The 57,671-nt window shown below is 44.9% G+C and carries 52 protein-coding genes, 6 tRNA genes and 1 riboswitch (1 of these 59 running past the window's edge); of the genes, 15 read left to right on the top strand and 43 right to left on the bottom strand.

Features of this window, described 5'->3' with window-relative positions:
• From AACV32_RS05070 to AACV32_RS05030, 9 genes are all read right to left on the bottom strand, one after another.
• Positions 1-846 carry the 5' portion of an ABC transporter permease gene (locus tag AACV32_RS05070; protein ID WP_017046673.1) on the bottom strand. 93 nt of this gene lie to the left of the window's left edge, so 846 of the gene's 939 nt are visible here — the first part of the coding sequence; it begins with the start codon at positions 844-846; its stop codon lies beyond the left edge, outside the window.
• A gap of 2 nt (positions 847-848) precedes the next feature.
• Entirely contained in the window at positions 849-1,826 is a 978-nt protein-coding gene (locus AACV32_RS05065) for an ABC transporter permease (RefSeq protein ID WP_013855660.1), read from the bottom strand.
• 199 nt (positions 1,827-2,025) lie between these two features.
• Positions 2,026-3,582 (bottom strand): ABC transporter substrate-binding protein, encoded by a 1,557-nt coding sequence (locus AACV32_RS05060; protein ID WP_026029171.1) that lies wholly within the window; start codon positions 3,580-3,582, stop codon positions 2,026-2,028.
• Between the two features lie 108 nt (positions 3,583-3,690).
• On the bottom strand, positions 3,691-5,406 hold the full coding sequence (locus tag AACV32_RS05055; RefSeq protein ID WP_170895705.1) for a dipeptide ABC transporter ATP-binding protein: 1,716 nt from the start codon (positions 5,404-5,406) through the stop codon (positions 3,691-3,693).
• A gap of 827 nt (positions 5,407-6,233) precedes the next feature.
• A tRNA-Pro gene (locus AACV32_RS05050) sits at positions 6,234-6,310 on the bottom strand.
• A gap of 56 nt (positions 6,311-6,366) precedes the next feature.
• A tRNA-His gene (locus tag AACV32_RS05045) sits at positions 6,367-6,442 on the bottom strand.
• 75 nt (positions 6,443-6,517) lie between these two features.
• Positions 6,518-6,594: transfer RNA gene (locus AACV32_RS05040), tRNA-Pro, on the bottom strand.
• A 149-nt stretch (positions 6,595-6,743) separates the two neighbouring features.
• Positions 6,744-6,819 (bottom strand) — tRNA-His (locus AACV32_RS05035).
• Positions 6,820-6,862: 43 nt separating this feature from the next.
• Positions 6,863-6,939 (bottom strand) — tRNA-Arg (locus AACV32_RS05030).
• Between the two features lie 298 nt (positions 6,940-7,237).
• Between AACV32_RS05030 and AACV32_RS05025 the strand changes: the two genes are divergently transcribed.
• Positions 7,238-7,645, top strand: coding sequence for a c-type cytochrome (locus AACV32_RS05025; protein WP_088718017.1), 408 nt, complete (start codon positions 7,238-7,240; stop codon positions 7,643-7,645).
• A gap of 69 nt (positions 7,646-7,714) precedes the next feature.
• On the opposite strand, the gene rep is transcribed toward AACV32_RS05025, so the two are convergent.
• Positions 7,715-9,733, bottom strand: a complete 2,019-nt coding sequence (rep, locus tag AACV32_RS05020; RefSeq protein WP_017048508.1) for a DNA helicase Rep — start codon at positions 9,731-9,733, stop codon at positions 7,715-7,717.
• A gap of 139 nt (positions 9,734-9,872) precedes the next feature.
• Between rep and AACV32_RS05015 the strand changes: the two genes are divergently transcribed.
• From AACV32_RS05015 to ubiK, 4 genes are all read left to right on the top strand, one after another.
• Positions 9,873-10,484: a TetR/AcrR family transcriptional regulator gene (locus AACV32_RS05015; RefSeq protein WP_013855653.1), complete on the top strand. Its 612-nt coding sequence runs from the start codon at positions 9,873-9,875 to the stop codon at positions 10,482-10,484.
• 18 nt (positions 10,485-10,502) lie between these two features.
• Positions 10,503-11,609, top strand: coding sequence for an efflux RND transporter periplasmic adaptor subunit (locus AACV32_RS05010; RefSeq protein ID WP_017042454.1), 1,107 nt, complete (start codon positions 10,503-10,505; stop codon positions 11,607-11,609).
• 11 nt (positions 11,610-11,620) lie between these two features.
• Positions 11,621-14,743, top strand: a complete 3,123-nt coding sequence (locus AACV32_RS05005; RefSeq protein WP_170895704.1) for a multidrug efflux RND transporter permease subunit — start codon at positions 11,621-11,623, stop codon at positions 14,741-14,743.
• 122 nt (positions 14,744-14,865) lie between these two features.
• Complete coding sequence (gene ubiK, locus AACV32_RS05000) at positions 14,866-15,117, top strand: ubiquinone biosynthesis accessory factor UbiK (protein ID WP_010319855.1); 252 nt, start codon at positions 14,866-14,868, stop codon at positions 15,115-15,117.
• 191 nt (positions 15,118-15,308) lie between these two features.
• Here the strand turns inward: ubiK and ilvC are convergent, their stop codons facing one another.
• A complete protein-coding gene (gene ilvC, locus AACV32_RS04995; protein ID WP_013855650.1) occupies positions 15,309-16,793 on the bottom strand; it encodes a ketol-acid reductoisomerase in 1,485 nt (494 codons plus the stop codon).
• Between the two features lie 143 nt (positions 16,794-16,936).
• Here ilvC and ilvY point away from each other — a divergent pair, with 143 nt between their 5' ends.
• Positions 16,937-17,827, top strand: a complete 891-nt coding sequence (gene ilvY / locus AACV32_RS04990; RefSeq protein WP_013855649.1) for an HTH-type transcriptional activator IlvY — start codon at positions 16,937-16,939, stop codon at positions 17,825-17,827.
• A gap of 65 nt (positions 17,828-17,892) precedes the next feature.
• On the opposite strand, the gene hemN is transcribed toward ilvY, so the two are convergent.
• The 5 genes from hemN to AACV32_RS04965 form a co-directional block, all read right to left on the bottom strand.
• Positions 17,893-19,281: an oxygen-independent coproporphyrinogen III oxidase gene (hemN, locus tag AACV32_RS04985; protein WP_013855648.1), complete on the bottom strand. Its 1,389-nt coding sequence runs from the start codon at positions 19,279-19,281 to the stop codon at positions 17,893-17,895.
• Between the two features lie 138 nt (positions 19,282-19,419).
• Positions 19,420-19,908, bottom strand: a complete 489-nt coding sequence (locus AACV32_RS04980; RefSeq protein ID WP_170889616.1) for a DUF2489 domain-containing protein — start codon at positions 19,906-19,908, stop codon at positions 19,420-19,422.
• A gap of 8 nt (positions 19,909-19,916) precedes the next feature.
• Positions 19,917-20,471, bottom strand: coding sequence for a Der GTPase-activating protein YihI (yihI, locus tag AACV32_RS04975; protein ID WP_013855646.1), 555 nt, complete (start codon positions 20,469-20,471; stop codon positions 19,917-19,919).
• Complete coding sequence (locus tag AACV32_RS04970; RefSeq protein WP_013855645.1) at positions 20,471-21,109, bottom strand: class I SAM-dependent methyltransferase; 639 nt, start codon at positions 21,107-21,109, stop codon at positions 20,471-20,473. The genes yihI and AACV32_RS04970 overlap by 1 nt, the downstream gene beginning before the upstream one ends.
• Positions 21,110-21,325: 216 nt before the next feature.
• Positions 21,326-21,943 (bottom strand): c-type cytochrome, encoded by a 618-nt coding sequence (locus AACV32_RS04965; RefSeq protein WP_013855644.1) that lies wholly within the window; start codon positions 21,941-21,943, stop codon positions 21,326-21,328.
• A gap of 167 nt (positions 21,944-22,110) precedes the next feature.
• Here AACV32_RS04965 and yihA point away from each other — a divergent pair, with 167 nt between their 5' ends.
• Positions 22,111-22,818, top strand: coding sequence for a ribosome biogenesis GTP-binding protein YihA/YsxC (gene yihA, locus AACV32_RS04960; RefSeq protein WP_017048504.1), 708 nt, complete (start codon positions 22,111-22,113; stop codon positions 22,816-22,818).
• Between the two features lie 510 nt (positions 22,819-23,328).
• Here the strand turns inward: yihA and AACV32_RS17795 are convergent.
• From AACV32_RS17795 to hemB, 4 genes are all read right to left on the bottom strand, one after another.
• Positions 23,329-23,376, bottom strand: coding sequence for a hypothetical protein (locus AACV32_RS17795; RefSeq protein ID WP_438356636.1), 48 nt, complete (start codon positions 23,374-23,376; stop codon positions 23,329-23,331).
• 194 nt (positions 23,377-23,570) lie between these two features.
• On the bottom strand, positions 23,571-26,363 hold the full coding sequence (polA, locus tag AACV32_RS04955) for a DNA polymerase I (protein ID WP_170895703.1): 2,793 nt from the start codon (positions 26,361-26,363) through the stop codon (positions 23,571-23,573).
• The gene (locus AACV32_RS04950; RefSeq protein WP_156117117.1) at positions 26,347-26,514 is read right to left on the bottom strand and encodes a hypothetical protein; all 168 of its coding nucleotides are present in this window, start codon (positions 26,512-26,514) and stop codon (positions 26,347-26,349) included. The genes polA and AACV32_RS04950 overlap by 17 nt, the downstream gene beginning before the upstream one ends.
• Before the next feature lie 583 nt (positions 26,515-27,097).
• Complete coding sequence (gene hemB / locus AACV32_RS04945) at positions 27,098-28,144, bottom strand: porphobilinogen synthase (RefSeq protein WP_026028622.1); 1,047 nt, start codon at positions 28,142-28,144, stop codon at positions 27,098-27,100.
• Between the two features lie 188 nt (positions 28,145-28,332).
• Here hemB and AACV32_RS04940 point away from each other — a divergent pair, with 188 nt between their 5' ends.
• Entirely contained in the window at positions 28,333-29,094 is a 762-nt protein-coding gene (locus AACV32_RS04940) for a TatD family hydrolase (protein ID WP_026028623.1), read from the top strand.
• 280 nt (positions 29,095-29,374) lie between these two features.
• Here AACV32_RS04940 and tatC read toward each other — a convergent pair whose 3' ends face one another.
• The 7 genes from tatC to rmuC are packed head-to-tail and all read right to left on the bottom strand — an operon-like array spanning position 29,375 to position 35,509.
• Positions 29,375-30,127, bottom strand: a complete 753-nt coding sequence (gene tatC / locus AACV32_RS04935) for a twin-arginine translocase subunit TatC (protein ID WP_010319843.1) — start codon at positions 30,125-30,127, stop codon at positions 29,375-29,377.
• Positions 30,128-30,187: 60 nt separating this feature from the next.
• Entirely contained in the window at positions 30,188-30,595 is a 408-nt protein-coding gene (gene tatB, locus AACV32_RS04930) for a Sec-independent protein translocase protein TatB (RefSeq protein ID WP_017050163.1), read from the bottom strand.
• A gap of 3 nt (positions 30,596-30,598) precedes the next feature.
• Entirely contained in the window at positions 30,599-30,835 is a 237-nt protein-coding gene (tatA, locus tag AACV32_RS04925; protein WP_010319841.1) for a Sec-independent protein translocase subunit TatA, read from the bottom strand.
• Between the two features lie 51 nt (positions 30,836-30,886).
• Positions 30,887-32,521 (bottom strand): ubiquinone biosynthesis regulatory protein kinase UbiB, encoded by a 1,635-nt coding sequence (gene ubiB, locus AACV32_RS04920; RefSeq protein WP_170895702.1) that lies wholly within the window; start codon positions 32,519-32,521, stop codon positions 30,887-30,889.
• Positions 32,518-33,123, bottom strand: coding sequence for a ubiquinone biosynthesis accessory factor UbiJ (locus AACV32_RS04915; protein ID WP_026028624.1), 606 nt, complete (start codon positions 33,121-33,123; stop codon positions 32,518-32,520). The genes ubiB and AACV32_RS04915 overlap by 4 nt, the downstream gene beginning before the upstream one ends.
• A gap of 9 nt (positions 33,124-33,132) precedes the next feature.
• Positions 33,133-33,915, bottom strand: coding sequence for a bifunctional demethylmenaquinone methyltransferase/2-methoxy-6-polyprenyl-1,4-benzoquinol methylase UbiE (gene ubiE, locus AACV32_RS04910; protein ID WP_010319838.1), 783 nt, complete (start codon positions 33,913-33,915; stop codon positions 33,133-33,135).
• 49 nt (positions 33,916-33,964) lie between these two features.
• The gene (rmuC, locus tag AACV32_RS04905) at positions 33,965-35,509 is read right to left on the bottom strand and encodes a DNA recombination protein RmuC (protein ID WP_170895701.1); all 1,545 of its coding nucleotides are present in this window, start codon (positions 35,507-35,509) and stop codon (positions 33,965-33,967) included.
• Between the two features lie 192 nt (positions 35,510-35,701).
• Here rmuC and AACV32_RS04900 point away from each other — a divergent pair, with 192 nt between their 5' ends.
• Positions 35,702-36,607, top strand: a complete 906-nt coding sequence (locus AACV32_RS04900; protein WP_017050167.1) for a DMT family transporter — start codon at positions 35,702-35,704, stop codon at positions 36,605-36,607.
• 80 nt (positions 36,608-36,687) lie between these two features.
• Positions 36,688-38,754, top strand: a complete 2,067-nt coding sequence (locus AACV32_RS04895; protein ID WP_170895700.1) for a sensor domain-containing protein — start codon at positions 36,688-36,690, stop codon at positions 38,752-38,754.
• 40 nt (positions 38,755-38,794) lie between these two features.
• On the opposite strand, the gene AACV32_RS04890 is transcribed toward AACV32_RS04895, so the two are convergent.
• The 4 genes from AACV32_RS04890 to ftnA form a co-directional block, all read right to left on the bottom strand.
• A complete protein-coding gene (locus tag AACV32_RS04890; RefSeq protein ID WP_013855625.1) occupies positions 38,795-39,982 on the bottom strand; it encodes an NAD(P)/FAD-dependent oxidoreductase in 1,188 nt (395 codons plus the stop codon).
• Positions 39,983-40,124: 142 nt separating this feature from the next.
• Positions 40,125-40,946, bottom strand: coding sequence for an HDOD domain-containing protein (locus AACV32_RS04885; RefSeq protein ID WP_026028254.1), 822 nt, complete (start codon positions 40,944-40,946; stop codon positions 40,125-40,127).
• A gap of 145 nt (positions 40,947-41,091) precedes the next feature.
• Positions 41,092-41,415 (bottom strand): universal stress protein UspB, encoded by a 324-nt coding sequence (uspB, locus tag AACV32_RS04880; RefSeq protein WP_010319583.1) that lies wholly within the window; start codon positions 41,413-41,415, stop codon positions 41,092-41,094.
• Positions 41,416-41,485: 70 nt separating this feature from the next.
• Positions 41,486-42,013 carry a non-heme ferritin gene (gene ftnA, locus AACV32_RS04875; RefSeq protein WP_013855622.1) on the bottom strand — a complete coding sequence of 176 codons (528 nt, stop codon included), beginning with the start codon at positions 42,011-42,013 and terminating at the stop codon, positions 41,486-41,488.
• 154 nt (positions 42,014-42,167) lie between these two features.
• Here ftnA and AACV32_RS04870 point away from each other — a divergent pair, with 154 nt between their 5' ends.
• Together AACV32_RS04870 and AACV32_RS04865 are read left to right on the top strand one after the other, a co-directional pair.
• On the top strand, positions 42,168-42,593 hold the full coding sequence (locus AACV32_RS04870; RefSeq protein ID WP_010319581.1) for a universal stress protein: 426 nt from the start codon (positions 42,168-42,170) through the stop codon (positions 42,591-42,593).
• A 56-nt stretch (positions 42,594-42,649) separates the two neighbouring features.
• Entirely contained in the window at positions 42,650-43,525 is an 876-nt protein-coding gene (locus AACV32_RS04865; RefSeq protein WP_026028509.1) for a carboxylate/amino acid/amine transporter, read from the top strand.
• A gap of 134 nt (positions 43,526-43,659) precedes the next feature.
• Here the strand turns inward: AACV32_RS04865 and AACV32_RS04860 are convergent, their stop codons facing one another.
• Both AACV32_RS04860 and AACV32_RS04855 read right to left on the bottom strand, forming a co-directional pair.
• The gene (locus tag AACV32_RS04860) at positions 43,660-44,091 is read right to left on the bottom strand and encodes a hypothetical protein (protein WP_212752760.1); all 432 of its coding nucleotides are present in this window, start codon (positions 44,089-44,091) and stop codon (positions 43,660-43,662) included.
• Between the two features lie 126 nt (positions 44,092-44,217).
• Complete coding sequence (locus AACV32_RS04855; protein WP_026028510.1) at positions 44,218-44,997, bottom strand: class I SAM-dependent methyltransferase; 780 nt, start codon at positions 44,995-44,997, stop codon at positions 44,218-44,220.
• Between the two features lie 155 nt (positions 44,998-45,152).
• Here AACV32_RS04855 and asnC point away from each other — a divergent pair, with 155 nt between their 5' ends.
• Entirely contained in the window at positions 45,153-45,617 is a 465-nt protein-coding gene (gene asnC / locus AACV32_RS04850; protein ID WP_010319577.1) for a transcriptional regulator AsnC, read from the top strand.
• Between the two features lie 77 nt (positions 45,618-45,694).
• On the opposite strand, the gene tsrA is transcribed toward asnC, so the two are convergent.
• Positions 45,695-45,976, bottom strand: a complete 282-nt coding sequence (tsrA, locus tag AACV32_RS04845; protein WP_017044523.1) for an H-NS-like global regulator TsrA — start codon at positions 45,974-45,976, stop codon at positions 45,695-45,697.
• Between the two features lie 90 nt (positions 45,977-46,066).
• Positions 46,067-47,266: a multidrug effflux MFS transporter gene (locus AACV32_RS04840; RefSeq protein WP_235652717.1), complete on the bottom strand. Its 1,200-nt coding sequence runs from the start codon at positions 47,264-47,266 to the stop codon at positions 46,067-46,069.
• A gap of 116 nt (positions 47,267-47,382) precedes the next feature.
• Between AACV32_RS04840 and AACV32_RS04835 the strand changes: the two genes are divergently transcribed.
• A complete protein-coding gene (locus AACV32_RS04835; RefSeq protein ID WP_026028511.1) occupies positions 47,383-48,324 on the top strand; it encodes a LysR family transcriptional regulator in 942 nt (313 codons plus the stop codon).
• A gap of 158 nt (positions 48,325-48,482) precedes the next feature.
• Positions 48,483-50,273 carry an aminopeptidase P family protein gene (locus tag AACV32_RS04830; protein ID WP_170895699.1) on the top strand — a complete coding sequence of 597 codons (1,791 nt, stop codon included), beginning with the start codon at positions 48,483-48,485 and terminating at the stop codon, positions 50,271-50,273.
• Positions 50,274-50,464: 191 nt separating this feature from the next.
• Here AACV32_RS04830 and thiH read toward each other — a convergent pair whose 3' ends face one another.
• The 8 genes from thiH to AACV32_RS04790 form a co-directional block, all read right to left on the bottom strand.
• Entirely contained in the window at positions 50,465-51,577 is a 1,113-nt protein-coding gene (gene thiH, locus AACV32_RS04825; RefSeq protein WP_017049606.1) for a 2-iminoacetate synthase ThiH, read from the bottom strand.
• 2 nt (positions 51,578-51,579) lie between these two features.
• Positions 51,580-52,344, bottom strand: a complete 765-nt coding sequence (locus AACV32_RS04820; protein WP_017044528.1) for a thiazole synthase — start codon at positions 52,342-52,344, stop codon at positions 51,580-51,582.
• Complete coding sequence (thiS, locus tag AACV32_RS04815; RefSeq protein ID WP_010319419.1) at positions 52,345-52,554, bottom strand: sulfur carrier protein ThiS; 210 nt, start codon at positions 52,552-52,554, stop codon at positions 52,345-52,347. It lies immediately after the preceding gene.
• Positions 52,542-53,330, bottom strand: coding sequence for a HesA/MoeB/ThiF family protein (locus tag AACV32_RS04810; protein WP_017050822.1), 789 nt, complete (start codon positions 53,328-53,330; stop codon positions 52,542-52,544). The genes thiS and AACV32_RS04810 overlap by 13 nt, the downstream gene beginning before the upstream one ends.
• Positions 53,320-54,615 (bottom strand): thiamine phosphate synthase, encoded by a 1,296-nt coding sequence (thiE, locus tag AACV32_RS04805; protein ID WP_017049608.1) that lies wholly within the window; start codon positions 54,613-54,615, stop codon positions 53,320-53,322. Before thiE ends, AACV32_RS04810 begins: the two co-directional genes overlap by 11 nt.
• Before the next feature lie 4 nt (positions 54,616-54,619).
• The gene (thiC, locus tag AACV32_RS04800) at positions 54,620-56,569 is read right to left on the bottom strand and encodes a phosphomethylpyrimidine synthase ThiC (protein ID WP_026028513.1); all 1,950 of its coding nucleotides are present in this window, start codon (positions 56,567-56,569) and stop codon (positions 54,620-54,622) included.
• A 108-nt stretch (positions 56,570-56,677) separates the two neighbouring features.
• A riboswitch (TPP riboswitch) is annotated at positions 56,678-56,776 on the bottom strand.
• Between the two features lie 52 nt (positions 56,777-56,828).
• Positions 56,829-57,212, bottom strand: coding sequence for a fluoride efflux transporter CrcB (gene crcB, locus AACV32_RS04795; protein ID WP_013855606.1), 384 nt, complete (start codon positions 57,210-57,212; stop codon positions 56,829-56,831).
• Positions 57,213-57,579: 367 nt separating this feature from the next.
• A tRNA-Trp gene (locus AACV32_RS04790) sits at positions 57,580-57,656 on the bottom strand.
• Between the last annotated feature and the right edge of the window lie 15 nt (positions 57,657-57,671).

The following is a 57,671-nucleotide window of genomic DNA, read 5'->3' as shown; positions in this document are numbered from 1 at the left end:
GAAAGCCGTAATCCACCAAGCGCCAGAGAAGATGTAGTTAAAGCCCATGCTAATCAAAGCACCCAATGATGGCTGATCGACTGGCAAACCTAAACCTAGGAAAGAGAGTGCCGCTTCAGACATGATCGCATTGGCAATTTGTACAGTTGAGATAACCAAAATAGGCGATAAACAGTTAGGTAAAATATGGCGAAACATGATGCGTGGCGATTTAAAACCCATCACACGAGCCGCTTCCACATACTCTTTTTTCTTCTCGGCGAGCACTGACGCACGAATTGTCCGCGCGTATTGTGGCCACTCAGCCACGCCAATAATCACCACCAGCATCACAACCGCATACTGACTATAAAATTCACTCCCAAAACTGGCTTTGAAAATTGCCGAAACAATGATCGCCACCATCATGGTTGAAAACGATAGCTGTACATCAGCAAAACGCATCAAAAAGCTATCAATACGTCCGCCAAAGTAGCCAGCAGAAAGGCCAATCACGATACCAAGTAGCAACTGTAAACCGACCGCCAAAAAGCCAATCGTCAGTGATAGACGCGAACCATACAGTATGGTCGACAAAATATCGCGCCCTTGCTCATCCGTGCCGAGAACAAAGCGCTCATCGGCTCCCTCCATCCAAGAGGGAGGTAATTCTGCATCCATCAGATCAATCGATGATAGGTCGTACGGGTTGCTGGGGGCAATGAGTGGCGCAGCGACAGACAAAGTTAAGAATACCAAAAAGATGACGAAGCTGGTCATCGCCACTTTATCACGCAAGAAATAGTACAAAAAATCAGACTGTTTAAAACGCTCCCAACGAGATGGAGCAGCAGCAAATTGGCTCATGATTAAGCTCCTTTTCCAGTAAGGTTCACAGTCGGGTTAATCAGACCGTATAACAGATCGACAATGGTGTTGGTGACAACGAAAATCAGGCCAACGAATATGACGTAAGCGGTGATCAGCGGAGTATCAACTCGGTTGATCGCTTCAAGGAAAAGAAAGCCCGTACCCGGCCACTGAAAAACAGTCTCGGTTAAGATGGTGTAGGCCACCATAGTCCCAATTTGTACACCGCCGACGGTTAGCACCGGTAACATGGTATTTTTAAGGGCATGTTGGTAGTAAATTTTGTTCAATGCCAAGCCTTTAGCTTTAGCAAATTTGATGTATTCCGAGCTCAGCACTTCCAACATTTCAGAACGCACTAAACGAATAAACAGCGGCAGCATGATCGACGCCAGTGAAACACAAGGCAGCACCAAGTGTGCTAAGCCATCAGCCGTGAAAAAGCCAGATTCCCAACCCAACCAATTGGCGGTTTCCCCTCGTCCATACGACGGTAACCAACCTAACGTGATCGAAAAAACATACATCAACATAATCGCAGTTAAGAACACTGGGATAGAAATACCAATACTGCTGCCCGCCATCACCACTTTGGTAAAGAAGCTTTTGGGATGAATGGCTGTGTAAACCCCTAATGGAATGGAACAGACAATGATGATTACGGTCGCACCGAGCACAAGCTCTAACGTTGCGATTAATTTATCGAGAATAACGTCTACCGCAGGACGTTTGAAAAAGTAGGACGTGCCTAAATCACCCTGCACCGCGGCCGTAATAAAACGAGTATATTTGGCAATGAAAGGATCATTCAGTCCAAGTTCATCGCGCAGCGCTTGGCGCTCGCTTTCTGAAACAGACTGCCCAACAAGCTCACGCAATGGGTCGCCTAAGTTATCCTGAATGGCAAACGCCACCAGACTGATCACAAACATCACTATCAGTGCCTGAAACAGGCGCTTGACCAGAAACGAAAACATTCCTTGCCCCTTAAACTATCCATGATGGTTCTTTTTAAAATTGAATTAACTTTAATAGGAACGAAAAAATTCAGCCTAAAAAATGACACTCGACCCGACTGAAATAAAGCAAAGTGCAGAGATCTTAATAAGGCATCCAAGCGGATGCCTTGAGTGACTTAAGCGCCGCCCACATTACATGAGCGGCCAACTTAAGTAATTACTCGCTAACGACTAGGTCGCCGAAATAAGGGAATTCCATCGCGTTAACAATCGGTTTGATATCTAAAGTAGATTTCGCCCCCCACGCTAGGTTTTGCCAATGCAGTGGAACAAATGCTGCGTCGTTGTACAAAGTCACTTCGACTTTTTGCAGCATCTGTGCACGTTTCGCAGGATCGGTTTCTACGTTTGCCGCTTCAACCAACTTATCCACTTCTGGATTTGAGTAGTGACCACAGTTGTACTGGCCTTTACCACTCTCTTCGTTACGTGTCATGGTTAAGAACTCGGTGAAGTTTGCTGAGTCTTCAGTATCTGAGTGCCAGCCAATCATTAACAGATCCGCGGCGCACTTATCAAACTCAGGCCAATATTGCGCTTTTGGCATGGTTTTAAGATCAACCTTAATACCAATTTTCGACAACATCGCCGCTGCAGCTTGTGCAACTTTCGCATCGTTCACATAACGGTTGTTTGGCGCGATCATGGTGAGCGTCAGCCCTTTCTCATAACCAGCCTCTTTCATCAGCTCTTTCGCTTTTTTCAAATCAAAACGAGGCACAAGGTTCGCGTCATAACCAGAATAACCCGCTGGGCCTTGTTGGCCAGCTGCTGTCGCAAAACCTTTCATGATTTTGTCAACGATACCTTGGTTGTTGATGGCATGAACAATGGCTTGACGCACGCGAACATCTTTCAGTGCTTCATTGCTGTTTTGGTTCATTTGGAAAGTGATGATGCGCGTACCCGGCAAGGTCACAAGATCAATACCTTTGGCTTCTTCCACACGTTTATGATCGTTTGGCGCAACAGGTGCAATCATATCCACATCACCCGAAAGGAGCGCCGCAACACGAGTGGCATCTTCTTTAATCGGCACTAGGGTCAGTTTGTCTACGTTGCCTTTTGATGCGCTATCCCAATAATCTTTAAAGCGTTCAAATTCCACTTTTACGCCTTGTTCGCGGAAAGTCACTCTAAATGGGCCAGTACCAGAAACGTTGGTCGAAGCAAACGAGTTACCGTGCTTCACAATTTCAGATTTCTCTTTACCATCAGCCGCTTTGCCCGAATAGAACTTGCTGTCCATAGGGAAGATGTAGGTTGCGGTTTGCAGAACCAGAGGATAAGCGCCTTTGGATACGATCTCGACGGTGTAATCATCTACTTTGACCATCTTTTCATACGGTTCAAAAATAGCTTTGAAATCAGGAGAATCTTGTAAACGATCGAACGTCCAGACCACATCGTCTGCCGTCATTTCGTTACCAGAATGGAATTTTACCCCTTTGCGCAGCATAAAACGGAACGTTGTATCGTTGACACGTTCCCATTTTTCAGCAAGGCGAGGTTCAAAATCAAATGTCTGGGTGTAACGAACGAGAGGATCAAACACCATGTGAGACATTTGTAGCGTACCACCAGATAGCTGCTCATGCGGGTCAAGTGACACTGGGTCAGCATCATAAGCGACGGTAATATTGGCCGCGCTAGCTGCAAAGCTTAAGCCTGCCGCCATCAAAGCTACTGTTAGTTTGCTTTTCATGGTTTTCATTGCATAACTCCTTATGCGGGAATCCAAATCCCTAGTTGTTGTAATTGCTTCTGTTTATTCATTCCAAGCACGCTTGGTCATGATATCTCTATCTGTAACTTTTTTGGCTTACGCCGTTACTGCATCTTCTCTTAAGCCCGTAAACTCAGGCATTAAAGAAATCAAATGCTGGCTGTATTGGTGTTGAGGTGACTTAAACAACTGCTCTGTAGGGGCGACCTCCAGTAAGGTCCCCATTTGCATGACCCCGACACGATCGCACATTTGGCGGATCACAGGTAAATCATGGCTGATGAACAGCATGGTCAAATTGAGCTCATCTTGCAGATCTTTCAATAGGTTTAAGATCTGCGCTTGCACAGACACGTCGAGCGCGGACGTAGGTTCATCACAAATCAATAAGCGAGGACGCGTGGCGAGTGCGCGAGCAATCGAAATACGTTGACGTTGACCGCCGGAAAACTCGTGCGGATATTTCACTCCCGCCATCTTACCTAGGCCTACGTGCTCTAAAAGATCATGCACAATTTGCCGTGTTTCCGCTTCGCTACGGGTTAATTTATGAAAATGAATCGGCTCGGCAATGATATCGAAAATCTTCATTCTCGGATTCATTGAGGTATAAGGGTTTTGAAACACCATCTGCATCTGGCGGCGCATCGGACGGCGCTCGTTTTCCGATTTCAGCGCAGTAAGATCAATTCCTTCAAAACAGACTTTGCCTGAGTTTGGAACGTACAGACCCGCAATCACGCGTGCGATGGTTGATTTACCGGAGCCTGATTCCCCAACCAAACCAAAAGTTTCCCCTTCAAACACCTCAAAACTGACTTCATTTGAAGCTTGGACATATTCACGGCGACTTTCAAACAATGAGTCTTTGGTCGTAAAGCGTAAATTCACGTTTTCTACTGTCAGCAGTGGGCCTGTGTATTGGCGATTATCTTGGCTCTGACCTAACCAATGGTTTTTAACATCCAGTGGTTTTAACTCACTTGCCTCTTCGATATAGCTCACCAGCGGAAAGCGATCGAGTTTTTTATCTGAACGAGGAACGGCGGAAATCAAACTGCGCGTATAGGAGTGATCCGGAGCGCCCAACACTTTAGCTGTCGGTCCAAATTCAACCAAGTCACCGCGATACATCACCGCGACGCGATCCGTCACATTCGAGACCACACCCATATCATGGGTGACCAGCATACAACCAACATTGTTTTTAATGCATAGCTCGCGGATGAGGCTCAAGATTTGATCTTGAATAGAAACGTCTAATGCAGTGGTCGGTTCATCGGCAATAATAAGATCAGGTTCACCCGCCAGCGCAATGGCAATCACAACACGTTGACGCATGCCACCAGAGAATTGGTGTGGGTACTGCTTCAAACGGTTTTCAGGCTGAGGAATACCTACTTGCTTCATCAAAGAAAGTGCACGTTGATACGCTTCTTCCTCAGTCACTTTCATATTGGCGTGGATGGTTTCTGTCAGTTGATGTTCAACAGTAAATAGCGGATTAAGCGACGTCATTGGGTCTTGAAAAATAAAGCCAATTTTAGAGCCGCGAACTTGGCGCATCTGCTCAGGCGATAGGCCTGAAATCTTCTCACCATCTAAGAACACATCGCCACTGGCAATGAGACCGGGTGGGCTCAATAAATCGATAACCGCGTTACCTACGGTCGATTTTCCGGCGCCTGATTCTCCCACAACCCCAACAATTTCACCCCTCTCGATATTAAACGAAAGCGATTTCACAGCAACGTGAACACCATGACGCGATGGGTATTCAATACGCAGGTTTTTTACTTCTAAAAGTGACATCCCAGACCTCTACGACTTGAGCAGTGTTGTGCCCTGTCTGTAACTACCTTTGAACAACAAAGCGTTCAAAGGTAGTAAAAATGAATCCATTCATACCAGTACAATATTCTGGTAATTAACAAGGCCATCAATTTGGCAAATATTTCACAGAAAAGCAACATCGATAGAATAAAAAGTCGATATCAAATCAAACCAAAGCAGTAACATCGTATTTTTATGCACCACATATGCATTAATCATTGGTATGACCAATATTCTAGCACGCAGTAACATACCCCAAAACATAGACGTTAAGCCTAAGAAAACGCCAATTTACCATGCATTCTAAAAATGAATGCAGAATAAAATTTCAAATTATATTGCGGCATATCACGTAACACATTAGAAACAAAAACCAGAATAACCAACAAAATGCCAGACTAAAAACCAATGATAAAGCAGAAAAGCAGTGAATTCATCTGAACAAAAAATTTAGGGTTTAGCCTTTAAACATGATAATTCACTGACTTAATGAGATAGGAGTCAATAAGGAATCGAACATTGAATAGAGAGAATGGTCTTTCGACTGAGGCTTTTTAAGGTGGTCGGTGAAGAGCCCGGTTTTGAAAATCAGACAAACCCCACTTTGGCTCTCATTACCTTGATTAAGGCTCCAAACATCAGATATTAAAAAGCCCCAGTCTTTCGACCAAGGCTTTTTAAGATGGTCGATGAAGAGCCCGGTTTTGAAGATCAGACGAACCCCACTTTGGCTCTCATTACCTTGATTAAGGCTCCAAACATCAGATATTAAAAAGCCCCAGTCTTTCGACTGAGGCTTATTAAGGTGGTCGGTGAAGAGGGATTCGAACCCCCGACCCTCTGGTCCCAAACCAGATGCGCTACCAAGCTGCGCTATTCACCGATATATCTCTTTATTCTCGATTTTCACCAAGAACGGAAACCGAAGTTACCGAATAATGGGGTGGCTAACGAGACTTGAACTCGCGACAACCGGAATCACAATCCGGGGCTCTACCAACTGAGCTATAGCCACCATCAAACTTTGCAATAACCGCTTGCTTGCCGTTATTTTTCTTTTCATTTTTAACCAATGAGAAGAAAAGAAAAGTGGTCGGTGAAGAGGGATTCGAACCCCCGACCCTCTGGTCCCAAACCAGATGCGCTACCAAGCTGCGCTATTCACCGATACAAATTCATTTTTTGGAATAAACGAGAGAGAACTCTCTGCTCCGCTATTCCTAACATCATGATGCACTATCAAACTAGTCTATTCATCGATGTAAATCTTTTTTTCTCGACTTTCACCAAGAAAGGAAACCGAAGTTACCAAATAATGGGGTGGCTAACGAGACTTGAACTCGCGACAACCGGAATCACAATCCGGGGCTCTACCAACTGAGCTATAGCCACCACTGTTTTGCCAATTTGCTACTTATTTACATAAGCATCCGGATGGCGCGCCCGAAAGGATTCGAACCTTCGACCTTTGGCTCCGGAGGCCAACGCTCTATCCAGCTGAGCTACGGGCGCATGCCCTATCGGCGGAGTGGAATAATACGGAGTTCACACTAGGGCGTCTAGTACTTTTTCAACTTTTTTTATCGTTTGACGCCTTTTTCATCAGATAACCATTATTACCTCTATAATAAGGATGTGACTCACCCCTTGAAGATCGCAACTTGTTGTTTATTGCAACAACTTATCGGGATATAATCACCCAATATTTACATTGATTTAACAGCTTGAATGGCTTTTAAATCAGCCACACTCTAAATCTAAGTATAAATAGGTAAGCATGAACTTACCTTTGGAATATAAAGTGAGTTTAATGGATATGTCTCGACGAATCATAAGCGTGTTATTCGCTGCTTTAACCTTTTCTAGTGTTGCATTGGCAACCAGCCAAGCTGAATACGATGCCATTGCTGATCGCATTAAACCTGTAGGTGATGTTTACTTAGCGGGTAGTGAACCCGTTGCGGCAGAGCCGACAGGCCCTCGTGATGGCGCGCAAGTTTATGGTACATTCTGTATCGCTTGCCACTCTACAGGCATCAGTGGCGCACCTAAAATTGGCAATGCCGAAGAGTGGGCTCCACGTATCGCCCAAGGTAAAGATGTATTGAAAAATCATGCACTGCAAGGCTTTAATGCCATGCCAGCTAAAGGAACCTGTATGGATTGCTCTGACGACGAAATCGTTGCCGCCATTGAGCATATGATTGCAGGTCTTTAATACATTAATTCCTATAAAACAAAGGTTTGGCTTTAATTCCAAACCTTTGTTTTTATTATTTTTTAAGCACTATTTCTTAAACATGGCAGCGCGCAAATTAGCAATATGACTTTGTCCTTTCGCCATTCGCTCTTCTTGACTTACTGGCTTTTTGCTCTGTTCCCACTCAACATCGTCAAAGGGTAATTCATCCAAAAAGCGACTTTGTGTGGGTTTAAGCAGTTCCCCGTATTGACGACGTTCTTTACACATAGTGAAAGTCAGTTCTCGCTGCGCGCGAGTTATCCCGACATACATCAAACGACGTTCTTCTTCGACGTTGTCCTCATCGATACTGGTTTGATGAGGAAGAATACCCTCTTCAGTGCCAATTAAATAAACGTAAGGAAATTCAAGGCCTTTCGATGCATGCAATGTCATCAACTGAACGGCATCACTCTCATCCTCTTCTTCACTTCGCTCCATCATGTCGCGTAGGGTTAAGCGCTGTACAACTTCTTTGAGCGATTTTTCTTGTTGGTCATAGTTGTCACCTTCAAGGTCGGCAACAATCCAAGAATAGAGATCAGAGACGTTTTTCATACGCATTTCGGCCGCTTTGGGGCTGGAAGAGGTTTCATACAGCCAATCTTCATAATGAATATCTCGGACTAATGATCGCACCGCTTCAACGGTATTGCCTCGTTCAGCTTGATCTGAGATAGCCACTAACCATTGCGTAAACTGACGCAAGTTGTCGAGCCCTCTTCCAGACAAATGATGCTCTAAGCCAAGTTCAAAACTGGCCGAAAACAAGCTTTTGCCACGCATATTGGCGTAACTACCCAATTTCTCTAACGTGACTGGGCCAATTTCTCGTTTTGGCGTGTTCACAATGCGTAAAAAAGCATTGTCATCGTCAGGGTTCACCAACACTTTGAGGTAAGCCATGATGTCTTTAATTTCGGCTCTGGCAAAAAATGACGTTCCACCGGATAACTTATAAGGCACGCGGTTTTGCAGCAGCGATTTTTCAATTAAGCGTGACTGATGATTACCGCGGTACAATATCGCGTAATCACGATATTCGGTGCGATTGAGAAATTTATGCGCAATCAGTTCACCAGTGACCCGCTCCGCTTCATGATCTTCATTTTTCGCCAGCAAAACTTTGAGTTTTTCACCCTCAGGGATCTCAGAAAAAAGCGTTTTCTCATACACGTGTGGGTTGTTGGCAATCAGAATATTGGCCGCTCTCAAAATACGGCTGGTTGAACGGTAGTTCTGCTCAAGCTTAATCAGTTTAAGATTTGGGTAATCTTGCCCCAGCAACACGAGGTTTTGCGGTTTCGCCCCTCGCCAAGAATAGATGGATTGATCATCATCACCCACCACAGTTAAACGGCCACGTTCTCCAACCAACAATTTCACTAACTCGTATTGACTGGTATTGGTATCTTGATATTCATCCACCAGCAAGTAGCGAATGCGGTTTTGCCAACGCTGACGAACTTCGGCGTTGTTTTGCAATAACAGCACCGGCATTAAAATAAGATCATCAAAATCGAGCGCGTTATACGCTTTCATTTGCTTTTGATAAAGATCGAAGCAGTAAGCGAACAGCTGTTGTTGTTCACCTTGAGCAAAACCTTTCGCTTGCTCTGGCGTCAACATGTCGTTCTTCCAGTTGGAGATGGTGCTGAGCAATTGGCGCAGCAGATCTTTATCGCCCTCGAGCTGTTTCTCTGTCAACTCTTTGAGCAGCGCAAGCTGATCTTGGTCGTCAAACAGAGAGAACCCCGCTTTCAAGCCCAAAAATTTATATTCCCGACGGATAATATTGAGGCCTAAAGTATGAAATGTGGAAACGAGCAGCCCTTTTGACTCAGCTTTTCCAAGCGTTTGTGCTACCCGCGCCTTCATTTCTCGAGCGGCTTTGTTAGTAAATGTAACGGCAGCAATGTTGCGCGCTTTATAATCACACTGTTGAACCAAGTAAGCGATCTTGTTGGTAATTACGCGCGTTTTACCCGAGCCAGCCCCCGCCAATACTAGACATGGGCCCGATACATATTTGACGGCTTCGTCTTGTCTTGGATTCAGCTTCATGAGGTACTCGTATCACTTTTATTTGGGCCGTCTATGATAATGCCGCGCTTTACTGATTACTACGTCATTCACCATAAGATTTTTGTCATTTTACTACACTAGTGTATTGCATAAGGGGCTATAGTTTGGTCTATAATGAATGAACGTTCATTCACTGTGGGATGTCAGCATGTCTAACTGTATTCACGTGGATAAGTACCAGCAGATATTGGTGGCCGCTGAAAAGCTGATCGCTGAATCTGGATTTCAAGGCTTATCGATGCACAAATTAGCCAAAGAAGCCGGTGTCGCAACGGGAACAATTTACCGTTACTTTGATGACAAAGATCATCTTCTCGTGACAGTTCGCTTACACGTTTGTCAGCACATTGCTGACGCGGTGCAAGCCAATATTGATGATGAGATGCCTTTGAAAGAACGCTTTAAAATGATGTGGCTTAATATCTGGGAATTAGCACAATCAAGCAGTGCAACACTCAGCAACCGAGTTCAATATGAATCATTGCCAACAACAATCAGTTGCAATGTTAAGGAACTTGAGCGAAAAATGTTTGCCAAAGTGGATTTACTATTTGATCAAGGTAAAGAGCAGGGATTATTCAAGCCGTTGGATAACCAGATTTTGTCTGCTTTAAGCTTCGAAACAACGGTCGCCCTTGCCCGTAAAAAAGCGATGGAATGTTATCAACTGGATGACAGCGCACTCAGTGCTGTGATTGACGCCAGTTGGGATGCAATTACTCAACACTAACTTGGAGTTCTGACTAGAATGAAAAAGTGGACATTCTTTATGTTACTTATCGCCTTCCTACTGTTTGGTAGCGTGATAGGTTTTAATCTGTTTAAACAACAAAAAATTGCCGAATTCATGGCCAACCGTCCTGAACCTGAATTTCCAGTGACAGTGACTGATGTAACTCCTGTTGATTGGATCCCAGTGATTGAAGCGATTGGTTTTATTGAACCCAATCAAGGCGTGACACTGACATCTGAAACCAGCGGCGTGATCGATAAGATTTCATTTGAATCAGGAACACAAGTTGAGGAAGACCAACCTTTAGTTTTACTTGATTCCGCGGTTGAGAAAGCGAATTTAAAAAGCTCACAAGCTCGCCTACCAGCGGCAAAAGCGAAATACGAACGCTATAAAGGTCTATTTGCTAAAGGGTCGATTTCAAAAGAAGCTTATGATGAAGCCGAAGCAAACTACTACTCTTTGTCTGCAGATATTGAAAGTTTAAAAGCTTCTATTGATCGTCGTGAAATCAAAGCTCCCTTTGCTGGTGTGGTGGGTATCCGTAATGTGTATTTAGGCCAATACCTACAGCCAGGTACCGATATTGTTCGCTTGGAAGATACCAGTGTAATGCGTCTGCGCTTTACCGTTCCACAAACGGATATTTCACGTATTTCATTAGGCCAGCAAGTGGATATTTTTATCGATGCTTATCCTAATGCAGCGTTTACAGGATCCATTACTGCGATTGAGCCTGCCGTTAGCGTTCAAAGTGGTTTAATCCAAGTGCAAGCCGATATTCCAAATAGTGACGGTAAACTACGCAGCGGTATGTTTGCTCGTGCCAACATCATCCTGCCGAAATTAGAAAACCAAGTCACGCTTCCTCAAACCGCCATTACCTTCACCCTGTATGGTGATAATGTTTACGTGTTGAAAGAAGAAGATGGCGTTAAACGAGTAGAGCAGCGCGTTGTAAAAGTAGGTGAACGCAAAGGTGCTGTGGCGCATATTTTAGAGGGTGTACAAGATGGAGACATCGTGGTCACTTCAGGTCAAGTGCGCTTAAGTAACCATTCGAAAGTTCGGGTAGTCGAAAGTAATGCGACTACACCACCTGCTGAAACACCGATGCTGTAATTGGAGGAATCATGCGTTTTACTGATGTTTTTATAAAACGTCCAGTGCTCGCGGTATCGATCAGCTTTTTGATAGCTCTGCTTGGTTTTCAAGCTATTTTCAAAATGCAGGTTCGTGAATACCCTGAAATGACGAATACCGTTGTTACAGTGAGTACAGGCTATTACGGTGCAAGTGCCGACTTAATCCAAGGTTTTATCACTCAACCTTTGGAACAAGCTGTCGCACAAGCCGACAACATTGATTATATGACTTCTTCTTCGGTATTGGGTAAATCAACGATTACCGTAACGATGAAGCTCAATACCGATCCCAACGCTGCACTTTCAGATGTGTTAGCAAAAACGAACTCGGTACGCTCACAGCTTCCTAAAGAGGCCGAAGATCCGACGGTAACTATGTCTACCGGCTCAACCACCGCGGTGCTGTATATTGGTTTCACTAGTGATGAACTTAGTTCAAGCCAAATTACTGACTATCTTGAGCGTGTATTTAACCCTCAAATATTCACTGTCAACGGCGTCTCTAAGATTGACTTGTATGGTGGCATGAAATACGCCCTTCGCATTTGGCTTGATCCAGCAAAAATGGCAGGACTACAGCTCACTGCGGGCGATGTGATGAACGTGCTGAATGCCAACAACTATCAATCAGCAACAGGACAAGCCACTGGCGAATTCGTGCTGTATAACGGTAGTGCCGATACGCAAGTGTCAAATGTCGATGAGCTGAAAAACCTGGTGGTTAAAACGGGCGACGGCAATGTTATTCGCCTAGGTGATATTGCAAACGTCACGCTAGAAAAAAGCCATGATGTTTACCGCGCAAGTGCAAACGGCCGAGAAGCGGTTGTAGCAGCCATCAACGCAGCACCTAGCGCAAACCCAATCAACATTGCTCAAGATGTGCTGGATCTGTTACCGCAGTTAAAGCGTAATCTACCAAGTAACATCGAAATGAACGTGATGTATGACTCCACGGTGGCGATCAATGAATCGATCCACGAGGTCATAAAAACCATCGCTGAAGCCGCCTTGATCGTACTTGTCGTCATTACTCTATTCCTAGGCTCTTTACGGGCCGTTATCATCCCGATTGTTACCATTCCACTATCCTTAGTTGGTGTTGCTATGGTAATGCAGGGAATGGGCTTCTCATGGAACTTGATGACACTGCTAGCGATGGTATTGGCTATCGGCCTTGTGGTGGATGATGCAATCGTTGTACTAGAAAACGTTGACCGCCACATTAAGCTGGGTGAATCACCATTTCGTGCCGCGATTATTGGTACTCGTGAAATCGCCGTTCCGGTAATTGCGATGACGCTGACACTGGGCGCCGTTTATGCACCGATAGCGATGATGGGTGGCATAACAGGCTCACTCTTTAAAGAGTTTGCACTCACACTGGCTGGAGCTGTATTTGTTTCAGGTATTGTTGCACTGACACTTTCACCCATGATGTGTTCTAAAATGCTTAAAGCGCACGAAGAGCCCAACAAGTTTGAACAAAAAGTGCATGGATTGCTTGATTCAATGAGTAACCGCTACGCTGCATTACTCGAGAAAGTAATGCAGCGCCGTCCTGTCGTGATTGCCTTTGCGGTGATCGTGTTTGCCAGCCTGCCTATGCTGTTCAAATTCATTCCAAGTGAGCTTGCCCCTTCTGAAGATAAAGGCGTGGTCATGTTAATTGGTACGGGTTCTTCGAATGCGAACTTGGACTATTTACAAAACACCATGAATGACGTGAATACGATTCTGTCTGAACAGCCAGAAGTCCAGTTTGCTCAAGTCTTTACCGGTGTTCCAAGCTCCAACCAAGCGTTTGGTATTGCCTCTATGGTACCTTGGAGTGAACGCCAGGCAAGCCAAGCTGAGGTTGCCACTCGAGTCGGCACCTTAGTGCAAGATATTCCAGGCATGGCCGTGACGGCCTTCCAAATGCCTGAGCTTCCCGGCGCAGGCTCTGGATTGCCAATTCAATTTGTCATCACTACACCCAATAGCTTTGAAAGTTTGTTTGCTATTGCCACTGAAGTGCTAACAGAAGTAAAAGCAAGCCCGATGTTTGTGTACTCCGATTTAGACCTCAATTACGATTCTGCGACGATGAAAATCAATATCGACAAAGATAAAGCTGGGGTTTATGGCATCACGATGAAGGATATTGGCACGACATTAGGGACCATGATGGCGGATGGCTATGTCAACCGCATCGATCTCAATGGCCGCTCTTATGAAGTGATCCCGCAGGTTGAACGTAAATATCGCCTCAACCCTGAATCGATGAATCACTACTTTGTGCGTGCCGTTGACGGAAAAATGATCCCATTAGGGAGCCTAATTACCATTGATGTGATTGCAGAGCCGCGCTCACTGCCGCACTTTAACCAGCTAAACTCGGCAACCGTCGGAAGTGTACCGGGCCCAGGAGTTGCAATGGGTGATGCGATTACGTGGTTTGAGGATGTTGCCGCGACTAAACTGCCCGCAGGCTACAACCACGATTATATGGGTGAAGCACGTCAATACGTGACTGAGGGAAGCGCACTCTACGCGACCTTTGGTTTGGCACTCGCCATCATCTTCTTGGTACTGGCGATTCAATTTGAGTCGTTAAAAGATCCATTGGTTATCATGGTATCTGTTCCTCTCGCCATTTGCGGAGCATTAATTGCCCTGGCTTGGGGCGCAGCAACCATGAACATCTACTCGCAAGTAGGGTTGATTACACTGGTTGGTCTTATCACCAAGCACGGTATTCTTATTTGTGAAGTGGCGAAAGAAGAGCAGCTACACCATAACAAGTCTCGCATCGAAGCGGTGATGGAGGCAGCCAAAGTGCGTCTTCGCCCAATTCTAATGACGACAGCAGCGATGATTGCAGGTTTGATCCCGTTGATGTACGCAACGGGTGCAGGTGCAGCTCAGCGCTTTAGTATTGGTATTGTGATTGTGGCAGGTCTTGCGATTGGTACACTATTTACGCTATTCGTACTGCCTGTAATTTACAGCTATCTAGCCGAAAAACATAAGCCACTGCCTGTGTTTGTTGAGGATAAAGACCTCGAAAAGCTAGCCAGAGTTGACGAGGCCAAAGCAGCACAACGCCGACTCGCTGAAAATAAATAACACAATATAATTAAGACTGCTTCAAAAAAGGCCACCTCAGTGGCCTTTTTCTTACCTTGAATAACGACATTCTCAGCTCAATTGCTTAGAATGGAGACAAACTGACAGGAGTGTAAGCCGCTATGTTTGACCCTAAAAAACTTGAGCAAATTGCCAAACAAATTCACGATTCAATGCCTCAACCCGTAAAAGATTTGGGTGCCGACGTTGATCAAAAAATCCGCCAAGTGATCCAAGGCCAATTAAATAAATTGGACGTGGTAAGCCGTGAAGAATTTGATGTACAGACTCAAGTATTGATGCGTACTCGCCAAAAGCTCACTGAAATGGAGCAAAAATTGGCCGAGCTAGAAGCGAAAATCACCGCCAAATAATATTGCCCGGTTGAGATAAAAATTTCCCCAATAAAAAAGGCTTGGTCAACGGCGACCAAGCCTTTTGTTTTATATTGTGTTTGCTTTTGTATTTATTCTCCAGTCAGTCTGGAGCTTTACGTCATCATTCTCGTCATTGAAAAGGTGCGAACTCTCGGCCCCTTCTTAACCGCCGGAAGGTGAATTAGCCTTTAGCCACCGACAGCAATGCGTTTCATATCTGTCATGTAACCGCGCAACTCTTCACCGATGTACTCAACCGGATGGTTACGAAGAATTTCGTTCACTTCAATCAAGGTCGCGTTATCAACGAAATTCGAGCTTTCACCAAGGCCTTTACCAATCACATCAGTAGATACTTTTGGCATGAACTTTTCGCGCAGTAACGGTGTTGCGACATTGGCAAACAGGTAATTACCATACTCTGCTGTATCAGAAATAACCACGTTCATTTCATACAAACGCTTACGTGCTACTGTGTTGGCAATCAGTGGCAGCTCATGCAGAGATTCATAGTAAGCTGACTCTTCAACAATACCGGAAGCCGTCATAGCTTCAAATGCCAGCTCAACCCCAGCGCGAACCATGGCAATCATCAAAATACCTTTGTCGAAGTACTCTTGCTCAGTGATCTGTACATCAGACTGTGGGTAGTTTTCAAACGCAGTTTCACCGGTTTCAGCACGCCAGCCCAGCAAATCAGCATCATCGTTGGCCCAGTCAGCCATCATAGTGCTAGAGAAATGACCAGAAATAATGTCATCCATATGTTTGTTGTACAGTGGGCGCATCAAGTCTTTAAGCTCTTCAGACAGCTCAAACGCTTTGATTTTTGCTGGGTTTGATAGGCGATCCATCATGTGAGTGATGCCACCAAATTTCAGCGCTTCGGTTACCGTTTCCCAACCGTATTGCAGTAGTTTACCTGCGTAACCTGGGTCAATACCTTCTGCTACCATCTTCTCATAGCACACAATCGAACCCGCTTGTAGCATGCCACACAAGATGGTTTGCTCGCCCATAAGGTCCGATTTTACTTCGGCAACGAAAGAGGATTCCAAACAGCCAGCACGATGACCGCCCGTTCCCGCCGCCCAAGCTTTTGCGATATCCCAACCTTCACCTTGAGGGTCATTTTCTGGGTGAACAGCAAGCAAAGTCGGCACGCCGAAACCACGCTTATACTCTTCACGCACTTCGGTTCCCGGACACTTAGGCGCCACCATCACAACCGTGATGTCTTTACGGATCTGCATCCCTTCTTCAACCACGTTGAAGCCGTGAGAATACCCCAATGCTGCACCTTTTTTCATCAGCGGCATGATGGTTTCGACAACATTGCTGTGCTGTTTATCTGGCGTTAGGTTAATGACCAAGTCTGCTTGAGGGATAAGCGTTTCATAGCTACCCACTTCAAAACCGTTCTCTTTAGCATTTTTATAGGACTGACGCTGTTCGTCGATCGCTGCTTGACGCAATGCATAAGAGACATCAAGGCCAGAGTCTCGTAAATTTAGACCTTGGTTTAAACCTTGTGCACCACAACCGACAATCACTACTTTTTTACCTTTGAGGTACTCGGCTTCGCTTTCAAACTCAGAGCGATCCATAAAGCGGCAACGACCAAGTTGGTCAAGTTGTTGGCGTAGATTTAGGGTATTGAAATAGTTAGCCATGTTAGCGCTCTCCTTTAAAGATTCTTTCCATCAGGTCGGTTTCTAGAACCGAATAAACTGATACTAAAGCAGACATCAAGTTGCTTAAAGTGATATATTCACAATTAGTTATTGCAATTTATGCAACGTGATGTGATTAACTTATGAACATTAAAAACCTGCAGATGTTTATCCATCTGTGTGAGAGTAAAAACTTCAGTAAGACTGCCGCCGCGATGCACATCAGCCCATCCGCGCTCAGCCGGCAGATCCAGAAGCTGGAAGAAGAAACTAGCCAAAGCTTATTTGTGCGTGATAATCGTAGCGTTGAGCTAACGCCAGCAGGCAGTAAACTGGTTCCTGTTGCACTCAAAATCATTACAGAGTGGCAGCAATATAACGTACAAATGAAAAACCAAAACAGCGTATTACAAGGGGAAATTCGTTTGTTTTGCTCAGTCACCGCCAGCTATAGTCACCTGCCTCAGTTACTGTCCGATTTTCGAGTTCGTCATCCGTATATTGAGTTCAAACTCTTGACTGGCGATCCTGCTCAAGCGATTGATAAGATTTTGAATGATGAAGCGGATATTGCCATTTCAGCCATGCCCGAACAGCTACCAGCTCGCGTTGAATTTGAAACGATTGGTGAAATACCCTTATCGGTGATCGCGCCGCTCGGGATCAGTAGCTTTATCGAACAACTGCAAAATGACACACCCGATTGGTCAGTTGTCCCTTTTATTGTTCCTGAAGCGGGAACGGCAAGAGATAGAGCCAATGCATGGTTTAAAAAAATGAAGATCAAACCCAATATTTACGCGCAGAGCTCAGGGCATGAAGCGATTGTCAGCATGGTCGCGCTCGGTTGTGGTATCGGCATTGCGCCAGATGTGGTGATCAACAATAGCCCGGTGAGAGATAAGATCCAGCGCCTTAAATTAGCCCCCGTAAAACCATTTCAGCTCGGTGTGTGCTGCAAACGCTCACAGCTTGATAACCCATTAATCAAAGCATTGTGGGATGTTGCAGCGAATAAATACCTGACGCCATAACTCATCCCTCTTTTCAAAGAAAAAGCCACTGACGAGCAGTGGCTTTTTGATTCATGGTAAGGGCATTAAATTACCCGCGAAAATTGTTGCTGACGAGCACGCACACGCAAGTATTTATCAAAGCACATGCAGATGTTGCGGATCAACAACCGCCCGCGCAAAGTAACGCGGATCTCTTTTTCATCGACTTCCACTAACTCATCATCAATAAAAGTTTGTAGTAACTCAAGATCTTGCTTGAAGTAGTGATTAAACGTCACGTTAAACTGTGCTTCAATTTGGCTTTTATCCAATTTGAAATTGCAGATAAGCTGCTTGATCACTTCACGACGAAGTAAGTCATCACTATCCAGTGCCACCCCTTTCCAGAGTGCATGACGTAACTCATTGACTTGCTCATAGTATTTTTTCAGCTCTTTTTGGTTCTGCGCATACGCATCCCCAATCATTGAAATGGCTGAGACACCAAAGCCAACTAAGTCGCAGTTACCTTGCGTGGTATAACCTTGAAAGTTGCGATGTAAAATGCCTTCACGCTGCGCGACGGCCAACTCATCATTGGGCAGAGCAAAATGGTCCATGCCAATGAACTGATAACCAGCACCCGTTAAGGTCGCGATCGTGTCTTGTAATATGGCCAGTTTTTCTTCCGCCGTAGGTAGATCTTCATCTTTAATCTTACGCTGCGCAGCGAACAGCTGCGGCATGTGTGCGTAGTTAAATACCGACAATCGACCCGGCTTCATCTCCAACACTTGCGTTAATGTTTTAGCAAAAGAGCCTTTAGTCTGCTTAGGCAAGCCGTATATGAGATCAAGGTTGGTTGAGCGAAAACCCAGTTGTTTAGCTCGTTCCGCCATAGCAAAAATAAAGGTTTCATCTTGCTCGCGGTTCACCAGCTTTTGCACTTCTTTGTTGAAATCTTGTACGCCGATGCTCAGGCGGTTAAATCCTTCGCTGCGCAGGTGATCAAGCATCTCTAACTCAATTTCACGCGGATCAACTTCAATACTGATTTCTGCGTCATTTTCAAAGCGGAACTCACCACGCAAAATGGCCATTAAACGGCTAATTTGCAATTGAGTTAAAAAGGTTGGTGTGCCGCCACCGAAATGCAGTTGTGTGACTCTACGGCCATGCAGCAAAGAGGCTCGTTGGCGAATCTCATGTTCGAGCACATCCAAATAGTCGTCGGCTTTATGCGAATGACGGGTAATCACCTTATTACAACCACAGTAGTAACAAAGTTTGTGACAAAACGGGATATGAATATAAAGCGAAAGTGGCCTGTCAGGGTATTGGGCACACGCCATATCATAATCGGCAATAGTAAATGCTTCATGGAATTCAAGTGCTGTAGGATAAGAGGTATAACGCGGGCCTGAATAGTTATACTTATCTAAAACAGCTTGATCCCATACGATCTGTTGGCTGGGTACGACTTGCGAAGACATGCTGTGCTTTCCGTTCGAAACTTTGACGGGCTATTTTGCCACATGACAATGATGGACGTCGGGTGACAAAACGAAATTTGTGTATAAATGTTCTAAACTGCTAACGCGATCACTCACTCGAAAGAGGCAGTCGAGCCATTACATCATTTGAATCGGAATTTGACTATTCAAAGGGGCAATGCGTTTTTGTAGAACTTTTAACTCTTCAACAATCGCATCCATTAAACGGGCCTCCGCCTTTTGGCGCACTAAGTTATGCTTCATTCGCTCTTGTTTGGCGAGTTGGCTGCGCTCTTCGCCACGCGGCATATCCTTCACTATATAATACAATTCGGAAATAGAGGGATACGAACTATCAAAGTCGATTCTCTGTTCGCCTTGAACATAATCCATAATGCAGTAGACACGGATGCTGATCTCGGAGAGATCACATTGGCCTTGAATCCCAGCCATGCAAAGCGTATTTACGCTATCAAAAATATTTGCATTGCGTTTTTCAATGGCCAATGTTTGATGTTGAAGCTGCAAATCCTTTTGCTTTTTCAGTTGCAGCAGAAGGTAACCAGCGTAAGACGCTAAGCCGAGAATAATGATTCCACCAGCAATGGCTAACAAGGTTACATTCATGGCACTTTCTATCCTTTTAAATCATTTAGGTCGAAGCCTTCAAAATCTGATAATAAATCATCATCTGAACGTGACTTTTTGGCACTACCGCCAGTCACGATTGGCTCGAAAACATCTTCTTGCTCTTCAGCATACAGACCAAGTTGCTTCATCAGTGCTTCAATACGATCGAGTTTCTCATCAACGTATTTTTGTAAGCCGGCACCTAGGTTTTCGCCATTATCAATACGATCGAGCAACACGTTCAATTGCGCATCATTTTCCAGCATTTCGAGCTCTTGCTCAGCCGACAAACGACGCTCTTGCTTGGTCATTTTCTTCGCTGGCTCAACCACCAGAGGAATTTTTTTCTTGCTGCCTAAACGTGGATCGCGCGCTTTAGCGGCTTCTCGCTGCTGCTGATCTGAACCATCGGAATGGCGGCTACCCGCTTTCAGACCTTTCTGTTTTTTAACTCGCTTACGCAAACGGCCTTCAACATCTGCCTCACTGCGATTACGCGTGACAATCACGTCGCCTTCACCGGCTGAACCCGGCTTTCTCGATTTTTTACTACGGCTCATTACTGGGGTTTCCTCAGTAAAATTACATCATTACCAATAAATTCAAGTTCAAGCTCATCCCGCTTGGCCAAGTACTGGAAGGTTTCACGACTAAAAAAGATCACATGTGTGAGATCATTTTTGTAGTGCCACCCAGCAAACGCCTCCACGTCTTTGACTAGTTTGGTCATTAACCCAATCCAGCCTCCTGGCTTAACTAAATTTAACCATTGCTGCCAAACTTGGTGCGGCTTATGTAAATGCTCAATCACTTCAGTGGCAGTCATAAAATCATAGGTCGCCTGCAACACCTTTTCATCTGGATGAAAAAAGATATCGTATAACGACATTGTGTGCCCAGCCTCTTCCAACATAATGGATAAGGTTGGCCCCGGCCCACAACCAAAATCTAACCCGTTAGATGCCGGAGAAAGCCTCTCCAACATCGGCGCACAAACGCGTGACAAAAACTGGCGATAACCCCTATCCTGCGGGTTATTTTCATGCAAATCATAAAATGCTTTTTCCGCTTTTTCGTCAAGACGATGTTCAGGACTAACAAACACAAGTGCACAGTGTTGGCACTGCAGATAAGGGCGAACTTTATCGGCAAAATAAGGAACTATTTGTTCACTAAAACATAATGGGCAAATGTGCATGTAACATCCTCAAACAGGGATGCGCAACATACCAGAAAGTGGCATTAGAGTGGAGAGTCAGCGCGTATTTTTTCACCAGCTAGGCAAAAAAAGATAAAAAAAGCGATAGGTAAGCCGATCATTGAGCAAAAAATTACGTTTTCTTCAGCACAAAAGAAAACGCCCTAGCTCAGTGCTAAGGCGTTTTCAAACAACAGTGCTCGAACGGTGTAGGGTTTAGTGAAGGCCGCCAACGTATTTAGAAAGTATTTCGATGTCAGTGTCGCTGAGCTTTTTCGCGACATCACGCATCATGGCATTCATATCATTATTACGAGCGTCATCGCGGAATTTTTGCAGTTGAGCTTTGATGTAGTCAGCATGCTGACCAGAAATTTTAGGGAAACCTGAAAGCTCAGTACCATTACCACGTGGACCATGACACGCAATACAAGCGGTTAAACCACGCTCTGCATCACCTGCGCTATAAAGTGCTTTTCCTTTCACTGCAACGTCTTCAGGCGTTGAGTTCGCTGAAATAGTTTGTGATGCAAAATACGCTGCAAGATCAGCTATATCTTCGTCGCTAAGAGGCATCGCCATGGCACTCATTACGGGATCGTAACGACCTTGTTTGCCACCGCTTGTCATTCCCAGCTTGAGATCATGCAATTGCTTCTCTATGTATTTCTCATGCTGACCAGCAATTTTAGGATAAATTGTAAGTAGACTATTGCCATCAGCACTGTGACAGGCAACACACGTTTGGGATTTTGCTTTACCAGCTTCAATGCTGCCTTGGGCCCACACTGAGCAGCTGGCTAAAAGACTCAAGATTAGCGCTAATTTCTTCATGACATTCCATTTATAATTATCAAGCTTCCAGTACCACTTTGCAGTTGCTACTCACTCTCAGTGGCGACTCATGGTACAATAGGCGACCTTATGCCGAGCACGGTTATTTTACACAATTTCACAAAAAAGTAATCAATCGACTACACAAAGTCGAGATGGAGTTAACAGTGAGCGTAAAAATTCATTATCAAAACACGCATTTCATTACCAGTGCGCCTGACATTCGTCATCTACCTGATGATGAAGGGATCGAAATTGCGTTTGCAGGACGCTCCAATGCAGGTAAGTCGAGTTCGTTGAATCGCTTAACGAATCAGAAGAGCTTGGCTAAAACCAGTAAAACTCCGGGCCGAACCCAACTGATCAACCTATTTAAAGTCACTGAAGGTTGTCATATTGTGGATTTACCGGGCTATGGTTTTGCTCAAGTTCCTTTGGAACTAAAGAAAAAATGGCAAAAATCATTAGGTGAATACCTACAAAAGCGCAAAAGCTTAAAAGGGCTGGTTGTGCTAATGGACATTCGCCATCCGATGAAAGATCTCGACCAACAATTGATTTCTTGGGCTGTCGATTGCTACATCCCAGTACTAGTACTACTGACTAAAGCGGACAAGCTAAAAAGTGGCGCACGTAAAGCTCAAGTGTTAAAAATTCGTGAAGAGGCACGCTCTTTTGGCGGCGATGTCACTGTCGATGCTTTTTCATCATTGAAAGGCTTAGGCGTCGATGTGCTGCGTAATAAATTGGATACGTGGTTTGCACCCGCACTCGCACATTTAGCTGAGCAAGAAACAGTGGAAGAGATGGATGAGTGTGATTCAACTCACTTAGAAGAGATAGAAGAGAATCCAGACCATTCTGCACAACACTAATTCTGTAGAACACTAAAAATCGTGACTCCAACAGAGCCCTACCTAATCGTGGGGCTTTTTTATAGGCTTTAAATCCAAATGCGAATGGTAAAAAGAAAAATCCCCACCATCCTGGTGGGGCAACGGGAGAGAAGTAGGAGGTAATTTATTATTGTTTTGCTAAGCATTCCTTAATCCCTCCAACTTTTCAATAGGTCAAAGAGTCATCAATTCACTCACTTACCGAACACTCCTCTGGCTCACCCCAATAAAATCAACATAACATAATGAATACTAATGATATTTAAACATATTCTTTGCGTTTGAGGCGAACTTGATTTCTCATTAGAAATAATCAAAGTGTGACTGTTAGCCAGTTACAGAATTGGGTGTTTATAAAAGAAATAAAGTAACTACTCAGCAATAGAATAGTGTGTTTTTATCACCTAAATTCTCGTAAAAAACAGTGGTGAATATTTTCTTTGGCCCAATAAAAAACGCCCCAGTCAAATACTGACTGGGGCGGCTGAATCAGCCTAATCCAATAACGTGAAACAAAAGGTCTGAAAGATAGAACATCTTACCTCTGTACCCTACGAGAGTTAATGTATAACAAATGGTCAGAAATGAAAACTATTTTTGTAGTTTTTTTTCATGAAAATTTTATTAAACAACACAAAGTTTAAAATCAAGAACACTTGTTTCTAGGCCATAAAAAAGACGACATTTGTGCGTCGGCTCATATAAATTAGCTAATTCTGCTCAAAAAACAACTAATGCGCCTGATCCCAGTTGTCTCCATGACCAGTATCCGCGACCAATGGCACCGCTAGCGTTGCCGCTGATTCCATCAATTGTTGTACTTTAATTTCAATTTCGGCTAAAGCCGTCTCTTGCACCTCAAACACCAGTTCATCGTGCACTTGCATCAAGAGTTTAACGCGTCCCTGTCCATGCTCCTCAATCCAAGCATCGACTAATAGCATCGCTTTTTTGATGATATCCGCCGCCGTACCTTGCATTGGAGCATTGATCGCGGCACGTTCAGCGGCTTTGCGGCGCATCCCATTACGCGATTTAATTTCAGGCAGATGCAAACGGCGACCAAATAAAGTTTCAACATAGCCAAGTTCACTAGCCGTAGAGCGTGTATCTTCCATGTATTGCATCACGCCAGGATAACGCTCAAAGTATTTATCCATATATTCTTGGGCTTCATAACGAGGAATGCCGAGCTGCTTAGCTAAACCAAAGGCGCTCATCCCGTAAATCAAACCAAAGTTAACCGCTTTCGCACGGCGACGCTGCTCACTGCTGACTTGCTCAATACTCACTCCAAGAATTTCAGCCGCGGTCGCTGCATGGATATCTTTCCCTTGCTGGAAGGCTTCAAGCAGCGCTTTATCGCCGGACAAATGCGCCATAATCCGCAGCTCAATTTGCGAGTAATCGATGGCCAGAATTTTCCAGCCATGAGGAGCGATAAAGGCTTGACGGATCCGGCGTCCTTCTTCGTTACGGATCGGAATGTTTTGCAAATTTGGATCGGTTGAAGACAAACGACCAGTGGCGGTTACAGCTTGGTGATACGAGGTATGCACTCGCCCTGTGGTTGGGTTGATCATTTTAGGCAGTTTATCGGTATAGGTTGATTTCAACTTAGCTAAACCACGATGTTCAATGATCACTTTAGGCAGAGGATAACCGTCGAGTGCCAACTCTTGCAGTACTTCTTCATTGGTGGAAGGTGTACCTGTTGGTGTTTTCTTAATCACCGGTAGCCCCATCTGTTCAAACAAAATGGTTTGCAGCTGTTTTGGTGAGCTTAGGTTGAAAGGTTGACCTGCGATATCAAACGCTTGTTGTTCTAGTTGCTCTAAACGAGCAGCGATTTCATGCGATTGCGCGCCAAGCAACATATCATCGATCATCACGCCTGTACGTTCCATACGTGACAACACGGGAACAAGAGGCACTTCTATCTGTTGGTAGATGCGATTGAGCTTCTCATCTTGCTCAATATGACTCATCAAACGGTGATGAAGTCGCAAAGTCACATCAGCATCTTCCGCAGCGTACGGTGCCGCTTGCTCAAGTTCGATTTGGTTGAAGGTCAGCTGGTTTTTACCTTTGCCCGCCACCTGTTCAAATGAAATACAGCTGTGTTGCAAGAATCGTAGCGCCAAACTGTCCATATCATGTTTGCCACCGACGCTGTTGTACACATAAGATGCGAGCATCGTATCGTGCTTGATGCCTTTCATATTGATACCGTAACGCGCAACAATGCTGGCATCGTATTTTAGGTTCTGCCCCACTTTGGCTTGGCTTTCATCTTCTAAAATGGGTTTAAGTTGGGCGAGTACCCAATCACGGTCCAGTTGCTTTGGTGCGTCAAGATAGTCATGCGCAACAGGAACATACGCTGCAACGCCCTCTTCGATTGCAAAAGAGAGGCCAACTAAATTCGCTACCATATAATCGAGGCTGTCGGTTTCCGTATCAAACGCAAACACTTCTGCCGCTTTCAGTTTTTCTAACCAAGCATTAAACGTCTCTTCATCTAAAATGGTTTGATATTGGCTGCGATCAATCGTGGCGGCGGTTGTATCCATCTCCCTTGCTTGTGAAGAAGAAGTGTTTACCGCACCCACTTTTTCATCAGCGTCAATCACCCCATTACCACCATCCAGCAATTCTGTTAACCAAGATTTAAACGTGAGCTGACCATAAAGTTTAATCAACTCATCAATATTGGGCTGGGTTTTGCGCAAGGTTTCTGGTTTCTCTTCCAAAGCGACATCCAGCTTGATGGTGGCTAATTGGTAAGAGAGAAAAGCGTTTTCACGGTTATCCGCCAGTTTTTGCGCCATGGTTTTAGAGCCGCGAAAACCCAATTGCGCAATTTTATCGAGGTTATCGTAAATTTGCTCTAGGCTGCCAATGCCTTGTAGTAACGCAATCGCTGTTTTCTCACCGACACCCGGTACACCAGGAATGTTATCGACTTTATCGCCCATCAAGGCCAGATAATCGATGATAAGCTCAGGAGGGATACCGAATTTTTCAATCACCCCTTCACGGTCAAGTACCACATTCGTCATGGTATTGATCAAGGTGACATTCTCGTCCACTAGCTGTGCCATGTCTTTATCACCAGTGCTGATCAGCACTGGCATGCCGGCTTGTGATGCTTGAGAGGCTAGCGTACCAATCACGTCATCGGCTTCGACACCTTCAATCGATATCAGCGGTAGCCCCATCGCACGGATGACATTGTGCAACGGCTCAATCTGACAACGTAGATCATCAGGCATTGGTGGACGGTTAGCTTTGTATTGTGGGTACATATCATCGCGGAAGGTTTTTCCTTTCGCGTCAAAAATAACCACCATACGCTCAGCGGAAAACTGGCGCATCATGCTACGGAGCATATTGACCACGCCATAGACAGCATTAGTTGGAATTTCGCCATTACTCATGGTGCCTGGGTAGGCATGAAATGCACGGTAAAGGTAAGAAGAGCCATCAATCAGAATGAACGGGTTGTCAGGTATGCGAGCCATAGTCTTTTGCAATCCAAAGCGAGTACGAAATGTAATGACTAAGGATGCCATGACTGTCTTGAGGATTCCACGCCAATGCACCTTGAGCAACGAAACATTTTGCTGATTTGTCCACCACCGCAAATGACATTCTGTGGATAACTCTGTTCATAGTTTTTATCCACTGGTTATTAAACAGTGATTAACGAGGAAAACAATGTCATTAACTTATTGTTTATAAATGAATAAAACAAAGATCGAACATTCCTGTCATGATCTTTTTACGATCATTGATTGTGGAAAAGACTATCGATGGCCTTTTATTCACAACAAAAGCATCCTCTTGAAAATGAGCGATAAAAAAAGCGACACCCGAGGATGTCGCCTAGCAAAAACAGGTAAAACTAAGTGAAGTGATTCATTCAGCCTTACGATAAAGCTATAAATTACACTGGAAGCAATGTGAGCAATGTCGTGTCAAAAAGAACTTGCGCAAGTTCGTCGCCAATTTGTCTTGTTACTTTTAACACCTAGCAATTCGTTAATCGTAAACTCGACGTCCTTGTGAACTTCGCCATTCCCTAAGACATGGTTAATAATAATGATTCTCATTTAATTATCAACCCCTAAATGAGAAAAAATCTCATTTATTTTCTAATCATGCTAAAAACACCTACTCATCTATTTCATGAAATCTTTTTTTAATTGATTTTCAAATAGATAGAAAAACTCGCTCCCCTGTCTAAATTCACAACTTAGTTATCTTGATGTAAATATTGTGCCATTTTGGCGTTATCTTCTGCCAGCCACTGCGCAACGTCTTTAGCAAAATAGGTTAAAATGCCGTCTGCCCCTGCGCGTTTAAAGCACAATAATGACTCCATTACGGTTTCACGTTCTTTAAGCCAACCATTTAAAATGGCTGCTTTATGCATCGCATATTCACCAGACACTTGATACGCAAACGTAGGAACTTGTAATTCAGATTTCACGCGGCGCACCACATCAAGGTATGGCATGCCGGGCTTCACCATCACCATGTCAGCCCCTTCATTGATATCCATCGCCACTTCGTGAATGGCTTCATCGCTGTTGGCCGGATCCATCTGATAGTTTTTCTTGTCTCCCCCTTTCAGGTTCGAAGAGGAACCAACCGCATCGCGGAATGGGCCGTAATAACATGACGCGTATTTCGCAGAGTAAGCCATGATCTGTGTATGAATAAAACCCGCCTCTTCAAGCGCTTCGCGGATCTTACCAATTCGTCCATCCATCATATCGGAAGGGGCAACCACATCGGCACCGGCTGCAGCGTGAGACAGCGCTTGTTTGATCAACACCTCGGTGGTCTCATCATTCATCACATAGCCACTTTCATCGATGATGCCATCTTGGCCATGGGTCGTGAAAGGATCCAGCGCGACGTCGGTAATGACACCCATTTGTGGTATATGCTCTTTTAATAATTTCACCGCACGTTGCACTAAGCCGTCAGGATTATGCGCTTCAGCAGCACACAAGCTTTTAGCATCTTGATTAACCACTGGAAAAAGTGCGATGGCTGGCACGCCGAGATTAGCCAAATACAGCGCTTCTTCGAGCATTAAGTCGATAGAGAGACGCTCAATACCAGGCATAGACTCCACTGGCTCGCGGCGATCTTTACCCATCAAAATAAACATGGGATAAATTAAATCATTAACCGATAACTGATTCTCAGCCATCAAACGGCGGCTAAAATCATGCTTGCGTAAGCGACGCATGCGACGCCCTGGGAACTGACCTTGAATGGATACTGACACTCTCTTCTCCTTGTTTATACGCGGTGTGAGAAAGCATTCTTTCTTCACTACCGCTATCGCTCAAGTGTGGCGAAATCATATCACTCTCGCTTTTTGACGCTAGCGCCAATCGACAAAAATCAGAAAAATGACCTCAGGCTCACACTTCCGTATACTATTCTCCCATTCTCTGTTTATCGAGATACACCATGATTGACACTCACGCTCACATTTATGCCACTGAATTTGATCACGATCGAGATGAGGTCGTGCAACGCGCTAAGGCGCAAGGCATTGAGGCTATTTTGTTGCCCAATATCGATCTTGCCTCCATTGAGCCTATGCTTAAAACAGAAGCGGCTTACCCTGAACTTTGCCGATCGATGATGGGGCTGCACCCATGCTATGTGGATGGAAATGTGAAGCAAACGCTAACGGTTATCGAATCTTGGCTAGATAAACACCCCTTTATCGCCATTGGTGAAATTGGCATTGATCTGTATTGGGACAAAACCTTTCAGGCCGAACAAGAGATGGCTTTCGTCACTCAACTTAGTTGGGCCAAAGAACGCGATTTGCCTGTTGTCATCCACACCCGTGATTCCATCACTCAAACTCTACAACTGCTGGAAAAAGAGCAAGATGGCTCACTTAGCGGTGTATTCCACTGTTTTGGCGGCACGCTTGAAGAAGCTAAAGCAATTAATGAGCTAGGGTTTCATCTTGGGATTGGTGGTGTATCAACGTTTAAAAATGGCGGTATGGATAAAGTATTACCGCATCTCGATATGAACTTTGTTCTGCTAGAAACAGATTGTCCCTATTTAGCCCCTGCCCCTCACAGAGGTAAGCGCAACGAACCAGCTTACACAACGCTAGTTGCCAAACGCATCGCAGAACTCACCGAACTCTCGTTGGTTGAAGTGAATAACATTACAAACACTAATGCTAACTCACTGTTTAAATTATAATTTATAGAACTATAGATAGAGTGACATACACATCAGCGTGATATATGTCACAAAAATAATCACCCAAACACTATAGTATGCGGCAAAATTTTAATACATAAACGTGGCTAATATGTGTGAACATGGTAATCACTTACAACGTCAACATCGAACCTTCTGGCAAAAACTGCTGGGCATCAAGGAAGTCTATCGATGCTCTCAGTGCGGTTATCTTTTGAAGATTAAATAGTCCACTATCATAGGTACAAAAAAAGCGGCTATTCGCCGCTTTTTTCATGTATTAATGACTTTCATCTTCCGGCTCTTCCTCATCTTTGCGCACATAAAAACGAGCAAAGAAAAGTCCAACCTCAAACAATAAACACATCGGAATGGCGAGCAAGGTTTGCGACACCATATCAGGCGGCGTCAGTAACATACCCACCACAAATGCCCCAACCACGATATAAGGCCTTTTCTCACTCAAGGTTTTCGGCGTCGTCGCCCCTGTCCAACACAGTAAAATGATGGCGACGGGAACCTCAAAGGCGATACCAAAAGCGAAAAAGAGCGCAAGCACAAAATCAAGATAACTGGCAATGTCCGTTGCAAACTCAACACCGCCTAAAGAGATGGCCGTAAAAAAGCCAAACACCAGTGGAAATACCACAAAGTACGCAAACGCCACACCGCAATAGAACAACAACGAGCTTGAAAACATCAATGGCATGACTAAACGGCGTTCATGCTTATACAAACCTGGAGCGACAAAGGCCCAGATTTGATAAAGGATAAAAGGCACCGCGAGAAAAGCGGACGCGATCAAAGTAAGTTTGAGTGGTGTAAAAAAGGGCGAGGCAACATCGGTCGCAATCATCGTCGCCCCTTCAGGCAAACGCTCAACCAATGGTTTGGAGACAAAATCGTAGATGTCGCTAGAGAAATAGACTAAGCCGATAAAAATCACGATCACCGCAGCTATTGAACGCAATAAACGATCGCGTAGTTCTAGCAAGTGACTGATTAAAGGCTGTGTCTGCTCAACGGAAGACATATCGAACCTCGTATAAATAGAGCATAAGAGGAGGAGTTACAGTGGTAACAATAACTCCTCCTACAGAGATGAGTCGGCTTTCTTATCGGCCGTTTCAGGCGACGAAATCGTTGTAGCGGGAATCACTTCAACGCTTTGTCCATCGTGCTCTGTTTTTGTTTCAGAGGGCGATGAGTTCGCATAAGGGCGTTGTACATCTTGCGCAGCCTGCTTGAGCTGATCCACAGAAGATTTCAGCTCTGGAGATAAATTTTCCATTCCCATTTGCTCTGCTTTACGCAAGTTTTCTTGCAGCTCTTGAATTTTGAGCTCATGTGCTAATTCATCTTTGACACTGTTCGCCATGTTCTTTGCTGTGCTAACAAATTTTGCCACACTGCGAATAGCATGAGGTAAACGCTCAGGGCCAAGAACGACCAACGCGACAACCGATATTAATACCAGCTCCCAAAAACCGATATCAAACACGTGTTAGGCCTGCTCTTTATCTTTTTTAGTCTCAGCAGTCGCTTCTGTCTTCTGCTGCTCTATATTTTTAGGTTCAAAATCTGCGTCTTTCTTGGCAGGCTCTTCATCACTCATCGCCTTTTTGAACCCCTTAACCGCACCACCGAGATCGCTACCGATACCACGCAGTTTCTTGGTTCCAAATAGTAATACAACAATCACGGCAATAATTAGAAGTTGCCAAATACTGATACCACCCATTCTCTACACCTCAGGAATTTCTCAACAAATTGATTTCAAATAAAAGACCGCTTAACGACGGTAAGCACTCCAACTGAGTAGCCAAAATACAACACCTACAATCGCACTGGTTATTGCAAACGGCTGATAAGCACTGGTCACTAATATTGCCGAGCATACGACCAAAGTGGCGCCAATACCAAATAAAAACTTTCCTGTTGCCTGTTGACGCTTACTGGCTCGATAACCTTGGTACAGCTGATCCAACCTTTGGTTCATTGCTTTACCTTGTTTGAGGCTATCGTAAAGCAGCTCTGGCAATTCAGGTAATTTTTCAGCCCAAAGCGGAGCTCGCTCTTTTACTGCACGGATAAACGCTTGCGGCCCAACTTGGTTCATCATCCATTTTTCTAAAAATGGTTTAGCGGTTTGCCACAAGTCCAATTGAGGATAAAGCTGACGCCCTAACCCTTCGACATACAATAGCGTTTTTTGCAACAAGACCAATTGCGGCTGCACTTCCATATTGAAGCGACGAGCCGTGTTAAACAAGTTTAGCAACACGTGACCAAATGAGATTTCGCACAATGGCTTGGCAAAAATTGGCTCACAGACCACGCGAATAGCAAACTCAAATTCATCGATGTTGGTTTCACGTGGAACCCAACCAGAATCAACGTGCAATTGTGCCACTCGGCGGTAATCTCGGTTGAAAAAAGCTAAGAAGTTTTCGGCTAAATAACGTTTATCTTCACTGTTTAAGGTACCGACAATACCACAATCTAAGCCAATCCATTGTGGATTGTCAGGATGCGCGGGATTAACAAAGACATTACCCGGGTGCATATCGGCATGGAAAAAACTGTCGCGGAACACTTGGGTAAAGAATACGCTCACTCCGCGTTCAGCAAGCAACTTCATATTAGTGCCGTTGGCCGCTAAACCTTCAATATCAGAAACTTGAATGCCGTATATTCGCTCAGAAACCATGACAGTTTCATTACTAAAGTCAGGAATTATCTCTGGAATGTATAACTCTTCACTATTATCAAAGTTACGACGCAGTTGAATGGCGTTGGCTGCTTCTCGGCGTAGGTCGAGTTCAGCAAGCAGAGTTTTTTCGTATTCACGTACCACTTCAACGGGCTTCAGTCGCCTTGCTTCAGGTAATGCTTTGGCAACAATTTTCGCCATGCGATACATGAGTTTGATATCGGCATCAATCACTGGCCGAATATCTGGCCGAATCACCTTGAGCACGATTTCCCGGCCAGATGATTTGAGTTTGGCGGTATGGACTTGAGCAATCGATGCAGAAGCAAGTGGTTCAATATCAAATTCATCAAACCAAGTTTCTAAAGCGCCGCCCAACGCTTTTTCCATCTGAGTTTTAGCAAGTACACCATCAAACGGAGCGACTTTATCTTGCAGTAACGCAAGTTGGTCTGCGATGTGCGGTGGAAACAGGTCACGCCGCGTTGACATCATCTGACCAAACTTAATCCATACTGGGCCAAGCTCTTGCAAGGCTAAGCGCAAGCGCTCACCTAATGGTTTGTTCGCATGCTGATTTTTAATCCAGAACAATCCTTTGCACGCTAATATTGGCGCTTTAGTAAGTTGATGTTCTGGCAACAATTCATCTAGACCATATTCCAATTGTACCTTGATAATTCGGTACAACCGCTTGAGTTCAGTTGGCGTCATGCTTGCTCCAACAAGTGTTGAATTTTGGCTTCAATACGCGCCGCTTGGCTATTGAGATCATCCACTTGGTCACAAAAATAAGCCACCTCGAGCGAGCTGGGCAATAAACGCCACTCTTCCGTTAACACTTGGCTGAGATGGTTTTGATGCTTGCTTCGTTGTGATTGCAGCGCTTGGCCTATGTCTTTCACACCCTGCACTAAAGCGTGAGCCAGCACATCGCCCGTCACGCGTGACAACCACTCTTCAACATCCGGCTTGCAATCGGTGATCAACTGGGCAAATTTTTGCGCCAGTTGAATATCGCCCTCCAGCACCAACTTATCTTGTTTGATCAGTTGGGTGATGTTCGCTTGCTCGCGTAGCTCGGGCAAAATGGAAACATTGAGCGACAGGTAGCAATTCGACTCGCCTTCGTAAGCCGCTAACACATCAATTTGCTGGCTAAAAATGAAGGTCAGCGTTTTATTGAACTCTTTGAGATGCACTTGGATGACTTGCCCTTTCAGGCGTGATAATCGGCGCACCAACTCAGGATCGTCTTGAATTAAGGTGTTGAGTGTGGTCTCAATCGCGGCGGTAACTAAAGGCTCAAACGGCATGCCCAATCCTTAGAATTTGTAACCACGGTGCAGCGCAACAATACCGCCCGTTAAGTTGTAGTAACTCGTTTGTTCAAAACCAACCTGATCCATCATCCCTTTTAAGGTTTCTTGATCGGGATGCATGCGGATAGATTCCGCAAGATAGCGGTAGCTGTCGGCATCATTGGCAATGATTTGGCCCATTTTCGGCAATAGATGGAACGAATACGCATCGTATACTTTGGATAATGGCTCAAGCACTGGCTTGGAGAACTCAAGTACCAACAAACGACCACCCGGTTTTAAAACGCGGAACATCGAGCTCAGCGCTTTATCTTTATCGGTTACATTACGCAGGCAAAAACTGATGGTAATGCAGTCGAAATAGTTATCAGGAAAAGGCAGTTCTTCGGCATTGGCTTGCACGTAATGTACGTTGCCCACGACACCTTTATCACGCAATTTATCGCGTCCGACATTGAGCATCGAGTTGTTGATATCAGCCAGAATAACATGACCTTTTTCGCCCACAATGCGTGAAAATTTGGCGGTTAGATCGCCCGTACCACCACCAAGATCCAAAATACGTTGGCCCGGGCGAGCGCCACTGCAATCAATGGTAAAACGCTTCCATAAGCGATGAATGCCACCAGACATCAGGTCATTCATCATGTCGTATTTGGCCGCAACCGAGTGAAAAACTTGCGCGACTTTGGCGACTTTTTCTTCTTTCGCTACGGTTTCAAAACCAAAGTGAGTGGTATTTTGTGTCTCTAATGCTGTTTTTGATTGCACGCTGGTATCCGTCATGAAGGTTCCTCTTGGGCAGCACTGTTTTGTTAAAGGCGACTGCGAGCGATCAGTTTACTTTATCCTCAGCGTGATGTCTTTCTACTAAAGGTGCATTTTCCACCGCACTGTCTGCCCATGCCTCATTTTGTGCTTGTTCGACCCATTCACTGTTTATGGAACGTTTTATCTCGACGCCAAGTTGTTTAAAACTTTCGGCTTGACGCAGTGCGTTGCCACGCCCTGTCGCGAGCTTATTCATCGCCCCTTGATAGTTTTGGTTTGCACGGTCTAACGCGCCACCAAGCCCTTCCATGTCCTCCATAAACAAGCGTAATTTATCGTACAATTTGCTGGCCCGCTCAGCGATCAACTTCGCGTTCTGGTTTTGTCGATCATTGCGCCATAAATTATCGATCGTACGCAGCGCAACCAACAAGGTGGTAGGGCTAACCAGCAAAATATTTTGCTCCATCGCCTCTTTTACCAAGCTGGGATCAGCTTGAATCGCCACTTGGAATGCAGGTTCGACGGGAATAAACATCAGCACGTAATCCAGGCTTTGTAGCCCTTTGAGCTGATGATAATCTTTCTGACCGAGTCCTTTTATATGGGCACGCAGCGCAAGTAAATGCTCACTTAATGCGCGAGCACGTTCACTTTCAGTTTGAGCATGGAAATAACGCTCATAAGCCACCAGCGCCATTTTCGAGTCAATCACCACCTGTTTGTCGTGTGGCAAATTGACGATCACATCCGGTTGATAGCGCTTACCAGCCTCGTTTTGCAAACTGACTTGAGTGTGATATTCGTGCCCTTCACGCAGGCCCGATTCGGTCAGCACCCGCGCGAGAACCACTTCGCCCCAATTGCCTTGCTGTTTATTGTCGCCTTTCAGTGCTTGGGTCAAATTGAGTGCCTCTTGCGCCATCTGTTCATTGAGGCGTTGCAAGTTTTTCAATTCATGAACCAACGTATGGCGCTCTTTCGCTTCATGATTGAAGCTGTCATTGACCTGCTTTTTAAACCCTTCGAGCTGCTCTTTCAGTGGAGAAAGTAGCCCTTCCAAACTTTGACGGTTCTGCTGATCAACTTTCGCGGTTTTGACTTCAAATAACTGATTGGCTAGCTGCTCAAACTGCTGCTTTAGGCGTTCCTCAGCGTGTTCAAGTAACTGTAGTTTTTCTTGGCTCGATTGAATTTGCTGTTCATGCCGCGCTTCTTGCTCACGCAGTTGAGCCTCAAGTTGCGATTTCTGCTCGCGCAGAGCGTGCGCATCTTCCATGCTTTGTTGCCGCTCTTGCTTAACCACTTCGAAATAGCGCAACTTTTCCATCGCGGCCATGAATTTCCCGTGCGATTGCTTAAGCTCAAATGCGGCTTTATCTCGTTCTTCATCCAGCTCATCTAGCTCTTGTCGCGCCTGTTGCAAGGCTTGTTTGAGTTCGATTATCTGCTGCTGATGATGGACTTGATGAGTCTCTAACTGCTGTTGTAATAACTCACTTTTCAAATTGAGCTTCTGCTTAACCCACCAGCCAGCCACTGAGCCGCTCAGCACGGCGCTGCTTAACGTTGAAAGCACTAACGCTTGATTTTCGATAATCCATTGCATGATAACGGGTTAACTCATTTTATCAGTCATGGACAAATGGTATTTCGATACTGGATAAATGTCCAGTTTGTACAACTTCAAAGCAAACGATAAACTGACATCATTAAGCAACATTTGGACAACATCTGTTCTTTTGCTAGCCACCTGCCCTTAATCGCACAGTAGTGGTTTAGTCACTAAAAATGAGGCCATATGAACGAGCGACGCGCATTGGGATTTGGGGTATTGGCAGTATTATTGTGGTCAACGGTTGCTACGGCTTTCAAACTTACGCTGGCTGAATTAACGCCGATCCAGATGCTGACGGTTGCGAGTGCTGTCTCTGGGTGCGTACTGCTGGGCATTTGCGCGCTGCAAGGCAAGCTCAACCAAGTGGTGAGTACCTTTCTCGCTAACCCTTGGTATTACTTGTTATTGGGCTTAATTAACCCTCTCGCATACTACCTCATTCTGTTTAAGGCCTACTCACTGCTGCCCGCCTCTCAAGCGCAAGCGATCAACTACAGTTGGGCCATCACCCTGACACTGATGGCCGCTGTATTTTTAGGACAAACCATTCGTAAACAAGACTGGATAGCGTGTGCACTGAGCTATTTTGGAGTGATAGTTATCGCGACTAAAGGTGATATTTTGGCCATGCAGTTTGATAGCCCGTTGGGTGTTGGGCTAGCGCTTTTATCCACTTTGCTTTGGGCGGGGTACTGGATTTTAAATACCAAAAACCAAGCAGATCCTGTTGTTGGCGTACTACTCGGCTTCTTAGTCGCGACTCCGCTTGCTTTTGTGCTTAGTTATTATGAAGGAGCACAATGGCAGCACATTAGCCTTCAAGGATGGGCAGCTGTCACTTATGTCGGCTTGTTTGAAATGGGGATCACCTTTGTTTTGTGGCTGAGCGCTCTCAAACTAACGCAAAACACCGCCCGCATCAGCAACCTAATCTTTGCCTCCCCATTTATCTCGCTCATTCTGCTAGCAACGATTATCGGGGAAGCCATTCACCCGACAACACTAATCGGTTTGATATTTATTATGTTGGGATTATTAGTACAGCAAATGAAGCAAAAAAAAGCACTGCCAACCCTCAATGAAGGCTAAATTGTGGCTCTGTTGTGCTGATCAGCTCTGCTATACTGATACACTGCGATAGCTATCGCAGTAAGTAACGAAGTGTGACGATGATGAATAAAGAACCTAACAACCAGCTCCCGAGCTTACAGGAGTTTTTAGACAGTCTTGATGAGCATGTTTGGTTAAAAGATCTGAACGGCGTGTATGTACTGTGTAACAAGGCTGTAGAACAAGCTTGGAACAAAAAAAAGTCACACATTGTAGGCAGCACGGATGAGCAACTTTTTGGCGCTGAACTTGCTCAGAAATTCATCGAAGCAGATCAATGGGTTGTAGACCAAAAACGACCTTTAGTACCCGACCGCTGCTCACAACTTACCTCCAACGAACAACAGCACTGGTACGAAACAAGCAAATCCCCGGTTTATTCTACTGATGGGCATACCTTGCTTGGCGTGCTCGGCATGACCAGAGATATCTCCCGCTATCACCAAATCGAAAACCAACTCAACCTCACCACACAAATATTTAATCATTCACGTGAAGGTGTCGTGATCACGGATGCACAAGGCAACATTATCAGCGTCAATGTTGCCTTTAGTGCCATTACGGGGTACCAAGCAGAAGAAGTACTAGGTAACAACCCGCGCATTCTACAATCGGGTTATCATGATGCCTCCTTTTACCAGCAGATATGGCAAACCATCCGCGATAAAAAGCCGTGGAAAGGTGAATTTGTTAATCGCCGCAAAAACGGTAGCCTCTATCCTCAGTTATCGACCATTACTCCGGTATTTGATAATGAACTAGAAGTGGTCAATTACATTTGTGTTTTTGAAGATATTTCCCTTCGCCGCGAGCACGAAGAAACCATCAAACAGTTGGCGCATTTTGATGTATTGACGACGCTACCCAACCGAACAACCGCTCTACGAGAAATGGCAGTACAAATCAAACATAGCCAAAAAATTGGGGAGTCATTCGCCATACTGTTTTTAGATATCGACCACTTTAAGCATATTAATGACAGCTTTGGCCATTATAGTGGCGATCAGGCACTTATTGAGATTGCCAATCGCCTCAAAACCTGCTTGACCGATACGGATCACCTTGCACGAATTGGTAGTGATGAATTTGTAATATTATTAACCCACCTTGCTCAAGATAGTCACTTAAGCCCCATTATCTCTAAGATTTTTTCGATTTTTGAACAGCATATTGTGCTCGGGGAAGAGTCATTACGTTTATCGACAAGTATCGGTGTGGCAATCTACCCACAAGATGGTGAGACACCAGAAGCATTATTAAAAAATGCTGACACAGCCATGGATCAAGCGAAAAAAAATGGCCGCAATGGTTATGCGTTCTATTCACCAGAACTGACTGACATAGCCTTAACGCAAATCCGCTTGCAATCAGCACTATACCAAGCGTTGGAGCATGACCAATTTTATCTCGTCTATCAGCCCCAATTTGAACTAAGCAGTAACAAATTGCTCGGTTTTGAAGCCCTGATTCGTTGGCAACACCCTCAGCTTGGTCAAGTTTCTCCCGCCGAATTTATTCCGATTGCCGAAAAATCTGGCCTCATTACTTCAATTGGAGAGTGGGTACTGCGTACGGCTTGCGAACAAGGAAAAAAATGGTTCGATGATGGGTATCATATCGATACTTTGGCTATTAATATTTCAACCATTCAGCTTAAGCAAGCTAACTTTCTTAGTAAACTGAAGGCAATTTTAGCGCACTCACAATTTCCCGCATGCAAGTTAGAACTCGAGATCACTGAAGGCTTTCTAATTGAAAACCAACAAAAAGCGATTCATGACCTGCAAAAAATTGTCGAACAAGGCATTCGTATCGCATTAGATGATTTTGGAACGGGCTACTCATCACTATCGTATTTAAAAGGCTTACCGCTGCAGAAGCTTAAAATCGATCGCTCCTTTATTCACGACATACCCGACAACTCGGAAAGTAACGCCATTGTTGCCGCCGTTGTGGCCATGGGAAAAAGCCTGTCACTCAACATTACAGCCGAAGGTATTGAAGATGAACAGCAACGTCATTACCTTAACAGCATTGGTTGCCAATTCGGTCAAGGCTATTATTTAGGCAGGCCGGTTGGTGTTAAAGAAGCAACCGAGTTACTAAAGCAGCACCAAAACCCATAATGGGAGTATTTTAGTACCATAAGGACCAAGGTGTGCTGAATTACACCCACTGTCCGGCGACATAGCCGCTTGACCAACACCACTGAAAATTATAGCCGCCAAGCCAGCCCGTCACATCCATTACCTCACCAATAAAATAGAGGCCCGGAACCGATTTACATTCCATGGTTTTAGATGAGAGGCAATCGGTGTCTACGCCACCTAATGTGACTTCGGCGGTGCGATAACCTTCAGTACCATTGGGAAGAATCGGCCAATGTTGTAAGTCGTGTGCGATAGCGGTTATTTCGTGTGGGTTTAACTGTTTGAGCGGTTTATCGACAAAAGCTTTGCGCTCAATCAGCACTTCAACCAAACGCTTAGGCAGTACTTTCGCGAGTGTGTTTTTTAAGCTTTGATTTGGGTGTGCTTCACGTGATTCATTTAATAGCCGCTCGATGTCTACTTCCGGCACTAAGTTGATACTGACCTTCTGCCCCGCTTTCCAGTAAGAAGAAATTTGCAACACCGCCGGCCCAGATAAACCACGATGAGTAAACAGCAGTGCTTCTTTAAACACTGTGCCATCTTCAGTAGTGATTTCAGTTGGAATGGCAATGCCGGCCAGTTCGGCGAAATCTTCTTTATCTTGTTTATGCAGTGTAAAAGGCACGAGCCCGGCCGTGGTTGGGATCACCGCCAGTCCAAACTGCTCTGCAATTTTGTAACCAAAAGGAGTCGCACCAAGCTTGGGCATCGACAAGCCACCCGTTGCGACCACCAGTGACTGGCATTGGATTGGCCCGTCATTGGTGGTGAGCTGAAAGCCGTTTGGCACCTTATCTATCGATTGAATCTCGACTTGATAACGCTGCTTGACCGTCGGTAAATCGCACTCTTTTAGCAACATATTGACGATGTCCTTCGCCGAATCAAGGCAAAAGAGCTGGCCATGATCGCGCTCTTCAAACGCAATATTGTATTTACTGACCAGCGAGATAAAGTCCCACTGGCTGTACTGCGATAACGCTGATTTAACGAAATGGGGATTGCGGCATAAGTAGTTGGCGGCCGATAGTTCATAATTGGTGAAATTACAGCGACCGCCACCTGAGATCAAAATTTTACGGCCAGGCTTTTTGGCATGATCGAGAACGCATACGCTGCGCCCGCGCAGGCCAGCTTGCGCGGCGCACATTAGCCCGGCGGCGCCAGCACCAATAACGACAACATCAAACGACTGACTCATGCTTTCACCTTCATTTAACTAGACGCACACGCACCTAATGACAAACAAAAAGGATGCAGCGCTGGTGGCGTACATCCTTATCAATGGGGGACATTTTAACGACTAATTGAGTGAAGACAAGGTTAATCCACCAGCGACGGTATTAGACGAGTTGCTCGGCAAGCTCGCGCCCTTTTCCGCGAACGGCGTCAATTGTTTCAGCAAATGTGGCAGATATTGCCAGCACACGAGTATCTGGGTGCTCAGCCAGAAATAAGCGTTTTTCTTTTTCGGTCAGGATATCCCATTGATGGTGGATATCACGGGCAAAATGCAATACACGGGCAAGTTTTGGTGAAAGCTGCGCTTTTTCTGGCTGCGCAGAGTAGGCGATCGCATCGACCATCTCATCAGGAAACTTCCAAGCTTTGGCTAGCTTCGCCCCCAGTACATTCGCATCGGTATGGATGATTTGCTGTTGTGCTTCTAGTTCAACTTCACCAGCATCAACACAAAGGCGAATTTTCAACGCTTCTTGCGGCGCTAATGTGTGGATCATCAATTGGCCAATGTTGTGCAATATTCCGGTAGTAAAAACGCTATTGGCATCGAGTTTACAAGCGGCCCCCAGTTTGCTGGCGATAATGGCAATTTCAAAGGTATCGGACCAATATTGCTGCAGATCCAAGGTGTCAATTTTAGGAAAAGCACTGGATAATACCGATGCCACCACCATAGTTCTCACCGAGCCACTTCCGACACGAATCACCGCATCATTGATAGAGGCCACTGTGCGGCTTCCGCCAAAATGTGCCGAATTTGCAAGACGAAGCAGCCGCGCACTCAACACTTGTTCCATGGCAATTTTTTTTGTGAGCGCACCAAAATCGACCTCTTCCTTATTAACCATTTCGAGTAGTTCTTGTAATACTTGTTGAATACGAGGTAACTCATTCAAACGTGCGAGCAGTGCTTTTTCATCCATTATTTTTCTCCTTTCGATTGCTCTTGCTAATAATAGTCGCCGCACAATGAAGATGCATAATAGTGAAGAAATAAGTCGATGATTTTATACAGACGATAAAAAAGGAGCACGATAGCTCCTTTAATCAATACAATGACTGGCTCAGTTATACGATACAAGCCGCGAAGGTTGTCACCGCCAGCAATGACATCGACAAGATAAACAGCGCTCTAACGCGATCACACTTGCCCGTAAATAGGGGATCGTGGTGATGGTGATACTCTTTACCTTTCAAATAGTGGAAAAGACGAACCTGCTTGGTGACATTACCGTGAGTGGTAAAAAAGCCACCGCCATCCACTTGTTGATAAAGCAATGGATGAGCTTCACGCATGATGTAAATAAGTGAGCGTAGCGCCGTAAGATACCTGACTAGGTTAACCCCAGTGACCAGCATTAGCGCAAATAAAATTGTATCCCCAGTGATCATCTTTTCCTCCCTACACCTTTGCATAGAACCCAAAGAAAAAGACGATCGCTTCATACTCTTTCTGCTGCGATTACACAGCTTGGGTATCCATTACAGAAGATGAGCCGGCTTTTGCCATTGCGGCTAGGTCTTTGTCGATGAAGAACAGCGCCTTACCATCATCACCCACAAGCTCTAGCTTATCTAAAATCCCTTTAAACAACTTCTCTTCTTCATGTTGCTCCGCAACGTACCACTGAAGGAAGTTAAACGTTGAGTAGTCTTGAGATGTGAACGCCGCATGAGCGAGTTTATTAATCTGCTGAGTAATCATCTGCTCATGTTGATAAGTTTCGCGAAACACTTCACCAAGGCTCGTAAACTTATGTTTTGGCGCTGCGATCGCACCAAGGATAGGCAGTGCACCCGTTTCACTCACGTAGGTGAATAAACGCTGCATGTGCTGCATTTCTTCTACGGCATGAGCGCGTAAAAACTCGGCAGCACCTTCAAATCCTTTATCTTCACACCAAGCACTCATTTGTAAGTATAGATTGGATGAAAAAAATTCCAGATTAATTTGTTCATTCAGTTTTTCAACCATAGCTTGTGACAACATGTCGACTCCTAGTTTATGTAACGATTTGAATTGACTATACCATGAACCTCACCATAACACTTTGAGCCAGGTATGCGGATATGAGATCACGACGACAAAAAACTCTCGGCCTCAGTGCTAATCTTTAATAAGTACCCCATCAGGAGATAATACAATGAGTTATCAACATATTTTGGTTGCCATTGATCTTTCAGAAGACAGTAAACTCTTAGTCGACAAAGCTGTTGCACTGGCAAAACCACTCGATGCTGACGTTTCTTTCATTCACATTGATGTCAACTATGCCGAGCTGTATACCGGACTCATTGATATCAATTTAGCAGAAACTCAACATCACGCGATGGAAGCGTCACAAAAGCAGCTGCAAGCCTTAGCGGAACACGCGCAATACCCTATCCGCCATACACTAGTAGGCAGCGGCGACCTCAGTAATGAGCTCTGCGAAACCATCGCTGAATTCAGTGTTGATTTGGTGGTCTGCGGTCATCATCAAGATTTTTGGAGCAAGTTACTCTCATCCACTCGGCAACTGATTAACTGTTCGCCAGTCGACATGCTTGTAATACCACTTCACGACTGACGACAAGCCAAAACTCGGTTAGACTGCGGGTTATTTACTGTTCAGCGTTGTTTGTTATGGCCTATCTCTCTGCAGTCACCCTACTTTGGGCATTTTCATTTAGCTTGATCGGCGTTTATCTCGCCGGTCAAGTTGATTCTTGGTTCGCGGTTTGGATGCGCGTTGCATTAGCGAGCTTAGTATTTCTACCTTTGATCAGGTTTAAAACCGTTCCCGCTCCGTTGATCGCTAAGTTGATGACCATTGGTGGAATTCAACTGGGCCTGATGTACTGTTTCTACTATCAATCATTTTTACTGCTATCGGTTCCTGAAGTTTTGCTGTTTACGGTGTTTACACCAATCTACGTCACGCTGATCTACGATCTACTGAAAGGCCGCTTTTCTCCGTGGTACTTAGTGACGGCAGCCATTGCCGTAATCGGTGCCGTTTTTATTAAATTTGCAGCAATAAACGAGCACTTTTTGCTGGGTTTTTTGGTGGTGCAAGGGGCTAACCTCTGTTTTGCTATCGGCCAAGTGGCTTATAAATACGTCATGGAAAAAGAGACCATTACTTTAGCGCAACACAGCGTATTCGGTTATTTCTACTTAGGTGCATTGGTGGTAGCAAGCGTGGCATTTTTACTGTTTGGCAATAGTGAAAAACTGCCCACTACCTCTTTGCAATGGGGTATTTTGATCTACTTAGGGGTAATTGCTTCTGGGCTTGGTTACTTCGTGTGGAACAAAGGAGCCTGTTTAGTCAACGCAGGCGCATTAGCGATTATGAATAATGCGCTGGTTCCCGCAGGATTAGTGGTGAACATTCTGATTTGGAATCGCGACGTAGATTTAATGCGCCTTGCAATTGGCGGCGTGATCATTTTGCTCTCACTGTGGGTCAATGAAACTTGGGTAAAGCGCAAAGTCGCTGCCAGCCGTACTCACTGAATCAGGTTGAACGCTGAAAACAACAAAGCCCGCAATCATCGCGGGCTTTGTTGTTGAAAAAGGGGCTATCGTGGCTCGGTTTAACTCACCATCTGTTTTCAGTAAACCATCTATTTTTAGTAAACTATCTGTTTTTAGTGAATCTGCCGTTGTAGTGAACGTTCACTAACCGAAGAAATTCGTTGATTCACATCGGCAAACGTTACTTGTAATGCAGGGTATTTCTTTAACAGTTTTTGCTGCTGTTTCAGCACTTTTTCTAACTTCTTCAGTACTTTTTTTTGTTTTTTTAACGCTTTCTTGTTCTGTTTTTCCGATCGCTTGGCGGCCTTTTTACCTTTGTCCGTCATGCCATTTGACGTACCAGAGCGCAGTTGCTTCTTCCCTTCCGAAACAAGCTTTGTCGATGCACTCGGAATAGCAGCAGGCTTACACAGCGTGTTTTTATCCGATGATGAACGAGCACATGAGCGACAAAGAAATTTTGGCGCAGCCACAATCTGATGGATATCCCCAAGCTGGCTAGTAATATCGTGTCGGTTCAATTTGCATAAACGCTTATTCATGTACGCCTCGATCACGAATAGGAATAATTATTAGTTAGATATACAATTCCAAACACGATTAAGCAAGCACTAAATTACATCTATGGGCCACGAGATTTTCTCGCCAAAGCTAACGTATTGAATGCGTTAGATCATCGCCGCTTTCACATACACATCAAAACGATTTTTCTTGGTTTCAATCGCCATACTCGGCTTTTGTTTGTCTAACCAATCGGCATAGTCAGGACGCTTCACCACCACGCGTTTGGTCGCCAAACTTAAGGCTGGGTTTAATAATGCATCAGCATCCAAGTCAGCGCCCACCAGCAATTGAAAGACGCGCATCTCCTTTTTTACCAAAGCCGTTTGTTTTTTACTTTCCGGATGTGGGTACATGGGGTCAAGATACACCACATCTGGCTTTACAAAATCTTCATCTTGCGCCAGTTTTTCGAGCGCATCATGACTCGAAGCGTGAAGTAACGACATTCGCTCGCTTACCCAGCCACCAATCTCTGCATCTTGCTTGGCACGCTCTAAACCATCATCAAGCAGCGCGGCCACAACGGGATGCCGCTCGACCATTTGCACTTTACAGCCGAGCGAGGCCAACACAAAAGCATCACGACCTAACCCAGCCGTTGCATCTAACACGGTCGGTGTCGCTCCTTTGTTTAGTCCAGCAGCTTTGGCTATCGACTGACCTTTACCGCCACCAAATTTACGTCGGTGAGCAACCGCCCCCGTGACTAAATCGACATAAATAGCGCCGAGTTTAGGCTCATCCAGTTTACGCAACTCAAGACGATACTGAGTTAATACCAAGGCAAATGGGCTCTCAGCGCATGGTTTTAATCCCCAACGCGCGGCTAATGTATCCAAATGTGCTTGCTGAGCAGGAACTTCGCAAATCAGTTGTAGCTGCAAGTTAACTCCGAAACAAAAGAAATAATGAGGAGGCTTGAGTTTACCCAATTTTCACTGACGTGACTAAAGCTTATCGCTTTTCTTAAACGGCGGCTTACGAGAAACAACGACCAGTGATAAACTGAGCGAACCATTTCAATGATAAGGATGCTGTGATGCAAGCCACTACCGCTAAACTGGACGAACTCGACCGCGCCATTTTAAAAATTTTAATGGACGATGCACGCACGCCCTACGCAGAAATGGCCAAGCAGTTCAACGTTAGTCCTGCCACTATCCATGTTCGCATTGAAAAGATGAAATCGGCCGATATCATTCAGGGTACGGAAGTGATCGTCAATACCAAAAAATTGGGTTATGACGTGTGTTGTTTTATCGGTATCAATCTCAATGCCGCGCGAGACTACCATTCAGCGCTCGCCAAACTCAATGCGCTGGATGAAGTGGTGGAAGCCTATTACACCACAGGAGCCTATAATATTTTTGTGAAGTTAATGTGCCGCTCGATTGAGGAATTACAATTTGTGCTGATCGACAAATTACAGGCAATTGATGAAGTGCAATCCACAGAGACGCTTATTTCCTTGCAGAACCCGATTAACCGAAATGTGAATCCTTAACCACCGAAGCTGCAAACACCACGCAATAAAAAGCCCGAAACTAAATTCCGGGCTATGGCATCGGTACTGATAATAAATTATTTGTTCAGATAAGTTAAAAGCTCTTCAGCCGAAATACCCTGCTTTGCCAATTCCTTCGCCATGATTTCGACTTGCTCGCCTTTACGCGCTTCAATCACTTGTTGAAACTGAAAGACTAAATCACGCAGAACTGGTAATGGTACTTGTTTGGCGGCACTGCGAATACGCTCACTACTTTGGTTGCCTAATTCATTCAGCAATTTTCCGAACATGACCTTTTCTGGAGACTCGTCGAGTTGTTCCCAAATTCGAGCCATTTCATAGGTTGTCATTGACATTGTTGTTTCGTTTCCAAAGTGCAATTGAAATAATTAAGTGGCTAAATATACACCCGTTAAAAAGAATATAAAACAGCAGGTGACAATTTATTAATTCACCACTAATTGATGCCAATAACGCCCTGCTTTAGAAAACAGGATAAACAACGCTGGCGCAATCAGCCACATTTGCAGTGCAATTAATATCTGAGGCTCTAACCCAACACGCTGCATGGTGCCAACTAACAGACCTGCACCACTCATCTGAAACAAACCAAGCAGTGCTGCGGCGGTTCCCGCACGGTCACCAAATGGCGCCAGTGCTTTTCCTGCGGCCGCTCCCAGAATCCAAGCAAAACCGATTGATGACATAAAAATGGGCAGCATAAAGGCAATCGCCGTTTTCTGTTGTGCCAGCGCGACCATGGTAGTCCCCGCAATCAATAACGTGCCAATTCCAACCACCAGCGCCATATGGGTACCAAACCTATCCATAAATTTCGGCGCACTTAGGCAGGCAACGATATTAATGATGGCATTGAGTCCAAACCAGAAAGTAAATTCGTTCATGGTTAATCCATAACCTTCCATCAATACCACTGGGGCAGAAGTGACATAGGCTAAAATAACCGCCATCGCTAACATACACAATGAAGCATGGAAGAGAAAAGATGGTGTTTTCAATACGGACCAGTAACGCGATAACTTAAAGAACGCTTGCTGTTCGGTGGCTTGCGGGTTGGTTTCTTTCATACCAATCACCATCATTAAACCCGCGACCACGGCAAAACTAGCCATAAAGCTGAAGTTACTGCGCCAGCCAAATTGCTGAGTTAACCAACTACCAAGGATTGGCGCTAATGCAGGAATAAAACAGATTGCACCATTTAAGTAGCTGATCATTTTGCCGCTACGTTGTGGACCAAAAATATCGCGAACTGTTGCAAAAGCCGCTACCGATGTCGCGCACGCACCGAAGCCTTGTAGTAGCCGAGCCATCAGCATCCATTCAATACTTTGAGCGGCCCACGCCAAGCAAGCACTCAATGCATAAATACTGATCCCTCCTAATGCAACAGTTCGACGACCGAGTTTGTCCGCTAGCGGGCCAGCAAAGAGTTGACCGACTCCCATAGCAAACAGAAACCAAGTAATCGTATCTTGTGCATAAGCGTGTTCCACGTGAAACGTTTGAGAAATTTGCGGTAAAGCTGGTAGATAAATATCAATCGCTAACGGGCTAAACAGAACCAACAAAATCAGTAATGCCAATTGACGCTTACTATGCGCGTCAGAGGTTATTTGCTTCACGAAACACTCCAGTAATGAGAAAGAACACACTTTTACAACTCGGCTATAATAGAGCAATGATGATATGAATAGAAATGGCTTATACTCATCACAATTATTCCCAAATGGAAATACAGATGAATATAGAAAAATTAGCCAGAATCGATCTTAATTTGCTTGTTTGTCTGTCCGTACTGCTAGAAGAACTGAACGTAACGCGCGCCGCCCATCGCCTCTGTTTGAGTCAATCTGCCGTCAGTAAATCGCTTGCCAAGCTTCGTCAGCAGTTTAATGACCCGTTGTTTATTCGTAATTCACATGGCTTAAAGGCAACGCCACAAGCGCTCTATCTCAAACCCAAACTAGACACTCTCATCAATCAGCTCGAGCTACTCACTCAACCACAACAATTTTCACCACAAAGCAGTGAATACCGTTTTCATATTGCGGCAGTAGAAAGCGTCTACCCATTAATTCTCCCTCATTTTTTGCCCGCTATTTTCAGCCAAGGTCCAAACCTCAACATCAACACTCACTCATGGAACGATCAAACCTTTAAGAAATTGCAGCTTGGTGAGTTGGATTTAGGCATTACCGGCAAGGACATTGATATCAATGATGCCAAATTAACAATGCTGCCACCCAGTGATATCTGTGAGCAAGAGATCTATCGAGATAGCCAAATGTGCGTGGTACGTAATGACCACCCAGCATTACGAGACAATTGGACGTTAGAGCGCTATTTATCGCTACGTCACGTACAAGTGCGCTGCGATGGTAATGATCGCTGGCTACTCGACTATCGCTTGGCGGATATCGGCCGAGAAAGGGACATCGCAATTACAGTACCGGATTTTAATAGTGCCGCCAGCCTTTGTACTTATACTGATTTTATCTTTACCGCGCCGAGCCACTTCACCCACCTAGTAGCCAAGCAGATGGATCTCGTCGTGTTGCCATTACCGATGGAATTTCCACCTATGGCTTATACGTTATTTTGGCACAGAGACAGAGAAAGTGACCCCGCATTGAGCTGGTTAAGGCAGATGATCCAAACCAAAACACTGCATCTCAGGTGAAGCTGCGGTTTGCGCCAGTTCGATAAAAAGAGTAGCTTATTGAAGCTCGTCCCCATCGCCACAACCCCATAGACACAATAATAAAGTCAGGGTTTGCTATGGATTTGCACAGCTCCCTACACCTACAACGGACGGTTATGAGAAAGGATATAACACAGATGCATGATTCAATCGCACAACGCGTATCAGCCTTACGTGGCTGGCTCACACAGCAAGGGCTTGATGCCATCATCATTCCACACGAAGATGAATATCTCGGGGAATATGTACCGCAACACAACGAACGCCTACATTGGTTAACTGGTTTTACTGGCTCGGCAGGCGCGGCTGTGGTCACCCACGATAACGCGGCTATTTTTGTGGATGGCCGCTATACAGTGCAAGTTCGTAAACAAGTGCCAGAGGCAACCTTTGAGTACCGTCACTTGATTGAAGAGCCCGTTCTCGATTGGCTCCAAAGCGCATTGGTCTCAGGTAGTAAAGTGGGATTTGATCCGCGCATGCATCGAGCAAGCTGGCTTAAAACGGCACAGGCAAAATTGTCTGATGAGTTACAGCTTATTGCCGTCGGCAATAATCCAATCGATGAGTTATGGAAAGACCGTCCTAGCGCTGCAATTTCAGCAGTGCGCTTGATGGGTAATGAACTCGTCGGTATCAGTAGCCATGATAAGCGTGAGCAAATAGCTCATCAGCTGAGTAAGAAAAAGATTGATGCGGCGGTACTGACAGAACTTGATTCCATCTGCTGGCTGTTAAATATCCGTGGCCTTGATGTTTCCCGATTACCAGTATTACTTTCCCATGCCATTATTTATGCTGACTCCAACGTCGATTTCTTCCTTGACCCTGCTCGTCTTCCTGCGGAATTTGACAAGCATGTCGGTGGCGGCGTTCGTGTTCACCATCCAGATCAATTAGAAAAGCAGCTTAACTTACTCGCAGGTAAAAAGGTGATGATCGATCCTGCCACCAGTAATGCATGGTTTACGCTGACTTTACAAAATTCCGCTGCTGAAATCATTAATGACGCCGATCCGTGCTTACTGCTAAAAGCGGCAAAAAATGCAACCGAAGTCTCTGGAATGAAAGCGTGCCACGTGCGTGATGGTGTGGCGATGACGAAATTTCTTGCTTGGTTGGATAATGAAGTGACCAGCCAAAGACTGCACGACGAAGGTTATTTATCTGACCGCTTACAAGCATTTAGAGAGGAAGATCCAACTCTAGCCGATCTTAGTTTTGATACTATTTCAGCGGCAGGCAGTAATGCAGCTATGTGCCATTACAACCACATCAACCAAGTAAAACCAGGACAATTAGCTCAAGACTCACTTTATCTTGTCGATTCTGGCGGCCAATATTGTGATGGTACGACTGATATTACGCGTACCATTGCCATTGGTAACCCCAGTGAAGAGATGAAAAAACAGTTCACTTTAGTGCTGAAAGGTCACATTGCATTAGCCAGAGCACGCTTTCCAAAAGGTACCTGTGGTCATCAGCTTGATGTACTTGCCCGTCAGCACCTATGGGCTAATGGTTTTGATTATGATCATGGCACTGGTCATGGAGTCGGCCACTTTTTGAGTGTCCATGAAGGGCCACAACGCATCAGCAAAGTTTTCAACAACGTCGCACTACTTCCGGGTATGGTGCTGTCGAACGAGCCCGGTTATTACCGTGCCGATGCGTTTGGCATTCGTATAGAAAACTTAGAACTGGTGGTCGAAGTTGAAACACAAGGTGATTTCTCTGTGTTGGGGTTTGAGTCTCTCACGCGTTGCCCGATTGATAAGCGCGCGATCAACATCAATATGTTAACTCGACCAGAGCTCACATGGCTAAATGACTACCATCAAAAAGTATGGGATCAAGTTGGTCCACTCGTTGAGGGTGATAACAAAGCGTGGTTGCGCCAAGCGACGCTGCCTATTGGGCATGATTAAACAACAGCATGATAAAACAAATGCGCTGTAGGTAGTTTATCTGTAGTAACTTAACCTAGAAAGATGAAAGGCGACCTCGAGTCGCCTTTACTTTAACTTATGATTCTCTTAACTCGAACTCACCTTAATTAGCTAAATCATCATACTTTAATGCATCCATATGTTTCACGTGAAACGTGCAAGCCATAATCTCATCCAGAATAGGCAGCATGCCAATCTCGCCACACGACTTCAAAACCTTGCCCTTTAACAGCGGCGGCAACTTGTGCGGCTGTACGTTCATCGCTAATCACAAATTGCTCAAGTTCGGTCTCTTGCATTGCATAACCTCCAGGCTGTGTTTTTGATCCCGCCGATATGCTGGTGATCCCAAGTGGGATGAGCTTATCCCTAAAGTGCGCCGATTCGCGGGTAGAAAGCGAGAGTTCCACTTCTGAATTTAGCAAGCGAAATGCACAGATGAGCTGAACCAGTTGCTTGTCAGACATAACCGATTTAGGTTGCAGACCACCTTCACAAGGTCGCAAGCGAGGAAACGAAATCGAATAGCGCGTCTTCCAATATCTCTTTTCAAGATAATCCAGGTGAGCGGCCACGTAAAAACAATCGGCCCGCCAATCTTCCAAACCAATCAAAGCGCCAAGACCAATCTTATCAATCCCTGCCCGAGCAAGTCGGTCCGGTGTTTCTAGGCGAAAGTTAAAATCCATTTTGTTGCCTCGCAAATGATGTAAAGCGTAAGTCGATGGATGATAAGTCTCTTGATATACCATTACCGCATCTAAACCTAAGCTCTTTAGCTCCGCATAGTGCGCTTGCTGAAGCGGTTGAACCTCCATAGCAACATAGCTGACTTGACGCTTTATCAACGGCAGTATCTGCCGGAAATAGTTCATGCCTACTTTGGTTTCATGCTCACCGGTTACCAGCAACACATTATCAAACTGCATCTGCTTGATAACCGCTAATTCACGTTCAACTTCATGCAAACTTAATGTACGCCGCTTGATGCGATTCTCCATCGAAAATCCACAATAAGTGCACGCATTGGCACACAAATTTGAAAGATAAAGCGGGATATAAAAAGAAAGAGTATTGCCAAAGCGTTGCCTCGTCAGTGAGTAAGAAAGTTGCGCTAACTGCTCGATATAAGGCTCAGCAGCAGGAGAGATTAATGCCTTAAAATCCTCCAAATCGCGCTTCTCTTTATGCAATGCTCGCTCGACATCTGACGCTGTTTTGGAACGGATTGATAACGCAATATCGTCCCAATCGAGTTGTTTGAAACGTTCTAAAAAGCTCATCGCTATTGATCCAAAAATGCAGTTAGAGGGCTGGATGCGATAGCATGATGAACCTGAGTTGCAAGCCCAGCCTCATAAGCCATTCGACCCGACTCCACCGCCAACTTAAATGCCAACGCCATTTGTATCGGATCGCGTGCGGCCGCAATTGCGGTGTTAACTAAGACTGCATCCGCGCCCAATTCCATCGCAAAAGCCGCATGCGAAGGCGCGCCAATACCGGCATCAATAATCACGGGGACACGAGCTTGGTTGATGATGATTTCTAAAAAATCTCGTGAGACCAGCCCCTTATTCGATCCAATTGGCGCACCTAATGGCATTACGGCCGCGCACCCCACCTCCTCTAAACGCTTACACAACACGGGGTCAGCATGGCAATAAGGTAATACGAGAAATCCATCTTTCACTAATTGTTCCGCTGCCTTTAACGTTTCGATAGGGTCAGGCATCAGATACTTAGGATCGGGATGAATTTCTAGCTTCAGCCAAGATGTCGATAACGCTTCACGCGCTAAATGGGCTGCAAAAATCGCATCCTTCGCATTTTTCGCACCCGATGTGTTGGGTAAAAGATGGACGCCTGACTCGATAAGTGGCGCTAAAATATCATCATTTAGTTGATTAAGATCGACTCGCTTTAATGCCATTGTCGCCATTTGTGAACCAGATATGGCAATAGCTTTTGTCATTAACTCTCGGTTGGCAAATTTCCCCGTACCAGTGAACAGGCGAGATTCAAACTGTTTATTCGCTATCGTTAACATTTAGCCTCCTGCAATGGCTTGAAACAGCGATATTTGGTCGCCTTCACTTAATAGGGTCGTTGACCACGCACTACGCGGCACTACGCTCTGATTCAGGGCAAACACGCAACCGGTAATCGTGATCGAAAGCAGTTTGGTGAGATCCGCAATACTGGTTCCCGCTGAAACTTGATGAAACTGCTGATTAATCTTGATGGTTATATCTGACATGTGGCTTCTCCCTTCATCTGATCAGTCTGTGGGTACCCACACACCTCGCACTGAGGATCTTTAACAACATTTAAGGTTTGGAATTGAAACAAATGAGCATCAAACAGTGTCAGTTGGTTAGCATTACGCATCGTCTGTCGAGTCAATATCATGATGGCTTGTAAAGCTTGCAGGGTTCCGATGATTCCGACGACAGGCCCCAGAATACCGAATTCATTACAACGCTGCGCGGCAGGCAGTTCGCTATCAGGCACTAAACAGTGATAACAAGGTGACAACGGCAGTTGATCAAAAGCAATGACTTGCCCCTTCCATCCAATAGCCGAACCTGAAATCAATGGCTTAATTAGTTTACGGCACAACTGGTTAATTTGCTGACGACTGTGGATGTTATCCGTGCAGTCAAGAACGACATCAGCATTCAGCACTTCCAGTTCGAGCTGAGTACCAATAAGGCGTTTAGATATCGCTCTTACTCTGCAATCAAGGTTGATGGCTTTAATTTGCTCTGCCATCGCATCGACTTTGGTTTGACCAATTTGCCTCTCTCGGTAGATCACCTGCCGAGGTAAGTTGCTGCTTTCAACTCGGTCATCATCCACTATTACCAGTTGTCCAATACCAGCACTCGCCAAATACAAAACAGCCGCAGACCCTAAACCACCACAACCAATAACCAGCACTCGGCTATCAAGTAAAGATTGCTGTCCATTCTCACCTATTTCAGGGAGCGCAAGTTGCCTTTGATAACGGATAAATTGCGCATCAGAAAGCATAATCACATACCTCCTCAGCACTACTTGGTAATAGGTTTTGTATGATTCGATTGAAACTATCAATGACCAACTGAGGTGATTTTGCTTCTGTCACTGCACGTACAACGGCCAAGCCTGATACATCGCACTGCCAAACTTGCAATGCGTTCTCTAGGTTAATTCCGCCAATTGCAACTGTGGGTATTTTTGCACTTACAACTTCATCTGAGTTGGCGGCACAACTTAAACTCTCAATTAGCTGCTGGTAAAGTTTCAACCTAACAAGCCCTTGTGGCTTAGAGGGCATAATTTTGGTGGTGGTTGGGAATATGTGACCCAAAGCGATATAGCTGAGATTTAGTGAAGCGATGTTCAGAATCTCATAATAGCCGTGAGTTGAAATGCCTAAACAGATCCCAGCTTGAGCAATTTGTGCTAAATCTGCATTGGTGAGATCTTCTTGTCCAAGATGAATGCCAAAAGCACCATGCTTTATCGCAAGCTGCCAATGATCATTAATGAAAACCTGTGCTTGATAGGCTTGTCCAAGCTCAATAGCGGCGATAATTTGTGATTCGAGATCAGGATGTGTTGAATCTTTTATTCGCAGTTGGATTGTCTTTACACCAAACTTCAATAACCGCTCGACCCACTCAGCGCTATCCACAACAGGATAAAGGCCAATATTTTTGTCTATCTTTGGAAAACAGATATGATTTTGTTTATCGTCAGCAAAGATGCCAGCTACTGAATGTTGTAACTGAGGAAAATATCGGCTATCCGTTGGCCATGTTTCACGTGAAACACTCATTGCCGCGCGAGCAACCACTAAAGCATCCTCTAGTGGAAAGTCGAGACACAACAATGATAGAACCCAAGCAAAGTGCTCACTCTTTGCATCAGCAGCATGAGCATTCGTAGAGTATCTTATACTACGCAGCTCTTCTCCGTGATACCACTCATCAACATAGTCGTGTGAGTCAGCAGCTGTAAGCCCTATCTTGACCAAACAAGTTTCTCGTTTCTGGGAGTGCTCAAATGGCATTTGAGCGCAAAAATTGACTTGGTATTGCAAGAATAAATTGGGCTTATCAGTTAAAACACTTAGCGCATCTTCGCACGAGGCTAAGTAATCTCTGCCAATCAAAGATGAGTATGAAGGCGTTACTAATTGACAATATAAAGTTGGGCTGGCACCCAAAAAAATATCATCGATATCAAAACCATGATGCTTGGCCAATAGCAAAACCTGTTGTACTTGAGCAGTCAACGCAATGTCATCACGGGGGATAAGTAATTGAATCATCTAATTACTCCTCGCTAACGACTGACTGTTGACTAACAGCAGGATGATAAAGCTCTGATCCTGAGGCTTTAAACTCTTGCGATTTCTGTCTCATGCCTTGTAACGGGTCATCTAGCAGCGTAACGGAAATGAGCGCATCAGCAGCAACTTGCTTGGTATCTAGCGCATACTCTCGAACCTCTTGAGAGATTTTCATCGAGCAGAATTTCGGCCCGCACATAGAGCAAAAATGCGCGACTTTACCAGACTCTTGCGGAAGAGTTTCATCGTGAAAAGCACGCGCTGTAACTGGGTCTAATGCAAGATTGAATTGGTCTTCCCAACGAAACTCAAAACGTGCTTTCGATAACGCATTATCGCGCACTTGTGCTCCCGGGTGCCCTTTCGCAAGGTCTGCAGCATGTGCTGCCAATTTATAAGTAATTAAACCCGTTTTAACATCTTCTTTGTTTGGTAAACCAAGGTGCTCTTTCGGTGTTACATAGCAAAGCATCGCGCAACCATACCAGCCAATCATCGCAGCGCCAATGCCGGAAGTGATGTGATCATATCCCGGAGCAATATCGGTAGTTAATGGACCCAAGGTATAGAATGGCGCTTCATGGCAATGCTTTAATTGTTCATCCATATTCTCTTTAATCAAATGCATGGGGATATGACCAGGGCCTTCAATAATGACCTGTACATCATATTCCCACGCTATTTTAGTCAACTCACCTAAAGTGCGCAGCTCTGCAAATTGTGCTTCATCGTTAGCATCGGCAATGGATCCTGGCCGTAGTCCATCCCCTAAGGAAAGGGCGACGTCATACTTGGCGCAAATTTCACAAATTTCACGGAAATGAGTGTAAAGAAAACTCTCGGTATGATGGGCTAAACACCATTTAGCGATAATAGAGCCGCCACGCGAAACGATACCAGTAACACGTTTCGCGGTCATTGGCACATAACGAAGCAACAAACCAGCATGAATTGTAAAGTAATCAACACCTTGCTCCGCTTGCTCAAGTAAGGTATCGCGCATTACTTCCCATGATAAATCCTCCGCAATACCATTTACTTTTTCCAATGCTTGATACATAGGCACAGTGCCAATCGGTACGGGGCTATTACGCAAAATCCATTCTCGAGTTTCGTGAATATTGCGACCAGTAGAAAGATCCATCACGGTATCCCCACCCCAGCGGGTTGCCCATACTAATTTTTCAACCTCTTCTTCAATTGATGAAGAGACAGATGAGTTACCGATATTCGCATTCACTTTGACGAGAAAATTACGGCCAATGATCATCGGCTCTGATTCAGGATGGTTAATATTCGACGGGATAATGGCTCGTCCTTCGGCAACTTCACGACGTACAAACTCAGGAGTTATTCGCTTTGGTAGATTAGCCCCCAAATGAATCCCTGCATGTTGCTGGCTGAGCTGTGCATCCATACACTCTCCGCGTCGCGTATTTTCGCGAATGGCAATGTATTCCATTTCGGGTGTGATAACACCTTGCCGCGCATAATGAAGTTGAGTAACGCACTTCCCTTTCTTTGCTCGGCGTATGGCTGGCAAGTTCCCATAACGTAGTTCGTCCAATGTATCATCAGATAAACGTTCTTTAGTGTAAGCAGAACTGACCTCATCAAGCCACTCGGTATCATCCCGCTCAGCGATCCATTTTTCCCTTAATTTAGGCAAACCTTGATATAAGTCGATAGTATGAGATGGGTCGGTATAGACACCTGAAGTGTCATAAACGCATATAGATTCATTCGGTTGATAAATCGGTGAGGACTTTGTGCCCCCGACCAAGCTGTCAGCTAGTTTAATCTCACGCATTGGCACGCGGATATCCGAACGTGAACCAGTAATATAGATTTTAGAGGAATTTGGGTAGGGTTCGACAGACAATGTGTCAATGAATTGTTTGGCTTTCAGTCTCGCTTGTTTGCGACTCGACATAGCATCTTCCTTTTTGTACTAGGGATAAATGCTTGACGGATTAATGCACAAGAGTTGATCAAAATAGAGTTTTGATCTTAAGGATATAACGCTAGATAGATCACTAGCAGGTTATATTCTCTTGTTCCCTTCGCAGGTATTAGCCTGATCAGGTTCAACGGATCCCGAAAATACGGTCTCAGCCTTATGGCACTCCGACAAGTTGAGTCACGATTATAGGGAAAGACTATCCATTAACCAAGATGAAATTGTAATTTCGTTAACTTCTCATCAACAACTGGAAACCTATCCAAGCCGCTGAGATACTTAGCACCACGTTTAATAAGACATTAACACCCATTTTCAGAAAGGCTCCTTGCTGCATCAGCAATACATTATCCATAGAAAATGTAGAAAATGTGGTTAATGCACCCAAGAAACCCAAACCAATAATCTGGCGCCATGGCTCAGTTGCAAGTAATTCACTCTCAAAAGCAGCGATCAATAACCCCATAATAAATGAACCGACAACGTTAACGGTGAGCGTTCCATAAGGAAACCCGCGTCCTAACAAGAACACACATAGCTCGGTAACTAGATAACGTGCACATGCGCCAAATGCGCCACCTAATGCAATAAAACCTAAAATAGACAGCTGTCCCATAGCGAATTCCTAAAAGTAACCGTCGTTATTTTAACCGCTAAGCATAATAAATCGAACCTAATTACTAAAATAATCAAGGAAAGTTATGCTGATAATCTAGTGCTTTTAAAAAGTTACATCCGTCACTTACTGAGTAAATGGATAAGCTAAACCGCTCTTAATGCCAATTGAAGTAACAATATGATCTAATTAAGGCTATTTCACGCTCGGGATCGCTTTCTTGGATACAGCTTGAGTACAGAGAGCTGGCCACAAAAATGTGCCGAAGGGATGAGGTAAACGGAATTAGTTAATTTTTCGGATTGCTATCATAGAGGAAGTGAACAGATAGCAAAAAGCCTCAGCATTTCTGCGGAGGCTTGATAGATGGCAGGGGTGGAGAGATTCGAACTCCCAACACGCGGATTTGGAATCCGCTGCTCTGCCAGTTGGAGCTACACCCCTAAATAATTTATGCTT

Origin of the sequence: Vibrio sp. B7 (genome assembly GCF_963888765.1) — a bacterium.
GTDB classification, from domain to species: domain Bacteria; phylum Pseudomonadota; class Gammaproteobacteria; order Enterobacterales; family Vibrionaceae; genus Vibrio; species Vibrio anguillarum.
This window is presented reverse-complemented; position numbering and strand designations above follow the sequence as displayed.

Coding starts and splice junctions, on each gene's coding strand:
- AACV32_RS05065 (WP_013855660.1), bottom strand. CDS start 1,826: ATGTTTTCGTTTCTGGTCAAGCGCCTGTTTCAGGCACTGATAGTGATG.
- AACV32_RS05060 (WP_026029171.1), bottom strand. CDS start 3,582: ATGAAAACCATGAAAAGCAAACTAACAGTAGCTTTGATGGCGGCAGGC.
- AACV32_RS05055 (WP_170895705.1), bottom strand. CDS start 5,406: ATGTCACTTTTAGAAGTAAAAAACCTGCGTATTGAATACCCATCGCGT.
- AACV32_RS05025 (WP_088718017.1), top strand. CDS start 7,238: ATGGATATGTCTCGACGAATCATAAGCGTGTTATTCGCTGCTTTAACC.
- rep (WP_017048508.1), bottom strand. CDS start 9,733: ATGAAGCTGAATCCAAGACAAGACGAAGCCGTCAAATATGTATCGGGC.
- AACV32_RS05015 (WP_013855653.1), top strand. CDS start 9,873: ATGAACGTTCATTCACTGTGGGATGTCAGCATGTCTAACTGTATTCAC.
- AACV32_RS05010 (WP_017042454.1), top strand. CDS start 10,503: ATGAAAAAGTGGACATTCTTTATGTTACTTATCGCCTTCCTACTGTTT.
- AACV32_RS05005 (WP_170895704.1), top strand. CDS start 11,621: ATGCGTTTTACTGATGTTTTTATAAAACGTCCAGTGCTCGCGGTATCG.
- ubiK (WP_010319855.1), top strand. CDS start 14,866: ATGTTTGACCCTAAAAAACTTGAGCAAATTGCCAAACAAATTCACGAT.
- ilvC (WP_013855650.1), bottom strand. CDS start 16,793: ATGGCTAACTATTTCAATACCCTAAATCTACGCCAACAACTTGACCAA.
- ilvY (WP_013855649.1), top strand. CDS start 16,937: ATGAACATTAAAAACCTGCAGATGTTTATCCATCTGTGTGAGAGTAAA.
- hemN (WP_013855648.1), bottom strand. CDS start 19,281: ATGTCTTCGCAAGTCGTACCCAGCCAACAGATCGTATGGGATCAAGCT.
- AACV32_RS04980 (WP_170889616.1), bottom strand. CDS start 19,908: ATGAATGTAACCTTGTTAGCCATTGCTGGTGGAATCATTATTCTCGGC.
- yihI (WP_013855646.1), bottom strand. CDS start 20,471: ATGAGCCGTAGTAAAAAATCGAGAAAGCCGGGTTCAGCCGGTGAAGGC.
- AACV32_RS04970 (WP_013855645.1), bottom strand. CDS start 21,109: ATGCACATTTGCCCATTATGTTTTAGTGAACAAATAGTTCCTTATTTT.
- AACV32_RS04965 (WP_013855644.1), bottom strand. CDS start 21,943: ATGAAGAAATTAGCGCTAATCTTGAGTCTTTTAGCCAGCTGCTCAGTG.
- polA (WP_170895703.1), bottom strand. CDS start 26,363: ATGGCTCGCATACCTGACAACCCGTTCATTCTGATTGATGGCTCTTCT.
- AACV32_RS04950 (WP_156117117.1), bottom strand. CDS start 26,514: ATGAACAGAGTTATCCACAGAATGTCATTTGCGGTGGTGGACAAATCA.
- AACV32_RS04940 (WP_026028623.1), top strand. CDS start 28,333: ATGATTGACACTCACGCTCACATTTATGCCACTGAATTTGATCACGAT.
- tatC (WP_010319843.1), bottom strand. CDS start 30,127: ATGTCTTCCGTTGAGCAGACACAGCCTTTAATCAGTCACTTGCTAGAA.
- tatA (WP_010319841.1), bottom strand. CDS start 30,835: ATGGGTGGTATCAGTATTTGGCAACTTCTAATTATTGCCGTGATTGTT.
- ubiB (WP_170895702.1), bottom strand. CDS start 32,521: ATGACGCCAACTGAACTCAAGCGGTTGTACCGAATTATCAAGGTACAA.
- AACV32_RS04915 (WP_026028624.1), bottom strand. CDS start 33,123: ATGCCGTTTGAGCCTTTAGTTACCGCCGCGATTGAGACCACACTCAAC.
- ubiE (WP_010319838.1), bottom strand. CDS start 33,915: ATGACGGATACCAGCGTGCAATCAAAAACAGCATTAGAGACACAAAAT.
- rmuC (WP_170895701.1), bottom strand. CDS start 35,509: ATGCAATGGATTATCGAAAATCAAGCGTTAGTGCTTTCAACGTTAAGC.
- AACV32_RS04900 (WP_017050167.1), top strand. CDS start 35,702: ATGAACGAGCGACGCGCATTGGGATTTGGGGTATTGGCAGTATTATTG.
- AACV32_RS04895 (WP_170895700.1), top strand. CDS start 36,688: ATGATGAATAAAGAACCTAACAACCAGCTCCCGAGCTTACAGGAGTTT.
- AACV32_RS04890 (WP_013855625.1), bottom strand. CDS start 39,982: ATGAGTCAGTCGTTTGATGTTGTCGTTATTGGTGCTGGCGCCGCCGGG.
- AACV32_RS04885 (WP_026028254.1), bottom strand. CDS start 40,946: ATGGATGAAAAAGCACTGCTCGCACGTTTGAATGAGTTACCTCGTATT.
- uspB (WP_010319583.1), bottom strand. CDS start 41,415: ATGATCACTGGGGATACAATTTTATTTGCGCTAATGCTGGTCACTGGG.
- ftnA (WP_013855622.1), bottom strand. CDS start 42,013: ATGTTGTCACAAGCTATGGTTGAAAAACTGAATGAACAAATTAATCTG.
- AACV32_RS04870 (WP_010319581.1), top strand. CDS start 42,168: ATGAGTTATCAACATATTTTGGTTGCCATTGATCTTTCAGAAGACAGT.
- AACV32_RS04865 (WP_026028509.1), top strand. CDS start 42,650: ATGGCCTATCTCTCTGCAGTCACCCTACTTTGGGCATTTTCATTTAGC.
- AACV32_RS04860 (WP_212752760.1), bottom strand. CDS start 44,091: ATGAATAAGCGTTTATGCAAATTGAACCGACACGATATTACTAGCCAG.
- asnC (WP_010319577.1), top strand. CDS start 45,153: ATGCAAGCCACTACCGCTAAACTGGACGAACTCGACCGCGCCATTTTA.
- tsrA (WP_017044523.1), bottom strand. CDS start 45,976: ATGTCAATGACAACCTATGAAATGGCTCGAATTTGGGAACAACTCGAC.
- AACV32_RS04835 (WP_026028511.1), top strand. CDS start 47,383: ATGAATATAGAAAAATTAGCCAGAATCGATCTTAATTTGCTTGTTTGT.
- AACV32_RS04830 (WP_170895699.1), top strand. CDS start 48,483: ATGCATGATTCAATCGCACAACGCGTATCAGCCTTACGTGGCTGGCTC.
- thiH (WP_017049606.1), bottom strand. CDS start 51,577: ATGAGCTTTTTAGAACGTTTCAAACAACTCGATTGGGACGATATTGCG.
- AACV32_RS04820 (WP_017044528.1), bottom strand. CDS start 52,344: ATGTTAACGATAGCGAATAAACAGTTTGAATCTCGCCTGTTCACTGGT.
- thiS (WP_010319419.1), bottom strand. CDS start 52,554: ATGTCAGATATAACCATCAAGATTAATCAGCAGTTTCATCAAGTTTCA.
- AACV32_RS04810 (WP_017050822.1), bottom strand. CDS start 53,330: ATGCTTTCTGATGCGCAATTTATCCGTTATCAAAGGCAACTTGCGCTC.
- thiE (WP_017049608.1), bottom strand. CDS start 54,615: ATGATTCAATTACTTATCCCCCGTGATGACATTGCGTTGACTGCTCAA.
- thiC (WP_026028513.1), bottom strand. CDS start 56,569: ATGTCGAGTCGCAAACAAGCGAGACTGAAAGCCAAACAATTCATTGAC.
- crcB (WP_013855606.1), bottom strand. CDS start 57,212: ATGGGACAGCTGTCTATTTTAGGTTTTATTGCATTAGGTGGCGCATTT.